Here is a 57,671-nt window from a genome sequence, read left to right as displayed (position 1 = left end):
CAACAATGGCCCAAGTATCTTGTTTAGCTAATGGAAAAAATACTTGATAGCGTTTAAACCCTCTTTTATATCTTTCAAAATTATTGACAATCTTTCCGTCTTTACCTTTTTCATAAGGTCTCCATGAATTAATAACAGTTGCAACAGTTCCATTTTTTTGTGCTAATGACTCTACTAATTCACCTACATCATAAGCGCCATTAGAGAATGTCTTTTTAGCATGGAGACTACCTATCTTTGTAAAAACTTTTGGTCGCTCTTCTGTTTTTAATACTTCGTTATAATGATTCATGAAATTATTACGCATATAGCTTATACGGTCAACATGAGAATCATTTCTCCAATTTATATAAATATCCCAGCTAATTTTTAAATCTTTAATAAGTGCTTGCGCTTTTTCATTTGACTCATCAAATGCATTAAAATAGTTTACAACTGTTGTTTCTTTTTTAATTAAATCATAAGCGCTATCAATTTCGTTTTTAAATTCAGCTAGAAAATGTTTATACATAATAGTTTTTGCTTGATTTTCTAGAGATCGTATATTATCATATTTTGAGCTCCCTTTCGCTGTTTTAGTTAACTCATCCATTAAGAAAAAAGCTGAAAAATAGAACTCCTGATCTAAACCCCAAAGTTGCATATTGCGACTACGTGCTTCCTTTAGAAATTCAGCATCAGAAATACTTGTAAAAAAAGGAATTGGTTCGGCTACTTCTTCGCCTTGCACCACTGTATACTTAGAATAAAATGCTTTTAGATTTTCAACAGTTTTGGATGCTGGACTAGACAATTCGGTAAGCTTAACGGCCGAATGAGGGCCAACTTCAATAGCAAAATATTTAAATCCAGAATCAAATAGTAAAGGAATAAATGCCTTATTAAATATTGATGTTTGTTCTGAACCATGCATTTCGCCATAAACTACAAACTGAGATTGACTTGCAATATCTTTTAATACAGATTTGCCTTCACCAGAAATTGTATTGTTTTTAATTGTAAAATAAGAAGTATGCAACCTTAAAAACTCGGTATCTAGTATAGGTACTTCTTTTTGCGCTTTTGCTGTATGACCTATGCATACAATAAGTAATAGTATGATTATTCTTTTCATGAGATAAAATTTTAAGTTAAACTTTACCGTAATATTATTGCAATATGCATTCAGGAAGTTTATAATCTGATATCCTAAGGTATAAATTATGCCAATGCCTTGTTTTATTCTATTTTTGAAAATGTCTTGTAAAAACATATGTAGGTATAAGAAAATACACCGTTCATATAATTATACAAACTACTGTACAGAATGGTCTTAAATTCGTAGTATGCGATTATCTAAAGAACTTAAATACAACATCATTTTTGGGTTTTTACTCATCTTAATAGGACAAACTTGGGAATATTCTAATGATTTAATTTTTAACCAAGGTAGGACGTCTTGGTTTAAACCTGGAGCTGTTATACTATTCTTTACTTATAATATTGCTTACTTTTCCGTTTATCTTTTAAACTATTTGGTCTTTGCGCCTCGTTTTTTAAAACCTAACAAAATAGTACAGTACTTATTTTCATTTGTCATAATGACTTTATGTTTTGCTATCGTTAGATTTTTTTTAGAAGAAATTTTAATTTTAGAACTCTTCAATTTTCATAATTACAATCTAAACAGGCCAAATATTGTAGCCATTTACCTAACAGATAGTGCATTATACGCCTCAAGACCATGTTTGTTTAGCAGCCTTATGTTTTTGTTTTTTAGATTCACAGAAAACAAATTCAGAATACATCAATTAGAACTACAACATCAAGAAGCACAAATGGCAATGCTAAAATCTCAAATAAGTCCACATTTCTTATTCAATACCTTAAATGGGTTTTACTCAGAGCTATATGATAAACAACCAGAAACAGCCAATGACATTCTAAAACTTTCTAAATTATTGAGATATGTCACTTATGATGCTAAAGACAATTATATGCCTTTGTCTAAAGAAATCTCTTTCATTGAAGATTATCTTTATTTTTTTAAAAGGAGATATGAGGACGAGTTTTTTGTAGATTTATCAATAGAAGGAAAAGTAAGTAGTCAAAAAGTTCCATCTCTAATGCTCATCCATTTTATCGAAAATCTATGTAAACATGGTATTATTAACGATTCAGAGCAACGAGCGATTATTAAAATTAATGTTAGCGATGAGTATTTGGAAATTCAAACAAAAAATGAAGTAAACCCTTCTGAAAACTATATGGACAAAGGCATTGGTTCTAACAATATTAAAAAACGTTTAAAGCTATTATTTGATAAAAACTACATATTGAATACCAAACAAAAGAACAACACATATCTAGCTTATCTAAAAATTCCCATTTGATGCAACAGTTAAAATGTATTATTGTAGATGATGAACCTGCAGCTGTGAGATTGCTCGAACGGTATGTGCTTGATGTGGCCTTTTTAAAATTACAAAAGACCTTCACTAAACCATTAGAAGCTCTAGCATTTTTAGAGTCCAATCCCATAGACTTAGTATTCCTAGATGTCCAGATGCCTCAAATTACAGGGATTCAACTATCAAAAATTATTGCATCTCATACTCAAATCATATTCACAACAGCTTATTCTGAATTTGCACTAGATAGTTATGAAGTAGCAACAGCTGATTACCTACTGAAACCATTTGCTTTTGAACGCTTTTATAAAGCTGTTTTAAAAGCGCAAAAACAATATGCAAAACCTTTCAAAACAGAAGAAAATGAAGATGCTTTTATTTTTATTAAAACCGATGGGAAACATAATTTCAATCGTGTGTTCATTGAAGAAATACTATTTATAGAAGGTTTAAAAAACTATGTTTCAGTACAACTAAATAATGAACAAATTATAACTTACAGCACACTCAAACACTTATCTGAAAGATTGCCTAATGCACAGTTCATCCAAATTCATAAGTCCTATATTATTGCCTTATCACATATAAACAAGATCGATAATGACACTGTTTGGATACATGAAAAGCAATTGCCTATTGGTAATACTTATCGTAAAAAATTCTTTGATGCCATTAATAAAAGACAACTCTAAAATTCTTTAATCATACCCCGTATTAAAGCGTTAAATACAGTTGAAAACTATCATTATTATTTAAAAAAATGGTAATTTCATGCCAATAAAATTCTAACCAATATGTTTTATTCACGATTTCTTTCGCTTACACTTATTTTAAGTGCAATTACAGTAGCTGCACAACAACCTTCGACTTCATCTCAAATTGTAGATAAAGCGCTCGCTCAAAAAGAACAACTCACTAAAACATCATTAGTAAAAAACGTTGTTTTTGACAATATAGGCCCTACAGTAATGAGTGGTCGAGTAACAGATCTAGATGTTAACCCAGACAACCCAACCGAATTTTATGTGGGCTATGCTTCTGGAGGTGTATGGTATACAAACAATAACGGAACAACATTTAATCCAATACTCGACACATCAAATACTCAAAATGTTGGAGATATTGCTGTTGATTGGAAAAATGGAACAATTTGGGTTGGTACAGGAGAAAACAATTCATCCAGATCAAGTTATGCTGGAATTGGAATTTTAAAATCTACAGATAATGGAAAAACATGGCAAAATATGGGCCTCAAAGATTCTCATCATATCGGTCGTATTTTAATAAACCCAAACAATCCAGACCATGTCGTTGTTGGTGTTACAGGTCACTTATATTCTCCTAACCAAGAACGTGGTATTTATAAGACTACAGATGGTGGAAACACATGGTCTCAAAAATTATTTATTGATGATATGAGTGGGATTATAGACGTACAACGTGATCCAAATAATTTTAATTTGATGTTTGCTTCTTCGTGGACCAAAGATCGAAAAGCATGGAATTTTGATGGTAGTGGAAATAATTCTGCCATCTTTAAAAGTACAGATGCAGGAAATACATGGACCAAAGTCTCTACCGAAAAAAGTGGCTTCCCAACTGGTCAAGGTGTTGGGCGAATTGGCCTAGCAGTTTTTGATGATAATATTGTTTATGCCATTCACGACAGTCAGTTTCGTAGACCCTCTGAAACAAAAAAAGAAACCTCAAAAATGTTGTCTAAAGACGATTTCAAAACCATGTCAACCGAAACATTTTTAGCCCTAGACAATAAAAAGCTTAATGCCTATTTAAAAATGAATGGGTTTCAAGAAAAATATCGAGCAGATAATGTCAAACAAATGGTACGTAGTGGAAATGTTAAACCTATCGACCTAGCTAAATACTTAGAAAATGCGAACTCACTGCTGTTTGATACTCCAGTAATTGGTACCGAAGTTTACAAAAGTACTGATGGTGGAATGACTTGGAAAAAAACACATGACAACTATTTAGATGGTATCTATTATAGTTATGGCTACTATTTTGGACATATTTATGTGGCTCCAAATAATTCTGATAACATCTACATCTATGGCGTGCCTATTGTAAAATCTAAAGATGGTGGAAAAACATTCAAATCTATAAACGCCGAAAATGTTCATGCCGATCATCATGCGCTTTGGATTAATCCTAAAAATCCTAATCATCTTATCAATGGTAATGATGGTGGTGTTAATATTACCTATGATGATGGTGAAAACTGGATTAAAAATAATTCACCTTCAGTTGGTCAGTTTTATGCTATAAATGTTGACAATGCTCAACCATATAATGTCTATGGAGGTTTACAAGATAACGGCGTTTGGGTTGGTGCTTATGGCTCAAGAGAAAATAAAAGGTGGCATCAAAGTGGCCAATATCCATGGAAAAGTATTATGGGTGGCGATGGAATGCAAATTCAAATTGATAGTAGAAATCACAATGTTGTGTATACAGGATTCCAATTTGGAAACTATTTCAGACTTAATTTAGAAACCGATGAACAAACTTATATTCAACCAAAGCATGAATTAGGCGAAAATCCATACCGCTTCAATTGGCAAACTCCTATTTTATTGTCGCCACACAATCAAGATATTTTATATCTAGGTGGCAATAAACTTATGCGCTCAATGAATCAAGGAACTAATTGGACAGCCATTAGTGACGATCTTACTAATGGTGGAAAAAAAGGCAATGTGGCCTACGGAACCTTAACTTCAATAAGTGAATCGCCATTTCAGTTTGGATTAATTTATACTGGAAGTGATGACGGATTAGTTCATCTTACTAAAGATGCTGGTGGAAGCTGGGAAAATATTTCCAATACCTTTCCTAAAGATCTTTGGGTAAGTCGAATCGTTGCTTCTCAGCATAAAAAAGAACGTGTTTATGTGACGCTTAATGGGTATCGTTGGGACGATTTTAAAGTCTATGTATATATGAGTAATGACTATGGAAACACATGGAAAGATATAAGTTCTAATATTCCTGCTTCTCCTGTAAATGTGATTAGAGAAGATTCTGAAAATGATAATGTGTTGTATCTAGGAACCGATAATGGTGCTTATGTTTCATTTAATCAAGGTGTGAGCTGGGAAGCATTTAGTAACGGATTTCCAAACGTGGCCATTCATGATATTGTAGTGCAACCAGACGCTAAGCATTTACTTTTAGGAACGCATGGAAGAAGTATTTACAAAACTGATATTTCTCCTCTGCAACAAATGAATGATAAGATGATGTCTAAAGCTGAGACCTTGTTTAAGATTAACGACATCAGATTTTCATCACGTTGGGGAAGTTCTTTTAGCCAATGGTCTGATCCATATGAACCATCAATCGACATAAGTTTCTTCACTAATAGTACAGGAGGAAAAACAATTAAAGTGCTTTCAGAAAATGGTACTTTGCTGAACGAGATGAAAATTAATGCCGATAAAGGTTTTAATTATACAACTTACGATTTGACACTTACCGAAAAAGGGCGAAAAGCATTACTAAAAGAAAACTCTAGCATCGATATCAACAAAGCACAAAATGGTAAATACTATATCCCAAAAGGGAAGTACACTATTCAAATTGGAAATGAAAAAAGAATGTTCGAAGTAAAATAAATTATTGGGTTGGGAGTTATACTAAAAACTCTAAATTGATGAAATCACTCAAATTTATTTGTGTTTTGATGTTATCCTTGATGCTTTCATGTAGTAATGACCAGGATGATACAAGCCAATCTACAACGCCTAATCTCATTGTCAAATTAAAATTTGATTCAACACAAGAACGATTAGGTAATCTTGGACAACCTGTATCTGTGGCTAATGGTAATGCCGCACAATCGCCAACAATAAACCAAATGAATGCCAATTATATTGAATTTGCTCAAACGTCTACAACAGCTTTAGGTGCTGGTGAAATCATTTTTGAAGGTTTTGAAACTTTAGCAGGCGGTTCTCAGGCTATTGATTTCCAAAATGCACTTTTTGCAGGAGACAACGAGGTCTTTTTAACCATTCCATTAAACAGTATTTCTGTAGGTAACTACGAATGGGTTAGAGTATCTCTGGCTTATCAAGAAGGCTCCATAGATGTATTGGTAAATGGTCAAGATATTTCGGGAACCTTAGCCAGTTTTGTTGGTTACAATTCATACATCACCTCTTTTGATCTTAATGGTTCTGCGATTGACGTTAACGGAAATCGAGCACAAGGGTTTTGGGCATTTGAAGCCTTAGGTTTTACCTCTCAAGGTCAAGCTCCTGAAGGTGCAACGACAGTTCCAAACCCATTATTTAGCTCGTCTCCAATTCCGCAAGGTTCATGTGTAGTTACAGGTGAATTTGAAAATGGATTAACTATTTCTGGAAATGAAACTGAAGATGTTGTAGTTACATTATCCTTCTCAATTAATAATAGTTTTGAGTGGACCGAAGTGAATGCAGATGGAAAGTACGAACCCGGAGCAGGAGAACAAGTTGTCGATATGGGATTAAGAGGATTAATTCCTAGTGTAGAGAATTAAATAAAGAGCCTGTCTTCAATATGACCTAAAAGACTAAGTATTTTAGAAAGATTGACATTTCTTTTGCAGTATTTTGACATTATTTAATTAAAAGCTGTCTAGTTTTACATTCAAAATATAACAATCATAAAAAAAACATAAAATAGCAACACTACCACACTATTAAATTTTAATATTCAATATTTGCAACCTAACTATCACAAATTATGCTAAAGTCCGCCTTTTTACTACTAGCATTGTTTATCTCTTCTATTGCCTTTTCGCAAGATGAGTTGAACGATGACCTAAAAATATTTCTCGATTGTAATGTTTGTGATAATACCTACATGAGACAAAATCTAGGTAACGTACAGTTTGTTAGAGATCAAGATCTTAGTGATGTACACTTATTTTTTGTCACTCAAAGAAATGGAAGTGGAGGACGTTTATACGAAATTGACTTTATTGGGAAAAATGAGTTTGAAAACATCAATTATAAATTAGAGTTCTCTACAGATTCTAATATGACACGTGATGATGTTAGACGACGTACTTTAGAATACATAAAATTAGGGTTAGTCCGATTCTGGATTGCTAATGACAATATATCAAGCGTTAGTGTTTCTGTTCCTGGTCCTGAAACCGAAACAGAAGATAAGCCTGAGGTAGATCCATGGAATTATTGGGTGTTTAGAGTTGGAGCTAATGGTTTTTTTGATGGTCAAGAGTCTAATAAGTTCAGTCGATTAAATTTTAACCTGTCGGCAAGACGTGTGACAGAAAAAAACAAGTTTTCATTTCGTGCAAATTTTGGTGAGAACAAATCAACATTCACATTTGACGGCGAAGATATTGTAGCAATAAACAACAACAAATCTTTAAATGTTAGTGATGTCATAAGCATTAATGACCATTGGTCTTATGGTCTCTTCGGAAATATTGGAACCTCAACATTTAGTAACTATGACCTATTTTGGCGATTAAGACCAGCCATAGAATATAACTTTTTTAGATATGCTGAATCTGCAAAAAAGCAACTAATTTTGTCGTATAGAAACGGACTAGTATTCAATAATTATATTGAAAGATCCATATTTGCAGAAGACAAAGAGCTCTTGTTTCAACATTCTTTTTTATTAGGAGGAAGTTTTCGTCAAGAATGGGGAAATATAAATGGAGAGGCCTCATTTAATCAATATCTACACGATACAGAATTACATTCATTCGGATTCTTTTTAGGCGCGAACATTCGTGTATTTAAAGGATTTAATTTTAATGTAAGTGGTAGTTACAGAATTACAAGAGACCAAATCAATCTTCCTGCAGGTGATGTATCGCTTGAAGAACTATTACTTCAACAACAACAACTACAATCAGGTTACAACTACTTTGTAAGTCTAGGCTTTAGTTATCAATTTGGATCGATTTACAATTCTATTGTCAATCCGAGATTCAACTTTTAATTAAACCCATTCTAAATAACTAAAATAGAAGCTAAAATTTGTAGCACATACCTGTGAACCTTATCTTTGTAGTACAAATAATTAACTACAATTATAATGAGCGGAATTTTAAATTCGTCGATTGGAAGAAAATTTGCTATGGCACTTTCGGCACTCTTCCTAATGTTTTTCCTTTTACAACATTTTGCAATAAATATTCTTTCAGTATTCAATCCCGATACATTTAACGAAGTGTCACATTTTATGGGTACCAATCCTTTAGTGCAATATGCATTACAACCTGTATTAATTTTAGGTGTGATTTTCCATTTTGTTATGGGATTTGTATTAGAAATTAAAAATACTAAAGCTAGAAATATTAGCTATGCTAAAAACAATGGTGCTGCTAATTCAACTTGGATGAGTAGAAATATGATTTGGAGCGGGTTAGCGATATTAGCTTTTATTGGACTACACTTTTATGATTTCTGGTTTCCAGAAATAAACACAAAATTTATTAATGGCGACATGTCTGGTTTAATTAATCCTGAAGTTGCTGATAGTGGTTTTAGATACTACGAAGAATTACAACATAAATTTTACAGTCATGTAAGAACGATATTATACGTTATTGCTTTTATCTTTTTAGCACTACACCTTTTACATGGTTTTAATTCGGCGTTTCAATCGGTTGGCGCAAATAACAAATACACTAAAGGATTAAAAGGATTTGGAAAAGCTTATGCTATACTAGTCCCTTTAGGATTTGTTTTTATTGCTGTTTACCATCATCTTAAATATGTATTATCATAATTATGGCTTTAGATTCTAAAATACCTAAAGGACCACTTGCAGACAAGTGGACCAATCATAAAAATACAATTGACCTTGTTAATCCAGCAAACAAACGTAACATCGATGTTATTGTTGTTGGAACAGGTTTAGCAGGAGGTTCTGCTGCTGCAACGCTTGCCGAACTTGGTTATAATGTAAAAGCATTTTGTTTTCAAGATTCTCCAAGACGTGCCCATTCTATTGCAGCCCAAGGAGGAATTAATGCAGCAAAAAACTATCAAGGGGATGGTGATTCTACCTATCGTCTATTTTACGATACTGTTAAAGGTGGTGATTACCGCTCACGTGAAGCCAATGTCTATCGTTTAGCTGAAGTATCTGCAAATATTATTGACCAGTGCGTAGCACAAGGTGTACCATTTGCTCGTGAATATGGTGGTTTATTAGACAACCGCTCATTTGGTGGTGTATTAGTATCAAGAACGTTTTATGCTGCTGGTCAAACTGGGCAGCAATTATTATTAGGTGCTTATTCCGCTATGAACCGTCAAATTGGTCGCGGTAAAATAAAAATGTACAATCGCCATGAAATGTTAGACGTGGTCATTGTAGATGGAAAAGCTAGAGGTATTATTGCTCGTAATCTAGTCACTGGAGAAATTGAAAGACATTCGGCTCATGCTGTTGTATTAGGTACTGGAGGCTATGGTAATGTGTTTTTCTTATCTACCAATGCTATGGGAAGTAATGTGACTGCCGCATGGAAAGCACACAAACGTGGTGCTTATTTTGCTAATCCATGTTACACTCAAATTCACCCAACATGCATTCCTGTATCTGGAGATCACCAATCAAAATTAACCTTGATGTCTGAGTCATTACGTAATGATGGACGGATCTGGGTTCCTAAACATAAAAAAGATGTAGAGGCAATTCGTGAAGGAACATTAAAACCGACACAATTAGCTGAAGAGGATAGAGATTATTACTTAGAACGTCGTTATCCTGCCTTCGGAAATTTAGTGCCTCGTGATGTTGCCTCAAGAGCTGCTAAAGAACGATGCGATGCTGGTTATGGTGTAAATGCTACTGGTGAAGCTGTTTACTTGGATTTTGCTTCGGCATTTATGCGCTACGGAAAAGAGCAAGCTCATGTTAAAGGTCTAGACGAAAATGATGAGGCACTTGTTAAAAAATTAGGACAGGAAATCGTAAAGAACAAGTATGGAAACTTATTCCAGATGTACGAAAAAATTGTAGATCAAAATCCTTACGAAACGCCAATGATGATTTATCCTGCTGTACATTATACTATGGGAGGTGTTTGGGTAGATTATAATTTACAAACTACTGTTCCAGGGTTATACTGCATTGGAGAAGCTAATTTCTCAGATCATGGTGCTAACCGTCTTGGAGCCTCAGCATTAATGCAAGGTCTAGCCGATGGTTATTTTGTATTGCCTTATACTATTGGTGATTATCTTGCTGATGATATTCGTACAGGGAAAATTTCTACGGATACAAAAGAATTTGATGAAGCCGAAAAGAATGTTATTGATAATATTAGCCATTTAATCAATAATAACGGAACGCATTCTGTAGATCATTTCCACAAACGTTTAGGAAAAATTATGTGGAATAAATGTGGAATGGCTCGTAATGCCGAAGATCTAAAATCTGCCATTACAGAAATCGCTGAGTTAAGAGCTGAATTCTGGAAAAATGTAAAAGTACCAGGTACAGATCAAGAATATAATGAAGAGTTAGCAAAAGCATTACGCGTTGCAGATTTCTTAGAATTAGGTGAGTTATTTGCTAAAGATGCTTTACTAAGAGAAGAGTCTGCTGGTGGGCACTTTAGAGAAGAATACCAAACAGGTGAAGGTGAAGCCATGCGTCGTAAAGAATTTCAATATGTGTCTGCTTGGGAATATAAAGGAGAACCAAAAGATGCTGTACTTCACAAAGAAGACCTTGTATACGAAAATATTGAAGTAAAAGAAAGAAGTTACAAATAAAACGTAATCAAACACTAACCAACTAAACTATAAATAATGAATACCAATATTAATACCTTAAGATTAAAATTAAAAAGAATAGATCCAGTAAAATATGCAGTAGTTGTTACATTAGTATATCTACTGATTCTTTTAATAATATATGTTCCTTTTATTTTATTGGGATCATTAATTGGTGGCTCAAATGATTTAGCAGCAGGTGCAGCAATGTTAGGCGGCGGAATTTTAGGTATTATTTTCATGTTAGTTATCATGGGAATATTCGTTTTTATAATTACTATAATAGCGTGTTCTCTTTTAAATTTTATCTTAAAGAAAACTGGTGGCATAGATATCGATTTTGAGAAAACTGGTTTAGAGATTTCTCAAATAGGTAAAGACCACAGAATAGAACAATAAAAAACACTTGTTATGAATTTAACATTAAAAATATGGCGTCAAAAAAACGCCAACGACAAAGGGAAAATGGTAGACTATCAAATTAGTGATGTCTCTCCAGATATGTCTTTTTTGGAAATGCTGGACGTTTTAAATGAAAGTCTGGTTGCCAAAGATGATGAACCTGTGGCTTTTGACCACGATTGTCGTGAAGGAATTTGTGGTATGTGTTCTCTATATATCAATGGAGAAGCTCACGGACCAGATAGAGGCATTACAACATGTCAATTGCACATGAGAAAATTTAAAGATGGTGATACTATTTACATTGAACCATTTAGAGCAAAAGCCTTTCCTGTAATCAAAGATTTAATTGTTGATAGAAGTTCTTTTGATCGCATCCAACATGCAGGAGGATTCATTTCTGTAAACACCTCTGGAAATACAATTGATGCCAATGCAATTCCTATAAACAAACACGATGCAGATGACGCCTTTAGTGCAGCAACTTGCATTGGTTGTGGTGCATGTGTAGCAACCTGTAAAAACTCGAGTGCTATGCTATTTGTTGGTGCAAAAGTGTCTCAATTTGCCTTATTACCTCAAGGTCAAGTTGAAGCAACCGATCGTGTATTAAATATGGTAAAACAAATGGATGAAGAAGGTTTTGGTAACTGTACTAATACTGGAGCTTGCGAAGTAGAGTGTCCTAAAGGAATTTCTTTAGAAAATATTGCACGTATGAACCAAGAATATTTAAAAGCATCGCTTAAAGGTTAAACTAACCAACCAAATTCTAAATATATTTTAGCCCAAGTTGTAACGACTTGGGTTTTTTTGTTTCTTTATACCTCAAATTAAACTATGAATAGTCCAACATCATTTTATACATCTCAATTAGAAAAACATAAGGCCGAAGCTGCTTTACTTCAAAAGCGAATCATCTTATTGAGCACCTTGCGTTTATTAACCTTTATTGTATCTGTAAGTGCCGTTTATATAGCGTTTCCAAATTGGCAGATGGCTACTGTTTTTGGTCTTATCGGACTAGGAATTTTTATCTTTTTCTTGTCTAGATATACTGATACAAAAGCAAAGCGTCAGCTCCATAGATCACTAGTTTCAATAAACGAAGAAGAGTTAAAAATTGCATCAGGGGATTTTCATCATAGAGATCCGGGTTTGACATTTCAAGAACCAAAGCATTTTTATAGTTTAGATATTGATCTCTTCGGAAAAGGCTCTTTTTTTCAATACCTTAATAGAACGAGTTCTTCAGAAGGCGAACAACAATTAGCTAAAAGCCTTAAAGCCAATACTATTACCAATATTGAAAAACGCCAAGACGCCATAAAAGAACTGTCTCAAAATCCCGAATGGATTCAACTATATGCAGCCACTTCAAGTTTAATTATAACCGAAACACCTGCATCAACAATTATTAATTGGTTAAAAACGCATAAGACTTATATCCCAAAGCAAATGAAATGGATTCCATGGGTGTTTGCGTCTATTTCCATAGTATTATTGGCTCTAGCCATATTAAAGATTTTAGATATTAGTGTGTTTGGCTATTGGATTTTTGTTGGTCTAGTAGTAACAGGAAGGTATTTAAAAAACATCAATAGTCTTGCTTCTAATTCTGATAAAACAAAAGATACATTTAAACAATATGCTTCATTATTACTTCAGATAGAAAATAAAACGTTTACCTCAGAGTTACTTCAGGAGAAACAAAAAAAGATTCAATCTGAAAACAAAAAAGCTTCTGTCATTTTCTCAGAATTCTCAAAACACTTAGATGCACTTGATAATAGAAATAACCTTATTTCGGCAATTTTTGGGAATGGCTACCTCCTATCTGATATTAAAAATGCCTATAAGGTCGAACGATGGATTTCAACATATGCTCATAAAGTAGAAGATTGGTTTGAAGTCGTTTCATTTTTTGACGCCTATAACAGCTTGGGAAGCTACGCTTTTAATCACCCTGAACATGTATTTCCAAAAATAACTCAAGAGCAGTCTGTGATTAAAGCGACTCAACTTGGTCACCCATTATTAAATAGGTCTAAACGTGTTAGTAGTGATGTCATTATTAAAGATCAAGAGTTTTTTATTGTGACTGGAGCAAATATGGCAGGAAAGAGCACGTTTTTACGAACTGTATCTTTACATATTGTCATGGCTAATGTAGGTTTACCAGTATGTGCGGAGTCCAGTGAATACTCACCTGTAAAACTCATTACGAGTATGCGAACAAGTGATTCTCTTACAGATGACAGTAGCTACTTTTTTTCAGAATTAACACGTTTAAAGTTTATCGTAGATGCTATTGATAAAGAACCTTACTTCATTATTCTAGATGAAATTTTAAAAGGAACAAACAGTACCGATAAAGCTATTGGTTCAAGAAAATTCGTTGAAAAATTAGTTGCTGGAAATGCGACAGGTATTATTGCCACGCACGATTTAAGTCTTTGTGAAATTTCCGAAGAATTAGACGACGTTAAGAACTATTATTTTGATGCAGAAATCGTGAACGATGAGCTCTATTTTGACTACAAATTCAAAAAAGGGATTTGCCAAAATATGAATGCGAGTTTTTTACTGAAGAAAATGAAGATTGTGGATTAGTCTTCTATAACTTCAATAATAATTGGTGAAACTTTACAGACCGGTTGAGATTTCATATAACCATAAGCATCTTAAGATTGCAAAAACAAAAAACCCATTCTCAATGAGAATGGGTTTTTTATAGTATTAAATAAAATTCAAATTAAGCTTCAAACGGCTCAATAGAAACAAAAGACTTACCATCTTTTTTCTTTGTGAATTTTACGACACCATCAACTTTAGCATGTAAAGTGTGGTCTTTTCCGCCATACACATTTTCACCTGGGTGATGTGTATTTCCTCTTTGTCTTACGATAATGTTACCAGCTATTGCAGCTTGTCCACCAAAAATCTTAACACCTAAGCGTTTCGATTCTGATTCTCTACCGTTTTTAGAACTACCTACTCCTTTTTTATGAGCCATTGTCTTAAGGTTTTATATTGTTATACTTAAGTGGTTTGCCTTAGGCTTTACCACCATCTAATTCGTCTTGTAATGCTTTTAATTCATCCCACTTACCATCTGCAGCTAATTTAGCTTGCTTTGGCCAAGTATCAGTAACGTGGTTTCCACGAACACCTGCGATGATTTCAGAAATTTGAGCTGGTTTAGCTTTAGCTAAATCTGCGAAAGTTGCGATTCCTCCTTCAACTAAAGTTGAAGCAATCTTTGGTCCAATACCTTCGATTTTCTTTAAATCGTCAGCTTTTCCCGTTGCTTTTTTAGCAGCAGCCTTTGGTGCAGCTTTCTTAGCTTCTGTTTTTGGAGCAGCAGCTTTTGCTTCTACTTTTTTCGGTTCAGCTTTTTTAGTTTCTTTCTTTGGAGCGGCTTTTTTAGCTCCAGAAGCTACGATGCTTTCGATTACGATTTCAGATAAAGATTGTCTGTGTCCATTTTTTACACGGTAACCTTTTCTTCTTTTCTTTTTGAAAACTATCACTTTATCACCTTTAAGGTGCTTTAAGACTTTTGCACTTACTTGTGCTCCGTCTATAGCTGGGGCGCCTAAAGTTACATTGTTACCATCTCCTATTAAAAGAACGTTATCGAAAGAAACTTTCTTACCTTCTTCTGTTGCTAAACGGTTAACAAAAACTTTTTGGTCTTTTTCAACTTTAAATTGATGCCCTGCTATCTCTACAATTGCGTACATAGCGTAACGTTTTTATTAATTAATTTGTTCAAAAAATGAGTGCAAATATACGTCTAAATTCTTAATCTACAAACGTTTTATAGATTTTGAGAGATATTATAGCTTTTTTTGAAGAGTTGCATAAATCCTAAAGATAATACAACAGTCGAGGCTAAACCTTCAATGAAGATGATAAAGAGTAAAATATTAGCGCCTACTTCATAATCATTAAACCAGTCGCCAAGCAATTTTTCAGTAAAAGGTAAATCCAAATGAAACATATATATCGCCATAAACACAGTAAATATTACGGTTGCCACAAACCCTGTAACTAAGCCCGTTTTTGCCCCATTAATATAAGAGAACTCATCTTTAGAAATTAACTTATAATGCTTTATGGCATAGTAAATACCTAAAGACATGACTATACCATTAAATAATCTCAACCATGGATTTTCGTGGAGGTTAAACAACTTTAAAATTAAAAAATAAGCGATCAAACTTATGGTAATAAATATGCCATACCGTAAAGCTACTTTGAATGAAGTATTCATAACTATCTGGTTTTTAAATCGTAGGATTACTAAAGTTCGTAAAAAAAATGATTAAAATGGGTGTTTTTATGATTTTTTTTGCATCAAAAACTACTGAAAAAGCATTGCTATTCGCTATTTTTGTGGAAACTGTGTAACATTTTTTTTAAATGAGACACTTATCACACGTATAAAAAAAATTAAAACAAACTCACAATGAAAAAATGCCTATTATTTTTAGCTTCTTTGATGCTTGTTGGTTTTTCTGCCAATGCTCAAAAAGTTGAATTTGAAGAATTTGATTTAGATAACGGACTTCATGTTATCTTACACCAAGATAATACCGCTCCAGTAGTTACTGTTGGTGTAATGTATGATGTTGGAGGAAAAGACTTAGGAGGAAAGCCCGAAGCACCACGTACAGGATTTGCTCACTTTTTTGAGCACCTTTTATTTGAAGGAACGAAGAATATTGACAGAGGCGAATGGTTTACTATTGTTTCTTCCAATGGAGGAAGTAATAATGCTAACACCTCACTTGATAGAACGTATTATTATGAAGTATTCCCATCAAATAATCTAGAACTAGGACTTTGGATGGAATCTGAACGTATGCTCCACCCTGTGATTGACCAAGTAGGTGTAGACACACAAAACGAAGTTGTAAAAGAAGAAAAACGTTTACGTTATGATAATTCGCCTTATGGGCAATTTTTATTCGCCGTAAGCGAAAACTTATTTAAAGTACACCCTTATAAGAATAAGAATATTGGTGAAATGGCAGATTTAGACGCCTCTACTTTAGAAGAGTTTCAAAATTATTTCAAAAAATGGTATGGCCCTAACAATGCTGCTTTAGTTATTGCAGGTGACATTGATAGCAAAGAAGCTAAGAAATTAGTAAACAAATACTTTAAAGATATTCCTAAAGGAACGGATCCTGTAAGAGCCTTCCCTAAAGAAGAGCCAATCACAGAAACGATCAAAGCAAAATTCTATGATCCAAATATTCAAATTCCAGGTATTATAACCGCTTACAGAACTCCTGGGTATGGTACAAGAGATTCTTATGTTTTAAATATGGTTTCGGCATATTTAAGTGATGGTAAAACATCTAAGCTTTATAAAAAATTAGTTGATGAACAAAAAATGGCGCTTCAAGCCGGAGCTATCAACGTCGAGCAAATGGATTACAGTATCTATGCTATTTATGGGCTTCCGTTAGGCGATACGTCTTTAGATACTTTACTTGCCGAAATTGACGAAGAAATCGTTAAAATGCAAAATGAATTGATTTCAGAAAAAGACTATCAAAAACTTCAGAATAAATTTGAAAATAGATTTGTAAACTCTAATTCTAGTGTTCAAGGAATTGCTAATTCTTTGGTAAGATATTATATGTTATATGGAGATATTAACTTGATCAACAACGAAATTGATATCTACAGATCAATTACTAGACAGGAAATTCAAGATGTTGTAAAAAAATACTTGAATCCTAACCAACGTGTTGAGTTAGAATACTTACCAAAAGAAAAAACTGACAACTAAAAAATAAGATGAAAATGAAATTTAAAATATCAATATTTATAGTAGCATTTTTAATGTCTGTTGGTGTATTTGCACAAGTTGACAGATCTAAAATGCCTGAACCAGGACCTGCTCCAAAAATCTCTTTGGATAAACCTGAAGAATTCAAATTAAAAAATGGATTAACAGTTTTAGTGGTTGAAAATCACAAACTGCCTAGAGTATCTTACTCATTAACTATAGACAATAAACCAATGACTGTTGGTGAAAAAGCAGGTGTTGAAAGTTTAATTGGTGCAATGATGGGGAACGGAACTACCAATATCACTAAAGACGAATTTAACGAAGAGGTAGATTTCTTAGGCGCTAACATTAACTTTGGATTTAGTGGTGCTTTTGCAAGTTCTCTATCTAAATATTCAGATCGTATCTTAGAATTAATGGCAGATGCTGCTATTAATCCGCTATTGACTAAAGAAGAGTTCGAGAAAGAAAAAGAAAAACTTATCGAAGGTTTAAAAACTAATGAGAAAAGTGTAGATGCCGTTGCTAGTCGTGTTGGTGGTGCATTATCTTATGGTAAAAATCATCCTTATGGAGAGTTCACAACAAAAGAAACTGCAGGTAATGTTGTTTTTGGTGATGTCGTTTCGTTCTATGAGCAATATTTCAATCCTAACAACGCCTATTTAGTTGTTGTCGGAGATGTAGATTTTAAAACTGTTAAAACGCAAATTACAGAGCATTTTGGCAAATGGGATAAATCAGTTGCTGTAGATTATACAGTTCCTGAAGAAGCGCCTAATGCACAGTACACTCAAATCAACTTTGTTGATATGCCAAATGCTGTTCAATCTAACATTTCATTGACAAATAACGTTGATTTAGAAATGAAAGATGATGATTACCATTCTGTATTAATTGCCAATAAAATTTTAGGAGGTGGGTTTAATAGTTACCTAAACATGAATCTTCGTGAAGAACATGGTTATACGTATGGTGCTCGTTCTAGAATTGGAGTAGATGAGTATGCATCTCGTTTTAGCGCAGGTGCTGCTGTGAGAAACATGGTGACTGATAGTGCTGTTGTTCAAACCTTAAAGGAGATCAATCGTATTAAAAAAGAACCTGTAGCTCAAGACATGCTTAAAAATGCAAAAGCTAAATATGTTGGCGATTTTGTATTGGCTTTAGAAAGTCCGCAAACCATAGCGCGTTATGCTTTAAATATTAAGCTTAATGATCTTCCAGATGATTTTTACACAACATACTTACAAAAAATCAACGCTGTTACTGCAGATGATGTTAATCGTGTGGCAAATAAATATTTCAAAACTGAAAACGCTCGTTTTATAGTTGTTGGAAAAGGAAGTGAAGTCTTAGAAAATCTTGAAAAAACTGGAATTCCTATCAAGTATTATGATGCTTATGCTAATCCTACTGAAAAGCCTAACTATGATGTTGAGATGCCAGAGGGTATGGATGCTAACACTGTATTAGCTAATTATATTGAAGCTATTGGTGGTAAAGACAAAGTGAGTAGAATAACATCTGTTGTATTAAAATACGAAGCTTCTGCAATGGGAGCTACTGTATTGGTTGAAGAAAAGAGAACAGCTGATAAATTTGCTAACGTGACTTCAATGAATGGGTCTCCAATGATGTCTGTAGTTGCAAAAGATTCTGAAATGTATATGAAGCAAGGTGGGCAAAAAATACCAATGCCTCAAGCGATGTTAGATGATCTTAAACCATCTATAGGTGTATTTCCTGAGTTAGGATTTATGGCTTCTGGAAAAGCTAAACTTTCAGGTATTGAAAAAGTAAATGGGAAAGACGCATACAAAATAGAAATCCCAGGAAGTACAGTTGCAATTACGTCGTTTTACGATGTAGAATCTGGTTTAAAAGTTAAAGAGGTATCTGTGATTAATTTCCAAGGTCAAACTCAAAACCAAGAATCTGAATTTTCTAATTACAAAGCAGTAGAAGGAATCATGTTCCCTCATACTAAAGTTGGTGCTTTAGGCCCACAAACTGTAGAATCAAAATTAGTTGAAGCAATTCTTAATACAGGAGTTACTGACGCAGATTTTGAAGATTAGAGTATAAATATCAAATCAAAAAACCCGAAGCACTTATGTTCTTCGGGTTTTTTTATGCCTTTTTCTTATTTGCTAAATACACTCCTAAAAGAATAATTGCACTAGCAATAACTTGAATAACACCAAACTCCTCACCATCCAATAAGCCCCAAATTAAAGCAACAACTGGCATTAAATACGTTACAGAAGAAGCAAATACTGGTGTCGAAATTTGTACTAAGGTATTGAACAGCACTTTCGCCAAAGCTGTTCCAAATAAAGATAAAATAACAACATACACCATCGCCATCTTAAAATCTGGATGCTTATAAGTACTTTCAGAAAAGAAATCTGTAAACATCAAAATAATTAAAGCTGGTATCATAATCGCAACATAATTTCCTGTAGCAATACTCAAGGGTTTTACATTTTGAAGGTATTTTTTAATAATATTTACATTGAGGGCATACATTACAGTTGAAATAATAACAAACCCAGCATATAAGTAATTCTGATTCGGATTCAAATCTGCACCTCTTAAAATCAAAATACTTGTGCCTATAAAACCGATAATCACTCCAAGAAATTGGCGTCTAGTAAATCCTATTTTGAAAATTGCGAAACCCAATAAGATAGCATTTAATGGCACCAACGAATTTAAAATTGACGTAATCGCACTATCAATTTCGGTTTCGGCGATGGCAAACAAAAATGCTGGAATAAACGACCCAAGAAAACCAGAAATAATAACCCATTTCCATTCTTGCTTTTTAATCGATTTAATACTTTTCAACCCAACTGCAAACAAAAAGACACCTGTGATAAGTGTTCGCAATGCACCCAATTGAAATGGTGTTAGACCAAGAAGAGATTTTTTTATTAAAATGAAAGAACTTCCCCAAATTAATGATAAAACCAGTAGATATAGCCATTTGACGTTTGTGTTTTGCATAGGTTTTCTTAAGTAATTCACAAAATTCGTTAATTTTCATGCAAGGAACATCAATATTTATTAAGTTTGTTCGAATTACTATTAAATTTAACTATGAAAACATTAAGAAATATTTTAGCTATCGCATTCATTTCAGCATCAATGATTGCTTGTAAGAGTGAAACATCACCTGAAGTAAAGACGGTAGAATCTAAAACAGAAATTAATACGAATGCGGCTAAGAAGTTAGATCCAAATGCAACTTATGCTAAAGCAGAATTCGGAATTGAAGGTATGACTTGTGCAATGGGTTGTGCTAAAACTATCGAAAAGAAAATTGCAAAAATGGATGGTGTGAAATCTGCAAAAGTAGATTTTGAAAAAGAAATCGCTATGGTTGAGTATGATGAAGCTATGGTAACACCAAACTCTCTAGAAGAAGCAGTTGCAAAAGCAGGAGATACCTACAAAGTAAAAGACATGAAAACTGTTAATTCTTTCTCTTCAGAAAAAAAGCATGAATGTACGGCTGCAGAAAAAGCTGCTTGTGCTAATAAAAGCGCTAAAGAAAAAATGGCTTGTGCTGAAGATTGTAAAAAAGATTGTTGTGCAGAAAAGAAAGCATAATCAAAACTTTTAAGATATTTAAAAACCCACTCGTTCGAGTGGGTTTTTTGTTATCGTAAAGGAAGTCCCTTTCCTGCCCACCAAGGGTGAATTTCAATCTCCAAACGTCCAAATTTTACCATGGGATCAGCATTAGCCAAACTATCTGCCATAGCTAGTGTTGGTACATTATAAATTGTAATACCTCTTATATCACCATCATCTCCAAACGGACCAGAAATATCCGCATAGCCCATCTCATACATTTTACCTAAATGTGCCAAATGTAATTTTTGAAGACTATCGGCCTCTGCTTTTGACTGCGACCTATTGTTTCCCCGTTTTAAAAACGCAATGAAATACTGCTGCATCACAATAGTATCTTGCGTTTTTTCATCTATATAATCAAATGTTTGATAGCCCTTTGCTTTGAGTTCTTCTTTAAGCTCTTTAATAGATCGCTTTTCTTCTTTTGCAATGTCGTTTGCCATATTATCGCCAGCAATTTCGGTGTCTTTTGCATCTTTATTGCACGACAATAGCAGCAAAGCCGATAAAAAATATAAAACTTTTATGTTCATAATATTAAAATTTATAATGTCCAATTCTTAAATGGATCCTTACTTAATTGCGAGTTGTAATAGCGAATATCTCCTGTCACCTCTTGTCCTAACCATGCTGGTTTTTCAAAAGCTTCATCCTCGTGACTCAATTCTACCTCAGCAATAATAAGACCTTCATTGTCTTTATAGAATTCGTCAATTTCATAGGTATGTTGTCCAACATCTACCTCATATCTCAACTTATCAATAACATCTTTTTCGCATAACTCTAAAAGTGCTTTCGCATCGGTTTTCGAAATTTCCTTTTCCCATTCAAAACGGGATAATCCGTCATTAGTAGATTTTCCCTTAACGGTTAAAATCCCTTTATCACCTTCTAGCCGCACTCTAACTGTTCGCTCAGGATCTGTGTTTAAAAAGCCCTGAACAATCCGAATTTGTTTATGTGCTTCGTCTTTAAAAGCTTTAGAAGTCACTAAAAATTTACGTTCTATTTCTATCATGAAAAAAGACATTTAATGTCTAAATTTACATGATGTCAAACGATTTACCAATACGAAAGATCATTCATGTCGATATGGACGCCTTTTATGCCTCTGTAGCGCAAATGGATAATCCAAAACTTAAAGGTAAACCTATTGCTGTAGGTGGTGGTGGCACGCGTGGTGTTATAAGCGCTGCAAGTTATGAAGCACGTCAATTTGGCGTGAAAAGCGCCATGTCTGGTCGACTAGCAATTAAGTTATGCCCTGAACTGATATTTGTACGAACCGATTTTGCGCGTTACACCGAAATCTCTAAAAAAGTACGTCATATCTTTTATGATTACACCGATCTCGTTGAACCCTTATCGCTCGACGAAGCCTATCTTGATGTCACTGAAAATAAAAAAGGGAATCCAAGTGCTTCCTTAATTGCTCAAGAGATTAGAGCACGTATTTTTAATGAAGTAGGATTAACAGCATCTGCAGGTATATCCATCAACAAGTTTATTGCTAAAGTAGCCAGCGATTATAACAAACCTAACGGACAAAAAACTGTAAACCCAGAAGAGGTGCTTCAATTTTTGGAAGACTTAGATATTAGAAAGTTTTATGGTGTTGGAAAAGTTACTGCCGAAAAAATGTACCAGAAAGGGATTTTTACTGGCAAGGATTTAAAAGCGAAATCACTGGAATATCTCGATGAGAACTTCGGAAAATCGGGACGCTATTATTACTACATTGTTCGTGGTATCCAAAACAGTGAGGTAAAACCAAACCGCATTCGAAAATCGCTCGCTGCCGAACGTACCTTTAGCGAGAATTTATCTTCGGAAATCTTTATGCTCGAAAAACTAGATCATATTGCTGAAGAGGTCGCTAAACGTCTTGCCAAAAGTAATGTTGCTGGAAAGACAGTCACTTTAAAAATAAAGTATAGTGATTTTACATTGCAAACTCGAAGTAAAACCTTGCCTTATTTTATTAGCGATAAAAGTATCATTCTAGAAACTGCTAAAGATTTATTATATCAAGATAAATTAAATAACTCGGTGCGATTATTAGGGATTTCATTATCTAATTTAAATACCGAAACTTCAAAAGCCAAAACACCTAAAGTCAAAGAAAAACCAGTTAGTGTACAATTGAAATTTGATTTTTAACAAGTCTCAAATGCTAAATACTGTTAATCTTTTACGCATTAAATCAGATAGTTTCTAAATTGTAGTATAAAACCAATCCTTATGAAATCAATAAGCCTATTAGTACTGTGCGTATTACTATTTAATTGTAATGAAAGACAGTCTTCCGAAACGAATGAAGTAGACCTAGAGAAACCACCACAAATCACATACAAAGAAGGTGCTGTAACTCCCTTTGCTCCAAGCATATTTTCTCAGTTTATTAATGTTAGAGATTTCACAATAGATCCTGAAGAAAATGAAGCTTATTTTACCTTATTAAGTCCAGCCAGAGAACTGTCTGTTGTCATGCATATACAAAAGGAAAATGACACATGGAGTGACCCAAAAATTGCTAGTTTCTCTGGTCAGTATACAGACTTAGAACCTTTTCTGTCTCCTGATGGTTTAAAACTTTACTTTGCGTCTAACAGACCTGTTTCAAAAGATAGCACTAACGTTAAGGATTTTGACATCTGGTATGTGCAGCGAGATCAATTGGATCTGGAATGGTCGCAGCCCATCAATCTTGGTGCTCCAGTAAACTCTGCGTTGGATGAATTTTACCCATCGGTAACCTCATCAAACAACATTTATTTTACAACGGTTAAAAAGGAGTTAGAATCTCAGGACGATATTTTTATGTGCGAATGGAAAAATGGAGCCTATTCTGAACCCGTTGTGTTAGGCGAAGGTGTAAATACTAAAGGTGCCGAATACAATGCTTTTGTAGCACCTGACGAATCATATATCCTATTTGGTGGTTGGCGCAGACCAGATGGCCTTGGAAGTGGCGATATCTATATGAGCAAACGCGAAAATGGCGTATGGCAAACAGCGACTAACTTAGGAGAAACCATTAACTCTAAAGACATGGAGTATTGCCCGTTTGTGAATACCAAAACAAGAACATTGTATTTGACTAGTCGTAGAAACAATGTCGAAAAAAAGGAATCTGGATATACTGATACAGAAGAACTCCTAAACCAGATTAATAGATATGATAATGGTGCAAGCCGGATTTATAAAGTTGATTTTAAAACTATAATTGAAAATAAATAAAAGCATTACGACTTAGATGTATCATCTATATGTCGATCTGTATATTTTGAAGGTGATTCTTGTATGTTTCGAACGCTTTGAACAATATATGACTCTCCATGATTTATAAACTTTTGAATTTCGTCAGGGTTAAGTGCTATTTTAATTTCATAAATACCAATGCTTCCACAAACTACTGTTAATATATACGATTCAGATTTAGTTTTTTCTAATGTATAGGACCAATCTTCTTTTAAAATAATCATTGGTGTAATAAAGTTTCTGCGTTAGCGATTGAACAACATGTTTGAGTTCCTCAAAGAGAGCGAGTAGTGAAATGTTCATATTCATGAGTTCCATAATATAAAATAGAAACCAACGAATAAAGTGCGACCCTCGGGTAACGTCCAAATCTTAAAAACTACAACTTGTGATTTCGGTTACTCTTAAGGTGTTTACCATTCCTTTCTCTTGAATTGGCATTGCCGCCAAACTAATAAGCATGTCTCCTACATCGAGATAACCTTTTTTACAGGCTATGGCATTTACATCTTCAATAGTTTCGTCGGTACTCACAAACTTATCGTAGTAAAATGCTTCAACTCCCCAAAGTAAACTGAGTTGTGTTAAAATACGCTTGTTAGATGTAAACACTAAAATATGTGCACTTGGTCGCCAAGCCGAAATTTGAAACGCTGTATACCCACTATTAGTTAATGTTGAGATGGCTTTGGCGCTGATCTCATTGGCCATATTGGCCGCATGGAAACAAATAGATTTTGTAATATAACGCTTGGTTTTAATATGTGGTGGCGATTGTGGTACCTGAATTAAATCGGAGTCTTCTACACTCCTAATAATACCAGCCATTTGCTTGATAACTTGTATTGGATAATTCCCTACAGACGTTTCTCCTGAGAGCATTACAGCATCTGCACCATCCATCACAGAATTGGCCACATCATTAACTTCGGCACGTGTAGGTGTTAAACTTGTAATCATGGTTTCCATCATTTGAGTCGCAATAATTACTGGAATTCTAGCGCGTTTTGCTCGTAACACTAATTTTTTCTGAATGAGTGGCACTTCTTCAGCAGGAATTTCAACACCTAAATCTCCGCGGGCTACCATCAATCCATCACAATAGGCTACAATTTTATCAATGTTGTCTACTGCTTCGGGTTTTTCAATTTTGGCGATGATTGGAATTTTATGATCACTATGTTTTTTGATTAATTCTTCTAACTGCATGAGGTCTTCTGCATGTCGCACAAAGGATAATGCCATCCAATCCACTTTTAATCCGCAAGCAAATACGGCATCTTTCACATCCTTTTCGGTTAGAGCTGGTTGTGAAATATTGGTGTTAGGAAGGTTGACTCCTTTTTTAGAGCGAAGTGGTCCACCTTGAATAACTTTTGCTTTGACTTCAGATTTCTTATCTGTAGATACGACCTCAAAAATTAGTTTTCCATCATCTAAAAGAATACGTTCTCCTGGTTTAGCATCTTGAGGGAACTTGTCATAGGTCATATAAACACGTTCTTTGGTTCCTTCAAAACGTTCACCCGTTGCAAAAACAATCTCATCGCCTTCATTAACAATAACCTCACCTTTCATTACACCAACTCGCAATTTAGGCCCTTGAAGATCTGCTAAAATAGCAGCATTGTAACCAAATTCTTTATTGAGGTCTCTTATCATTTTTACACGCTCTTCTACATCTTTGTAATCGGCGTGAGAAAAATTAATTCTAAATACATTTGCGCCTTCTTCAAGCATTCCTTTTAGAACATCTTTACTACTTGTCGCTGGACCTAATGTAGCTACTATTTTGGTTTTTTTAGTTCTTAACATTAATCAAAAATTAAGTGGTCTTTAGATTTTATTTGGTCGACATCTACACTATAAGTGGTAATCACTTGTGGTATCGTTTGAATTGTATTTAGAATATGCTTCTCATTAAAATTTCTGTGTTCATTAGATACTTTAATAAGATAGTCTACTGATTTCAATTCTGGTAACAGGTTAAAGGTTCTAGTGACTGTTGTTGGACTTTCAAACAACGAACCTGAGCTTTGGAGCGCCGCTTCTTCTTTTTTACAAATATTAGATACAAGGTTCCAAACGGTATCAAACCTTTTGTTTTCCCACTCGTAAATAGAAAAAGAAGCTGCAAAATAATTGTAGTCTAAATCTTGTGGTTTTCGCTCTAAATTAAGTCCCAAATGTTTATTGAGGAGATAAGCTAATCTATAATCTTCTAATCTACAATGAATAGCTAGAAGCGAAAAAGAAGCATCATAAAAATCGTCAACTAATAATTTGTGTAATGCCATAATTTATCAACTACAAGTTGTAAATATAACACATAAAAGCTATACAATTGTGAAGTTTTGGTTAATCTTATGTCAAGTATAGCAGCGAAAACGTTATAGTTGCGAGGTTTTAAAATCGAAATCTAAAATCAAATCTAAAAGGCTTTGCTTATTTCTTTTTGAAAAGCAAAAAAGGCGCGTTTTGACGCTTTTTCTTCAGCTTTCTTTTTTGAAGTTGCTCTGGCTTTTGATATAACTTTTTCGTCTATCGATAACTTTACAGAGAAATGTTTTAAGTCATCATTACCTGTATCTTCATAGACATTATAATCAAAGGTTTTCTTTTCTTTCTGGCACCATTCAATCAATAAACTCTTATAACTAATCACTCGACCTTCTAATGTTTCAATATCAACATGAGGCTTGATCACACGTTTATGAATGAATTTTTCACAATATTTATACCCTTTGTCAAGGTAAATAGCGCCTACTATAGCTTCGAAGAGGTTACCATGAATATTGTTTCCAAAGTTTGATTTAGGGATTTTACTTTCCACCAAATCAATTAAGTTGAGCTCTTTTCCCAATTCATTGAGGTGTTCTCTACTTACAATCTTAGAACGCATTTTAGTGAGGTATCCTTCATCTCCATGAGGCACTTCCTCAAATAAATAAGATGCAATAACAGCGCCTAGCATTGCATCTCCAACAAATTCCAGTCGTTCGTAATTAATAGCATTGCCGTCTTTGTCCTTTATATTCATAGAACGATGCGTAAATGCTTTGATGTATAACGATTTTTTCTTGACCTTATAACCAACAATATCGTTGAGTTGTAAAAAAAAATTCCCGTCCTTATGGAAACGGGAATTTTTTAGTATGTTACGAATGAAGCTCATTCGGGATTTAGTCTATTTTTTTGAATAATACGCAAGCGTTATGACCGCCAAATCCAAAGGTATTACTCATTGCAACTTTAATATCTCTTTTCTGAGCTTTATTGAGTGTTAAATTTAATTCTGGATCTATGTTTTCGTCAACCGTTTCATGATTGATCGTAGGAGGTATTATACCATGCTCGATAGCCATTATTGAAGCAATAGCTTCAATGGCACCTGCAGCACCCAACAAATGTCCTGTCATAGATTTAGTAGAATTAATATTAATGCTTTTAGCGTGACTGCCAAATACTTCAGATATAGCTTTCAATTCGGCAACATCTCCTAAAGGTGTTGATGTTCCGTGTGTATTAATATGATCTACATCTTCGGGATTTAAACCAGCATTCTGTAAACAATTCCTCATTACTGCAACAACACCTATACCATCCGGATGTGGTGCTGTCATGTGGTAAGCATCAGAAGATAATCCTCCACCTACTACTTCAGCATAGATTTTAGCACCTCTAGCTTTTGCATGTTCATACTCTTCTAAAACAATAGCTCCTGCTCCTTCTCCTAACACAAAACCATCACGGTTAGCGTCAAAAGGTCTAGAAGCTGATTCTGGATTGTCATTACGAGTAGACATAGCGTGCATAGCATTAAAACCTCCCATACCAGCAATGGTTACTGCAGCTTCACTTCCTCCTGTAATTACAACATCACAATGACCTAAACGAATATTGTTTAAAGCATCGATCATTGAATTGGCAGAAGACGCACAAGCAGAAACCGTGGTATAATTAGGACCCATAAAACCATATTTTATAGATATGTTTCCTGGCGCTATATCGGCAATCATTTTTGGAATAAAGAATGGGTTAAAACGTGGAGTACCATCTCCAGCAGCATAGTTTAACACTTCTTCTTGAAATGTTTCTAAACCACCGATACCAGCTCCCCAAATAACACCTACTCTTAACTTGTTTACAGCGTCTAGATCAAGTTTTGAGTCTGCAATTGCTTCATCTGAAGCGACCATTGCATACTGCGAAAACTTATCCATTCGCTTTGCTAATTTTCTATCAATAAAGTCAGTAACTTCAAAGTTTTTTACTTCACAAGCGAATTGCGTTTTGAACTTTTCAGCATCAAAATGCGTTATTGGTGCAGCACCACTTTTTCCACTAACTAGCGCATCCCAATATTCATCTTTGGTATTGCCAATTGGTGTAAGTGCTCCTAAACCGGTAACTACTACTCGCTTTAATTCCATAAAAATAAAGTTCTTATTTTGCTTCTTCTATATAAGATACAGCTTGACCAACTGTTGCGATATTTTCAGCTTGATCGTCTGGGATTTGAATATCGAATTCTTTTTCGAATTCCATGATTAACTCAACAGTGTCTAATGAATCTGCTCCTAAATCGTTAGTGAAGCTTGCTTCAGTTACAACTTCGTTTTCATCAACTCCTAATTTGTCTACGATAATCGCTTTTACTCTTGATGCAATGTCTGACATAATTTTTTAATTTTAAGTTTTAATTAGGTCGCAAAAATAAAAAAACTTTATTTCAATACACACCTTTACATTAAAAATGTGTTTGTAATTTACTAAAATTACTTTGAAGAATTTATCTTTTACGGTCTAATTGTTAATTATTATTCTTTTTTTTGTTTTGAATAACACTAACTGTTTGTCTGTAAATGAAACGTATTGTAATCTTTGCGTCCGGAAGTGGCACTAATGCTGAAAATTTAATTAAGTTTTTTCACAACAGAGAAAATGCTTCTGTCATTCAGGTACTCACTAACAATCCTCATGCCAAAGTTCTGGATCGCGCTAAAAAATTGAAAATTAGTGCTTTATCATTCAATAAGACGGCTTTCACTGGAACTAATGATGTGCTTCATATTTTGAAATCGGCACAACCAGACTTAATTATTTTAGCTGGTTTTCTATGGAAATTTCCTGAGCATATCCTTAAGGAATTTCCTAATAAAGTTATTAATATTCATCCTGCTTTACTGCCAAAATATGGTGGAAAAGGCATGTATGGAATGCACGTTCATGAAGCTATAATTGCTAATAAAGAAAAAGAAACTGGCATCACCATTCATTACGTTAATGAGCATTATGATGAAGGCGCAATCATTTTTCAAGCGAAATGTGACGTCGAGGCTTCCGATTCGGCTCAAGATGTTGCACATAAAATCCATGAATTGGAGATGGAACACTTTCCGAAGGTGGTAGAAAAACTTCTTAATGAGTAAAAAGAAAAAAAAATATTACACCGTTTGGAAAGGACATCATACAGGTGTTTTTGAATCTTGGGATGATTGTAAAGCACAAATTAAGGATTTTCAAGGCGCGCAATACAAATCCTTTGCAACGTTTGATGCTGCAAAAAAAGCATTAAAAGGCAACTATAAAGATTACATTGGCAAAAGTAAAAAGTTTACTAGTGAACTTTCTGATGCACAACTCAAAAAAATTGGTCAACCTAATTATAAATCCATATCAGTTGATGCCGCCTCATCTGGTAATCCTGGAAAAATGGAATATCGAGGTGTAGATACTAAAAGCAAAAAACAATTATTTATACAAGGCCCTTTTGAAGAAGGAACTAATAATATTGGTGAGTTTTTGGCTATTGTTCACGGACTAGCATTATTGAAAAAGAAAAATAGTGACCTAATTATATATACAGACTCAAAAACAGCAATGAGCTGGGTGAGAAAAAAAACATGCAACACTAAATTAAAGCGAAATAAAAAAAACGAAGCTTTATTTGAATTAGTAGATCGCGCTGTGAATTGGTTAAAAAACAATACTTACACTACTACCATTGTAAAATGGGAAACCAAAGCTTGGGGAGAAATTCCTGCAGATTTTGGTAGAAAATAATCTTAAATTTTTATTGCTTTTGTAATGCATTACACAATTTACCTACTAAGGTTTAAATTAATAGTGTTATGCAAAAGAATATAATCATACTACTTTTCTGTTTACCTATTTTAGGCTTTTCTCAAAATGAATGGCATCTCAAAAAAGAAGATAATAACATTAAAATATATACACGAGATGCTTCCAATTCTGATTTAAAAGAGTTTAAAGCAGTTACAACTATAAACACAGCTTCAAAACATATTTTGGAAGAATTGCTAACAGCTCCAGAATACTATGAGAACTGTAAGCCTAACACAAGTTATTATGTAAAGGAACTGGATAAAAATCAACATGTATTCTACGCGCACAAAGATTTACCATGGCCAATTAAAGATAGAGATATAGTCACTTTACTTACAGTTAAGATAATAGATTCAACCACAATCAAATTAACATTAGAAAGTCTTCCTGACGAACTTCCAAAAAAAGACAAGACCATACGTGTAAAAAAGTTAATGGGTCATTGGTTATTAGAAGAGATCGATGGAAAAACCAGAGTCACTCAACAACTTTTTTTAAACCCTGAAGGAAGCTTACCTCCTTTTGTAGTAAATAGCTTGCTCATTAAAGGGCCTTACAAAACCTTTAAAGATCTTCATAAAACAGTCGCTCAAAGTAAATAGATGCATTCCTCATAAAAAAAATTGAGTTTGAAATTAATCGCTGTATATTTGCAGCAAATTTTAAAACGCTTTATGAGCAAATTAGTTATAGTTGGTACAGTAGCTTTTGATGCTATTGAAACACCTTTCGGTAAAACAGATAAAATTCTTGGTGGTGCTGCAACCTTTATTGGCTTAGCTGCATCTCATTTTAATGTCGATTCTGCAGCAGTATCTGTTGTTGGTGGTGACTTTCCACAGAAATATTTAGACCTCTTATCAAATAGAAATATTAATATAGACGGTGTCGAGATTGTAAAAGAAGGAAAGACATTCTTCTGGAGTGGGAGATATCACAATGATATGAATTCTCGTGATACTCTAGCCACAGAGCTTAATGTATTAGCAGATTTTAACCCTGTTGTACCTGAAGCTTATAAAAATGCTGAAGTTGTCATGTTAGGAAACTTACATCCAATTGTACAAATGGGTGTTTTAAATCAAATGACAACCAAACCAAAATTAGCCATTTTAGATACAATGAATTTTTGGATGGATTGTGCTCTTGACGATTTGCATAATGTGATGAAAAAAATTGATGTTATTACTATTAATGATGAGGAAGCTAGACAATTAACAGGGGAATATTCTTTAGTTGTAGCTGCACGTAAAATTCATGAGATGGGACCAAAATATGTAGTCATCAAAAAAGGAGAACACGGTGCTTTATTGTTTCATGATGATCATATGTTCTATGCACCAGCCTTACCTTTAGAAGAAGTATTTGACCCTACAGGAGCAGGTGATACATTTGCAGGTGGTTTCGCTGGTTATCTAGCTAAAACAGAAGATTACTCGTTCGAGAACATGAAAAACGCTGTGATCTATGGGTCTACATTAGCCTCGTTCTGTGTTGAAAAATTTGGAACCGAACGTATGGTTGATTTAGAAAATAGTGAAGTGCATAAACGCATGCAGCAGTTTAAACAACTCACGCAATTTAATATTGAATTATCATAAACCAACGCGCTCAAAATTGAGCGCGTTTTTTATTTAAAACTAAATCCAAAATTTATAATTTTGGTGTACTCAAAAACAACAACACAACAATGAGCGATGCTTTAAAACATGAATGCGGAATTGCACTCATTAGACTTAAAAAACCATTAGAGTATTACAAAGAAAAATATGGAAGTGCATTTTATGGTGTAAACAAAATGTACCTCATGATGGAAAAGCAGCATAATCGTGGACAAGATGGTGCAGGCTTTGCAAGTATTAAATTAGATACTCAACCTGGAGAACGATATATAAGCCGCGTACGTTCTATTGCTCAACAGCCCATACAAGATATTTTTGCTCAAATTAACGAACGCATCAACGAAGAATTAACTGAACATCCAGAATATCAAAATGATGTTGCACTTCAAAAAAAACATATTCCTTATGTTGGTGAATTACTTTTAGGTCATGTACGTTACGGTACTTTTGGTAAAAATAGTGTGGAGAGCGTCCATCCTTTTTTAAGACAGAATAACTGGATGCATAGAAACCTTATCGTAGCAGGTAACTTTAATATGACAAATGTTAATCAGTTATTTGACGGATTGGTAAAACTTGGTCAACACCCAAAAGAGAAAGCAGATACGATTACCATTATGGAAAAAATCGGTCATTTCTTGGATGATGCCGTTGCAAAAATTTATAAGAAACTTAAAAAGGAAGGCTATAATAAAAATGAATGTTCTCCTTTGATCGCCGAGCGTCTGAACGTTGCGAAAATTTTAAAGAAAGCATCTAAAAACTGGGATGGTGGTTATGCCATGGCCGGACTATTAGGTCATGGTGATTCATTTGTATTAAGAGATCCAGCTGGTATTCGTCCTACTTATTATTATCAAGATGATGAGATTGTCGTTGTCGCTTCTGAACGTCCTGTAATTCAAACCGTTTTTAATATTGATTTCGACGATGTTAAAGAATTAGCGCCAGGTCATGCCATTATCACCAAAAAATCTGGAGATGTTTTTATTGAGCAAATCATAGAACCACTAGAACGTAAAGCGTGTTCATTTGAGCGTATTTATTTTTCTCGAGGAAGTGATGCCGAAATTTATCAAGAACGTAAAAATCTAGGAAAGCTATTAATGCCAAAAGTTCTTGAAGCTATTGAAAACGATACTAAAAATTCTGTATTCTCTTATATCCCAAATACTGCAGAAACATCTTTCTTCGGAATGATAGAAACTGTTGAAGAATACCTTAACGAACGAAAAACTAAAGCCATATTAGATGGTAATGGTAAACTTTCAGCAGAAAGTGTTATCGATATTCTTTCTGAAAGACCTCGAATTGAAAAAATTGCTATTAAAGATGTAAAGCTTAGAACCTTTATTACTGAAGACAGTAGTCGTGATGATTTGGTAGCCCATGTCTATGACGTGACTTATGGTGTGATTCAACCCACAGATAATTTAGTTATTATCGACGACAGTATTGTTAGAGGTACAACGCTTAAAAAGAGTATTATCAAAATGATGGACCGATTAAGCCCAAAGCAAATTATTGTTGTTTCATCTGCGCCACAAATTAGATACCCAGATTGTTATGGTATTGATATGGCCAACCTTGAGAGCCTTATTGCCTTTAGAGCAATGTTAGAATTATTAAAAGAGGCAAATAAATATCATATGGTCGAAGAGGTTTATCATAAATGTAAAGCTCAACTTGAATTAAAAGATACAGAAGTTAAAAATTTCGTTAAGGACTTATATAATGAGTTTACTGCTGATGAGATTTCAGATAAAATTGCTGAGCTTATTTCTGATGATACTGTAAAAGCTAAAGTAAAAACCATTTTCCAACCTATAGAGAATTTACATAAGGCTTGTCCGAAAAATTTAGGCGATTGGTACTTTACAGGTAACTATCCAACAGCTGGAGGTAATCGTGTGGTTAACAGAGCTTTTGTGAATTTTTATGAAGGAAATAAAGAAAGAGCTTACTAGATAAACAGTTAGTTTTTTTTGCACTTTATCCTAAAAAAAGTGCTTTTTACCAGAAAAAAATGCATTTCGTCTAATATTTAATCATCCTTACCCAATAAACACATACATTGGTATCACCATAACATAAGTAGGTTAAGTTCATGGTAGATTTGGGGCAAAAAAAGGTGAACTTCTGTTCACCTTTTTTTATTAATATAACTTATAGACCTTCAATAAGTTAAGTCTTAAAAACACATTTCTTTCAAGTTTTTATTAAACCGTTGTTAATCAATTTGTTCGTTTCATCACTTAAAGTTCAACTTTATTCAAGGTTCTAAAACCATCAGAAACAGTGATTTTTCCGTTTAAGCCAATTTATTCGTCGTTGGTCTAAAAAATTAAAATATTAAATAAAAGTGCTGTTATATTTGTTTCACCATAACATAAGTAGGTTAAGTTTATGGTAGATTTGGGGCAAAAAAGGTGAACTCTCGTTCACCTTTTTTCATTTTTAGTCGGTTCTTAAATTAGTTTTTATTGCCAAAGCATAAAAAAAGCAAACCCAAAATGAGTTTGCCTTATTTCTATTTGTAAGACGTTAATTATTTAGCTTCAGCATAACGTCTCTCAACTTCGTTCCAGTTGATTACTTTAAAAAATGCGTCAATATAATCTGGTCTTCTATTTTGATAGTTCAGGTAATACGCATGTTCCCATACATCTAATCCTAAAATTGGTGTACCTCCACATGATACTCCTGGCATTAATGGATTATCTTGATTTGGCGTAGAACACACCTCAACTTTTCCGCCTTTATGAACACATAACCAAGCCCATCCAGACCCAAATTGTGTTGCTGCTGCTTTACTAAATGCTTCAACAAAAGCATCTTTTGAACCAAACTCAGCGTCAATGGCATCTTTCAACTCTCCAGAAAGATAACCTCTATCTTCTGGATTCATCACATCCCAAAATAACGAATGATTGTAAAATCCACCTCCATTATTTCTAACTCCTTTATTATTCATATCGAGATTACCTAAGATATTCTCAATAGATTTCCCTTCTAAATCTGTGCCTTCTATAGCAGCATTTAGTTTAGTAGTGTATCCGTTATGATGTTTTGAGTGATGTATTTCCATGGTACGCGCATCAATATGTGGTTCTAATGCGTCATATGCATATTTTAATTTCGGTAATTCGAAAGCCATAATATTATTGGTTTTATTGTTAATATTTAATTCCATCAAATTTACGCATAAAACAGCGCAATTAAAAATATTAAATACCTATGAACTCATAGATAGTTTTTATAATTTTAAGCGTGCAAAATCAATCACCTTTTACTATATACAATGCCTCAGCTGGAAGCGGAAAAACCTTCACGTTAGTAAAAGATTATCTTAAAATTTTATTTCAATCTAAGAGTAAATTAGCATTTAGAAACATTCTAGCACTCACCTTTACAAACAAAGCTGTTAGTGAAATGAAAGAGCGTGTTATAGATATGCTCAAACTATTTTCCGAAGCAGACATTATAGAATCACCAAATAGTATGTCTAAAGTATTGGTTGAAGAACTTGATATTGATTTACAAGAACTTCACAATAGATCAAAAATAGTATTGCAGCGTATTGTACATAATTATGCTGCTTTTGATATCTCTACTATTGACAAGTTTAATCATAAGCTCATTAGAACCTTTGCTTACGACCTCAAACTTCCAATAAATTTTGAAGTAGAATTAGACGCTGCAACACTGCTCGGAAAAGCAGTTGATAAACTCATTGATAAAGCCGGAAGCGACCAAGAGCTAACTAAGGTATTGGTTGATTTTGCTTTTGAAAAAATGGATGACGATAAAAGTTGGGATATCTCTTATGACTTAAATGCCATTGCACCACTATTAGTTAATGAAAATGAAATCCCATATCTAGACAAGTTAAAAGATAAAAGTTTTGATGATTTTAAAGCCTTAAAATCCAAACTACAAAAACAGAAAACCGAAGTTGAATATCAAATTATAAATGTAGCTCAAGCCACATTAAATCTTATAGAATCTAATGGTTTGGATGTTGAAGACTTCACCAGAAAAACATTACCAAATCATTTTAAAAAAGCTCAAAGTCTAAATTTTTCTGGACTTTACAGCAATAAGCTGCAAGACAATTTAGCATCTAATACTTCAATCTACAACAAAACGCTTGATATTGAAAAGGCAACAACAATTGATCGTTTGCTTCCAGAAATAGAAACTAACTATTTAACTATTAAAAGACTCGTTTACACTTCAAAATTTTTAAAAAATGCTTTGAAAAACATTATACCATTATCGGTTTTAAGCGCAATAGGCAAGACACTCCAAGAGATCAAAGATGAAGATGACTTATTGCTTATTTCAGAATTTAACAACCTTATTAATAATGAAATAAAAGAACAACCTGCACCTTTTATTTATGAACGAATAGGCGAAAAATTTAAGCACTATTTTATTGATGAGTTTCAGGACACTTCTGGCTTACAATGGAGTAATTTAATTCCATTGGTCAACAATGCTGTATCTGGTGAAAACCTAAAAGGAGAAATAGGAACAGCGATGTTGGTTGGTGATGCTAAACAAGCAATTTACAGGTGGCGAGGAGGACGAGCAGAACAGTTCATTGATTTGTATTCTGAAAAAGAGAAGCCATTGGCCATAGATCAAGATGTGAGAGATTTAACATTCAATTACAGAAGCCACAAAACAATAGTGGAGTTCAACAATGCTTTTTTTGATCACATTTCAAATTTTGCATTCTCTAATCCTGACCACCAATTCATCTATAAAAATGCACAACAAGATGTGTTCTTAGAAGCAACTGGTTATGTTGAATTATCGTTTTTAGATACTAAAAGCGAAGACAAAAATGAACGATACTGCGAAGCCGTTTTAAACACCATTAAAAAAGTAGAACGTCAAGGTTTTAAAAGAAAAGATATATGTATAATAGTTAGAAAAACGAAAGAAGCAATCGCCATTGCTGAGTATCTTAGCGATTTAGATATTGATATTATTTCTTCGGAAACTTTACTACTTAAAAACGCTCCCGAAATTCAATTTATAAATCACCTCATCACCTTAAGCTTACAGGCTCAAAATGATGAAATCAAAATCAAACTTCTCAATTTTATTGCAGCAGAAAAACTCAAGTCGATTAATAAACATGAGTTCTTTAGTCGTCTCATCCATTTAAAACCAATGGCTTTATTTGAAGCGTTAAATGGTTTTGGTTTTCAGTTTAATTACAGTGAGTTTTTACAATTACCTATATATGAAGCCGTAGAAAGCATTATTAGAGGATTCCATTTAAATGAAACCTCTAATGCTTACATTCAATTTTATTTAGATGAAGTATTTGATTATTCACAAAAATACAATGCAAGTTTTTCGGGCTTTTTAGACTATTGGGATCGTAAAAAAGATAAATTAAGTATTGTTTCTCCTGAAAGTGATAATGCCATTCAAATTATGACCATTCATAAGTCTAAAGGTTTAGAATTTCCGGTGGTGATTTTCCCTTATGCCAATCAGGATATTTATTTTGATATGAGCCCTAAAGTGTGGTTTCCTGTGGACGAAACTCTTTTTGAAGGCTTTTCAAATTTATATGTCAATTTAAATAAAGATCTTGAAGAATTTAATGATTTGGGCGCTCAAATTTACAGTGATTATCGAGCACAATTAGAATTAGATAGTCTTAATTTACTCTACGTAGTTTTAACCAGAGCCATTGGTCAACTCTATATCATATCAGAATATGATGTTGATAAAAGTCAAATAGAAAAGCTAACACATTATTCAGGGTTATTTATTAATTATTTAAAAACAATTGGTATATGGAATGACCAACAAAGGCAATATGCTTTTGGTGAGGCTAAAAAAGTTTTGGAAGAAGCTGAAGACATTAATCTAGATACCATTGAACAACACCAATTTATTTCAACCAAAAAAGAAGAGCTTAACCTTAATATCATTACAAGTTCTGGCTATTTATGGGATACTGCTCAAGAACAAGCAATAGAGCGCGGTAATTTGGTTCATCAAATTATGGCACTTATTAAAACAAAACACGATGTTGATTTTGCCATAGATCACTTTTTAAGCTCTGGGTTTATTAATTCGGAGCAATCTAAAACCCTCAAGGATATTATACATAATCTTGTAAATCACAAAGATCTAAAAACACTCTTCGAAGATCATCTAACAGTATATAATGAGAAAGATATTATTTCAAAAAAAGGGAAATTATTACGACCAGATAGGATTGTCATCAATTCTAGCAATCAAGCCGTTATAGTAGACTACAAAACAGGTTTACAAGATTCTAGTCATAAAGAACAACTCTACGATTATCAATTTGTTTTAGAAGAAATGGACTTCGAAGTCATAAAAAAAATTCTAATTTATATTAATGATGATATTACCATAAAAGAATTCTAAATTTGTAAAAAATCAATCAATCATGTACGGAAAAATACAAGAACACTTACAAAATGAAATAGCAACCATAAAAAATGACGGACTTTTCAAAGAAGAACGCATTATTACATCCCCTCAAGGTGCAGAAATTACGCTGAGCACGGGACAAACTGTTTTAAATTTTTGTGCTAACAATTATTTAGGATTGTCGTCACATCCAGAGGTTATTCAAGCCGCAAAAGACACTATGGACTCTCATGGTTTTGGAATGTCTTCTGTACGTTTTATCTGTGGAACGCAAGACATTCATAAAGAACTTGAACAAAAGATTGCCGATTTCTACGGAACCGAAGACACAATCTTGTATGCTGCTGCCTTTGATGCTAATGGTGGTGTATTTGAACCGCTATTGGGAAAAGAAGATGCTATTATTTCAGATTCTTTGAATCACGCTTCTATCATCGACGGAGTGCGTTTATGTAAAGCAGCCAGATACCGCTATGCTAATAATAATATGGCAGACCTAGAGCAGCAACTTATTGCTGCTAATGAGAATGGCGCACGTTTTAAAATTATTGTTACCGATGGTGTGTTTTCTATGGACGGGTTAGTTGCCCCATTAGACAAAATATGTGATTTAGCTGATAAATATGATGCACTTGTAATGATTGATGAATGTCACGCTACTGGCTTTATTGGCGAAACTGGAAGAGGAACTTTAGAAGAAAAAGGTGTTTTAGGACGAATAGATATTATTACTGGAACATTAGGAAAGGCAATGGGTGGCGCTATGGGTGGCTATACAACCGCAAAAAAAGAAGTAATTGAGATATTACGACAACGCTCTAGGCCTTATTTATTCTCTAATTCTTTAGCTCCAGCAATAGTTGGCGCGTCAATTAAGGTTTTTGATATGCTAGCAAACGACACAACCTTAAGAGACACTCTAGAAAGCAATACTAATTACTTTAAAAAAGGAATGAAAGAAGCAGGTTTTGATATTATTGATGGAGACTCGGCAATTGTGCCTGTTATGTTATATGACGCGAAACTATCGCAAACTATGGCAAAAATGCTGTTGGATGAAGGTATTTATGTCATTGGCTTCTTTTTCCCAGTAGTACCGCGAGAGAAAGCTAGAATACGCGTACAACTCTCAGCAGCTCATACAAAAGCACATTTAGATAAGGCTATTGAAGCATTTATTAAGGTTGGAGAAAAACTTGAAATTATTTAAAATCAGTCCAAACTCCTTATTTTTAGTACCAATAATCAATATTTTTATATATTTGTCTTTGTTAATAAAATTTAACAACTTACTTTTGCCTTTAATTAACACTTAAAATTAAAATTATTTAGAATATGAAAAATCTTAGCAGATTATTATTCGTTTTGTTATTATCATTAAGCTTCAGTGCTAATGCGCAAGATCAAAACAACCCGTGGAAATTTGATATCGGTGTCAATGCTGTTGACCTTTATCCTGTTGGAGAAGAAGCGCCATTAGGTGACTACTTTGACGAATTCTTTAACGCAAACGATCACTACAACTTTTTACCTTCTTTATCTAGATTCTCTGTATCGAGATATTTAAGTGATGGGTTTAGTATTTCTGTAGCAGGTTCTCTTAACCAAATTAAGAAAATTGGAGATTCTAGAGCAGACGACTTATCTTACTATGCTGCTGATGGAACCATTTCTTACAGCTTTGCTGATATCATTAACTCATCAACTGTTGACCCTTATTTAGGTGTTGGTGGTGGTTACACTTGGGTAGATGAAATTGGTGCTGGTACATTAAATGGTACTTTAGGTCTTAATGTTTGGTTTAACGATAACTTAGGTTTCAACGTTCAAACTTCATATAAGCACGCTTTCGAAGATTACCTTCCTAAGCACTGGCAACATTCTGCTGGTATCTCTATCAGATTTGGTGGAAAAGATACTGATGGTGATGGTATCTACGACAAAGATGATGCTTGTCCAGACGTTCCTGGTTTAGAAGCATTCAATGGATGTCCAGATTCTGATAACGATGGTATCGAAGATTCTAAAGATGATTGTCCTAACGAAGCTGGTTTAGCTGAGTTTAACGGATGTCCAGATTCAGATTCTGATGGTGTTGCTGATAAAGATGATGATTGTCCTACAGTTGCTGGTTTAAAAGCCTTAAATGGTTGTCCTGATGCTGATTCTGATGGTGTTGCTGATAAAGATGATAACTGTCCTAACGAAAAAGGTCCTTCTGCTAACAAAGGATGTCCTTGGCCTGATACTGATGGTGACGGAATCTTAGATAAAGATGATCAATGTCCTAACGAAGCTGGTACTGTTGCTAACAACGGTTGTCCAGAAGTTAAGCCAACTGAGCCTGTATTAAAGCAATTAAATGACTACGCAAGATCTATCTTGTTTGATTCAGGAAAAGCGTCTTTCAAAAAAGAAACTGATGCTGTATTACAAGCAATGGTAGCTATCTTTAAAGAATACCCAAGAGCAGATTTCTCTATCGACGGTCATACTGATAGTGTAGGTTCTAAAACAACTAACCAAGCTTTATCTGAAAGAAGAGCTAACGCTGTTAGAGATTACTTAATCGCAAACGGAATTAGTGCAGACAGATTAACTGCTAACGGTTACGGTGAAGATTATCCTATCGCTACTAACAAGACTAGAGCTGGTAGAAAAGAAAACAGACGTGTAGAAGTAAAACTTAAGTAATAAGTTTCACTACAAACATAAATAAGTAAAAAAACGCTCCGAATATCGGAGCGTTTTTTATTTTTATATAATGAGAACATTCATAGACGACGTTATTGTAAATTTATTAGAAACCGATCATGATATTTCTCAATTGACCTTTGTTTTGCCTAGTAAACGTGCTGGTACATTTCTAAAGGAAGCCATATCACGTCATGTTAACAAAACCATTTTCTCGCCCGAAATACTATCTATTGAAGAGTTTGTAGAAACACTTTCAGATTTTCAATACGCTACTAATGCAGAACTCTTATTTGAATTTTATGATGTCTACCTCAAACACACTCCAAAACAAAATATAGAGTCTTTTGATCAATTTTCTAAATGGGCTCAATTGTTACTTCAAGATTTCAATGAAATTGATCGTTATCTAATACCACCAAACCATGTCTTTGACTATTTATCTGCCATAAAAGAAATAGAACATAAGCATTGGTCTTTGGATGAACAGCCTACACAATACATTAAGAACTATTTGCTCTTTTGGAATCGTTTAAAAATATACTATGCCCAATTTCAGAAACAACTTAAACATAAGAAAAAAGCCTATCAAGGTCTCGTTTATAGAGAAGCCGTAAACAATATTGAACAATACATCGCATTACATACAAATAAAACATTTGTATTTGTTGGCTTTAATGCACTCAATAAAGCTGAGGAGATCATAATTCAGGAGCTCTTACAACAAGAAATGGCATTGATCTATTGGGATATAGATAAAACATTTATAAATGATCCTATTCATGATGCGGGATTATTTACGAGATACCATAAACAAAACTGGAAATACTTTAATAAACATAATTTTAATTGGGTTGGAGAATCCTATACTGAAAAAAAAGACATTCATGTTATTGGAGCTCCAAAAAATATCAGTCAGGTAAAATATGTTGGAGAACTCCTAGAACGCATTTATAATGAGAAAGGTCATCTTCAAAATACAGCTGTTGTATTAGGTGATGAAACTTTGCTGTTGCCATTACTTAACTCCATTCCAAAATCAATAACTACGATAAACGTCACGATGGGATTACCTTTAAAAGTTATTCCATTAGCTTCATTATTTGAGGCACTATTCGGTTTACATAAATCACTTTCGGAGGCTTTGTATTATAAGAACGTGATCGATATCTTATCCAATCAATTTGTTACACCTTTATTTCAAACTGAAACAGCTAATGTAGCTGAACACATTATAAACCAAATACAACTCAATAATAAAGTATTGCTTACTGTCGAAGATTTGAGCGATATAGCACCTAATCACAAAGCACTTTTACACCTGTTGTTCGATTCTTGGAATGATAACCCTAAAACCGCCATAAGCTGTTGCATTAAGCTTATCGCTAAGATCAAAATCAACCTAGATCAAGACAAATCAAACAACTTATTAGCTCTAGAATATCTCTATCGTTTTCATCAGGTATTCAATAGTCTAGATACTTTAAATAGCTCTTTTTCTCATATTAAAGCCATTGTCACACTATTTAGCTTATATCGAGAGCTCATTAAGAGTGAAACATTAGACTTTAAAGGAGAACCTTTAAAAGGTTTACAAATTATGGGAATGCTAGAGTCTCGTGTTTTAGATTTCGAAACTGTTATCATAACATCTGTCAATGAAGGCATTTTACCAGCAGGGAAAAGCTATAATTCGTTTATCCCTTTTGATGTTAAAATAGAAAACGAGCTACCAACCTACAAAGAAAAAGATGCGGTTTACACTTATCATTTTTATCGCTTATTACAACGTGCTAAAACAGCTTATATATTATACAACACAGAACCTGATGTTCTTAATGGTGGTGAAAAAAGCAGGTTCATCACACAATTGGAAGTTGATAAAACACATGATATAAAACAGTATCTAATTTCGGCTCAAGTGCCTACAATAGAACAGCAATTACAACACATTCAAAAGACTTCAGACATAATAGAAAAATTAGATAAGGTGGCTCAAAAAGGTTTTTCTCCATCGTCATTGACCAATTATATTCGTAATCCAATTGATTTCTATTATGACAAGGTACTCGGTATTAAGCAATATGAAGACGTTGAAGAAAGCGTTGCCTACAATACATTGGGAACTGTCATCCATAATACACTTGAAGATTTTTATAAGCCATTTGAAAATCAGGTTTTGACAATAGAGGCTATCAAAACAATGAAATCTAAGATTAGCTCGACAGTACATCACCATTTCAAAGCTGAATTTAAAGAAGGAGACATCACCTCTGGCAAAAACCTCATCATTTTTGAAATAGCACAACGTTATATATTGAATTTTTTAAATTTGGAAATTGAGGACATAAGGCAAGGAAATGAAATCAAAATCATTGCTATTGAAACCGAAAACAAAGTGCCATTATACCTAGAGAATCTTTCAAAAACTGTAATGCTAACTGGTAAAGTAGATCGTGTTGATGCCTATAATGGAACCATAAGAATAATAGATTACAAAACTGGTCGAGTAGAATCTAGCAAAGTAGAAATCGTTGATTGGGAAGCGATTTCAACAGATTACGATAAGTATAGTAAAAGCTTTCAAATATTGATGTACGCTTTTATGATGCAAAAATCATCAAAGATTAGCCTTCCAGTAGAAGCTGGAATTATTTCATTTAAAAATTTAAGTTCTGGCTTATTAAAGTTTGCCACAAAACCATCTTCAAATAGCAGAACTAAAGCTCATTCAATTACCGAAGAAACGTTGAATGCTTTCGAAATTGAGCTTAAAAAATTAATTACTGAAATTTATAATTTAGATATAGATTTTATAGAAAAAGAGGTGTAATATGATCGTTAAAAATCAAGTCTTATATCGAGAAGAGAAAAAACCGATAGTTTGGGATGCTTTTTTTAATCCTAACGGAAAGAAAAAAACAGTAGTCATTTTTTGTCATGGATATAAAGGCTTTAAAGATTGGGGTGCTTGGGATCTGGTCGCACAACAGTTTAGTGATCATGGACTGTTTTTTATAAAATTCAACTTTTCCCATAATGGTGGAACCGTTGAAAATCCTATTGATTTCCCAGATTTGGAAGCCTTTGCCCAAAACAATTATACAAAAGAACTTGATGATCTAAACGATCTTTTAAATTTCACAACTTCTGAAGCATTTGAATATAAAAACGAGATTAATAAAAGAGAGATTACTTTAATTGGTCATTCAAGAGGTGGAGGAATTTCTATCATCAAAACGTCTGAAGACAATCGCATCTCAAAATTGATCACTTGGGCAAGTGTAAGTAGTTTTGGCAAGAGGACCTCCACTACAGGTGATTTGGAACAATGGCGAAAAGATGGTGTAAAGTATGTGTTAAATGGAAGAACCAAACAACAAATGCCACACAACTATCAGTTCTATGAAGATTTTAAAGCCAATGAAGAGCGCTTTCATATAGAATCTGCTATACAACGAATTACTAGCCCAGTTTTGATTATTCATGCTCAAGATGATCCATCGGTAAAATTTGAGGAAGCTGAAGCTTTAGATTCTTGGTGTTCCATCAATCAACTCATTTCTATTGAAAACTCCAACCATGTCTTTGGAGCACGTCATCCTTGGAACGAAAATCATTTACCTAAGGCATTAGAAATTGTAGTTCATGAAACGATTGCTTTTATAACTTCATAAAATTAATCGCTACTTAAATAAATAGCTTAAATGATATATTAGGTGTAAACCCTAATGAGAATCGTTGAATCACCTGCTCCAATATAATTTCCCGTTCTTCAGGTGTTTCACCCGTCGTACCTTCAATAGCAATACCGCCATCATCTAGAGGTTTGCGTTCGGCCTTGTAAATTAAATTTAATGGTTTTATTCTGTTGTAAATGTTTAAGAGTGATATCCCTAACTGAGCATCTGTTTTTTTAATCTTGAAATCATATAAAACCGAAGCATCCAATCGATGAAAACTCGGTAGTCTATCACTATTTATAGCGCCAAAGTTTACAACACCAGCATTTTCACCGTCAGCATCAATTTCTATAGTATAACTATTTACAGGAGTTATTGGTTTACCTGTTCTAATTTGCCATCCTAAAGCAAATTGCCAATTGTTTAGTTTAAACGAGTTGGAAATTCTAAATTGATGTGTAATGTCATTATTACCATTAAATTTAGATGGTGTGTCTTCTAAATTTAGAAACTGAAACGTTATATCATTAAAGGTATACCCTAGCCAAACTTTATAATTGTTTCGTTTATATTTTAATAAAATATCAACACCCTTTATTGTGCTTTCACCTTGTTCTAAGTTTTCTAAAGGATTACTAAAACCATTAGTAAATGTTGTTAGCCCTTTTAGTTCTTTGTAATAAAAATCAGCATCAATGTTTAAACTCTTATGATGATATAATAGACCTCCTGAAATTTGATTACTCGATAGTAATGGATACTGTTTATCATCCGACAATCGCCATAAATTGTTCTCTAAGCGCAATTCGGTATGGTTGAATTCTATTAATTGTGAAATAGGTTGGTTTCTTCTTTCAATGGCGATTTTTGATCTTAGGCGTTTGCTTAAAGCATATTCAAAATTAACTCGTGGCTCAATTAAAAATTCATTTAAACTACTATAATGCGAAAATCGCACACCAGCATTAATTAAACCTTTATTGTTTAGATTTATGGTATATTCTCCAAATAATGCGTTTTTTAGATTACTATCATCTTGCACTAAGACTTCTCTTTCAGATTCAATAGGCTTTTCTTTACTTATGGTGACGTCCAAATCGGTAAAAGACAACTGATAACCAAGTGTTAGTTTTTGAGATTCTCTAATTTGCGTAAATGATGTGAAATTTGCTCCAATTTCTGTAATATTGTTCTCTCTAATATTGACTTCGCTTAGATCTAAAATACCATCTCCTGTTTCATCTTTTATCTCATCATTCTGATAAAAAGAATTATACTCAGAAAAGTAAGCTGTAAGTTCTTCTTGCTGCTTTTCACTACTTTGATGCTTCCAGTTAAAACTTATCCCTTTATTTTGTGTGATTAGTGAATCTACAAGGACCTCATCTCCTCCTTTGAAATCAAAATCTAAACGATTTCTAGTGTATAATGCACTAAATTCTATATCATTTTTCTCATTTGGTTTTATAATCAGTTTGGTACTGATGTCAGCAAAATTAAATGTGTTATTGCTAGTTTCTGGACTAAAATCATCATCCGTTTCTAATTCAAGAATATTCCCATTAACATCTCTTGCAACACCGAAATTTGTAAAAATTTTATCGACATAACTATTATAAGTAGGCGTTTTTAATAGGTCTGAATATGACCGTCTTGCAAATAGATACAACCCTATCTTACTTGACAGTGGTGTTTTTACATAACCATTTATAGATAAACCATCGATTTCAAATCCCCCTTTAGTGTTTTCATGAATTTTATTACCACTAGAAATATCTATAATACCAGAAATACGATCACCATAGCTAGCGCTTGTTCCAGATCTATAAATAGTTGCTTTTTGAGTGGCAAAAGGATTAAATAACGAAAACATGCCGTAGAAATAACCCGTATTAAACAGTTTGATGTTATCGTATAATATTAAGTTTTGATCAGGAGAACCACCTCTAACCTGTATTCCTGTCGCCGATTCGTCTAAAGTTGAAATCCCAGGAATTAATTGAATACTTTGTGCGATATCAGTATTTACCATTCCAGGTAAAATCCCTAATCTTTCAGTATCTACAGCTATAGAACCATCTTTGTTCTTATCTATCCCATTTGTAACATATCCCAAAATAATTATATCATTTAAGGCTTCAATAGGGACTATTATATTATTATCTGTATGAGGTGTGACTATAATTTGATTTTCAGATATTTTTTCAAAAGTTAAACCCGTTTCACTTTCTAAAACTGATAAAAATTCAACCCAAGTAATTTGCTTTATATCAATAGTAACAAAGATGTCTTTGATAGCATCAGACGCAAATGAAATGGATATATTGTTTCGTTCTTGAAGCTCTTTTAATACTTGGGATAAAGAGGTTTGCGTGTACTTAAAATCCTGTTTTTGCTGCGCTACAATCGTCATAGAAAAAAAGAACACTAAAACGAAAAAATAATGCTTCATACTTGTTTGATTTGGAAATGCAAATTTAGACTTTTCAGTTATTCTGAAAGTATAATAGTTCGCTGCTCAGCTTTGTAATTTATGCCCATTGGAACCAATGTAGCTTTTAATGCAAGATTTAAATCCTTATGATCGAAACTTCCTGAAAACAATCTTCCAGTGTCAATGTTTTGATCATCAAAATTGATATCAAAATATTGGGTTAATTCCTCTAATACTAGATGTAAGGGTTGCTCATCAAATTTAGAAATACCTTTTTGCCACAAAGGTGATTCTTCATTAAAACTTAGATCTTCAATACGATCGTTATCAATTATTATTTGCATTCCTTGAGTCAAAATCTTCGAAAAAGATGAATCATTCAATTGAGCAAACTCTACTTTCCCTTCGTAACATTTCAACTCAAAGTATGATCGGTCTTTTATATTAAATTTAGTACCTAATACCTTTACTTGACCTTTCGATGTCTCTACTTTAAAATCATTGCTCTTAGTAATCACAAAATAAGCTTCACCATTCAAGTTTACTGTTTTATCGCTTGACCAAAAGAAACGTTTTAACGACAGACTAGAATTCGCATTTAAATATACTTTTGAACCATCTTCTAAAAGAATAGTTTGAGTTTCGCCAATTGCATTTGTGTAGGTTTTAGATGAATTAAAAAATACGCCTAATGCTATAATTAACATAGCAGCGACAGTAATTGTTTGCCAAAGACGAATTGTTTTAGTCTTAGCTTTGTTTTGTTTTAATTTCTGCTTTACCTCACGTAATGCCCTCTCTACATCAATATCAGGACCACTTAATAATTGAGACTCTATATTAATGAGTTTAAACTGCTTGTATGTTTTTGTGCTTTTAAAAGCGATAAGCTCCTCTTCAGACAGTTCCCCAGCTATCCAGCGTCCTAAAAAAGTATCATCTGTATCGTAATTGTTCATCATCTGTTTTAAGCTTCTAACTATAAGACATTTAAATTAAGCTTCACCCTATTTTATACTTTGATATGTGCGCCAAGTATCTCACGTAATTCCTTTAGTGCTTTACTCATTCTGCGTTCTATAGCCTTAACCGTTAAGCCTGTTATTTCGGCAATTTCTTTATAGGTTTTATCTTCTACCCTACTCAATAAAAAAACTTCTTTTTCCTTTGGGTTTAAGGTATTAATAGCTTGCTTTAACTTAACTCTAAATTCATCTATTTCAATCAAAAAATCAGGGCTTTCATAATCTGTATTTTCCTCAATGGTCTTTTGGTGTTTTAAAACCACTTTTTCATGTGCAACTTCATTTAAAAAGGAATGTTTTGAGGCTGAGTATATATAAGCCTTTGCTTTTGAATACATAATAGTAGCACAAAGTTTCCAGATTTTAATAAATACATTCTGAACAATGTCCTCAGCTTGATGCAAATTTCCACATTTATAATAAATGTACTTCGTTACCGGTTCATAGTACTTCCGAAACAATTCGTTATACACTTTTTCTTCGCAAATAGAAGGTTCTTTGTCTTGCATCATTTTCTAATGAGGGTTCAAAAATACTCAAAGCACTAAAATATATCACAAAAAAATAAAACGAAATTCTTATCGCATTTATTAGGTATGGTAATGGACTTAAATTCAATATTTTTTATTGAGAATTAATATTCGCTTTGGCCGTATAAATGTTAAAAAGCAAAAAAAATGAAAAAAAAATAGGGTAGGTCACGAATTACATGTCATAAGAGTAACAAACACTATTTAACCTATTTAATTATGAAAAAACAACTACTTTTTTTACTTACATTGGTATTTTTATGTCAAATTTCAACGGCCCAGACTGCTACAGGACTAGACTTTGATGGGCAAGTCGCTTCATGGGATTACATAGAAGTCCCTGATAATAATTCATTAGATTTCACCACAAGTTTTACGTTTGAAGCTTGGGTAAATTTTGACCAAGTAAATAGAACAACAGACGGATGGGATTGGGAATGTGTTTTTGCTAAGTCTAGGTACACTGAATCTTATGGACTTATGCTGTTAACAGATGGAGGTAATAAGATTTTTCGTTTTTATCACTCTGGATTTGGAGGTAATTTTACCGATTATATATGGAACTCGGTAACTACAAATCAATGGTATCACATAGCTGTAACTTTAAGCAGTACCGAAGTAAAGTTTTACATTGATGGTATAAATGTTCGAACTCAAGCCGGATCAGGAAGCTTAACACCTAATAATAACCCGCTTAGAATTGGCGCAGGTACTACTGCTGGAGGTGACCCATATCCGTTACAAGGTATGATGGATGAAGTTCGTTTATGGAGTTATGCAAGGACTGAGGCCGAAATTAATGCATCAATGGATTGTCAGTTAATTGGAGATGAAACAGGGTTAATCCTAAACTTTGATCTAAATCAAGGTACGGTGAATACAGATAATACAACGATTACTAGTGTTACCGACAAATCCTCAAATAACTTAGACGGTAATTTAGTTGGGTTTGAACTCATGAGTGTAGAAGGTAATTTTAGAGATACCTCAGCTAATGGTGTTTCAGGATCTTGCGATACCTTATCTGTTAATGAATCAGACTTTACAGAAAACAATATTGCTCTAGTGCCTAACCCTACAACTAATGGGACATTTAGAATTGAGCATTCAGGTAATTCCAAAATAGAAAAAGTATCTATTTATAATATTTCAGGAAAATTGATAAAGGAACACGCAAATATGATTGAAGGGCTACGTTTTGATATTTCAGAATTTGCATCAGGATTGTATTTAATAGAAGTCAAATACGCTGTAGGTACACTTACCAAAAAGCTTATTAAAGATTAATTTAAAGCAATCTTAAACGTTTAAATAAGGGAGAACTAGATTCGATTTAGTTCAAAATTAAACCCAGAACGAAAGTTTTGGGTTTTTTTATCATGTGTTATATCTCTTTATATCATTTACCTCTAGAGAAACTTATAAGCACCAGTATGCATATATTACGCGCTGGTACTTATTTCAGGTTTGTATAAAAACCAATACTTTTGGTTTATCAAATCATCATTGATAATAAGTATTAAGAAATGAAAAGGAATAAACATATAATAACCTCTTTTAAATTATTGTATTAGTAGCATAATATTTGGTTAATAGTAGAATCTTAGATTAATAACAATAATCTCTGATTTGCGACAAGAGGTTTTTCAGAGCCCATAGTTGTAGTGCTATACTATGGGTTCTTTCCTCTTAGATCAAAATAACATATTAATTACTTCTATGATGGTGAAAAGAACAGTTTCAGAACAAAGAAAAATAATACTATTCTTGATTTTATTTTACACATTTATATTAATAGGAATATTTATGTCGAATTAAATAGATATGCTATACGATGTAGTTAGTTAGAACCTTGACTTGAACCTCTTGTTTAAGGTTTTAAGCAATAAAGCCCTACATTTTACAGTTGGGCTTTTTGTTTTTAAATTACGCTTGGTGTGGAGAAGACGGGATTAGCCCGGCAGTTCCTCTATGATCCACTACTGCAAATGCAACGTCGTTTCCGATAAGAAATAATAAATCAAAACTAAAAATCTGATCAAGTAAACTTGTCAGATTTTTAGTTTCAATGCATTACAAGCTGCGCTTGATGTGGAGAAGACGGGATTCGAACCCGTGACCTCTTGACTGCCAGTCAAGCACTCTAGCCAACTGAGCTACATCCCCATTAATTATTTTAAACCTCTTAAAACCAATACGGGTAGAGCGCTACTAAAGTCTTTCTTAAAAATGGTACTCTTTTCCCATTTCTTTACAAAAAATCCACGCTTACGTCGCACAACACATAATAAGTCTGGATTATTATTTTTATAGTGCTCTAAAACACCTTGATAGGTCGTAGCGTTTTCACTAGTTGTCGTGTTTGTAATCAAACTAGCTAAATCTTCATCAACATCTAAATCGCCTTCATTGTAAAATGGTGTTTTTACCAAAAGTAAGTTAACCACTGCTTTAAATTGATTTTTTATAGCTTTTAACGGATCTAAAGCATCTTCTTTTCTAATTACTGCAGATTTAACCGCAAGTAAGATTTTTACAATTGGTTTATAAACATAACCTTCAGGAACAATCAATGCAGGAATATTAGTTTGCTTAACAATCTTTCCCGAAGTTTTTCCCAAATACACCTCATCTTTGATAGAGTTCGTTCGTGGCTCTAATAAAATGAGGTCAACATTTAATGCTTCACAAGCCAACTCTATGGTATCTACAAGTTTCCCTTTAAACGTTTTAACCACAATATCAACACCCTTTGTGTCTATTTTAGATACATGGCCTTTTAAAAACTCTAAACTTTCACGTTCTAAAATATGGTCAACTTTTATCATCGTTCCAGCTTTTGTGTATACATTATAAATTTGTGCCACATATAATTTAGCACCAAAAGCTCTAGCAAAATCTACGGCGTACTGTAAATGACTTTCTGCATTTTTAGAGGAACCGACTGGAACAAGAATAGACTTCATAATCAAATATTTAAAAGTAACTTTGTATAAATTTTTGCAAAGGTAACTATTAATATGATACGTAAAGCAACTCTAGCCGATATAGATGCAATCATGAACATAACAAAAGCATGTGCCGTGCATATGATTGATCAAAACATATTTCAATGGAATGAACATTATCCTAATAGAACTGCTTTTGAAAATGACATTAATCGAGATGAGCTTTATGTATTAGATATCGACAACAGTATTAGAGGCTGCATTGTCATATCTACATTCATGGATGAAGAATATGTACCAATGACATGGTTAACTCCAAATAACAATAACATTTATATCCATCGCTTAGCGGTTGATCCAAAGTATCAAGGACAAGGTTATGCACAACAATTAATGGACTTTGCCGAAACTTATGCCATAGAAAATAACTATACTTCTATTCGATTAGACACCTTCTCTCAGAACAAAAGAAACCAAAAATTTTACGAACTTCGTGGCTATCAACGCTTGGGTAATATTTATTTTCCGAAGCAAAGTATTTTTCCTTTTTATTGTTACGAACGTATTTTTTGAAAACAGCTATTACATTAAAAAACATCAACAAACTTGCTATTCCCGCATTAATCTCTGGGGTTGCTGAGCCTATCCTATCGCTTACAGATACTGCTATTATTGGTAACGTTGATTACAATGCTGCCGAAGCTTTAGCTGCTGTTGGAATTGTTGGTGCATTTATTTCAATGCTTATTTGGGTATTTGGACAAACCAGAAGTGCTATTTCATCAATTGTATCGCAACATTTAGGTGCAAATCAATTAGATCAGGTTAAAAGTCTTCCAGCTCAGGCTATCTTTTTAATCACTTCTATTAGTATTGTTATTATAGCTATAACATTACCGTTCTCATCTCAAATTTTTAATTTCTATAATGCATCTGGTCAAATACTGGATTATAGTGTTGAATACTATAATATTCGTGTTTTTGGGTTTCCTTTTACACTCTTTACCATTGCTGTTTTTGGCACATTTAGAGGGTTACAAAACACTTTTTACCCAATGATTATTGCTATAGTTGGAACCATAGTTAACATCGTTTTAGATGTTGTTTTCGTATATGGTATTGATGGAGTTGTCAATCCAATGCATATCCAAGGCGCAGCTTATGCAAGTGTTATTGCTCAGATTATCATGGCGCTTTGTTCGGCCTATTTTCTTCTGAAAAAAACCGATATCTCCTTACGAGTTACATTTCCGTTTAATAAGCAAATTAAGACCTTCTCTATCATGGTACTCAATCTGTTTGTGAGAACTTTAGCCTTAAATGCCACACTGTACTTTGCAACAAGTTATTCTACTTTATATGGGACACAGTATATTGCGGCATATACGATCGCCATTAACCTATGGTTTTTAGGCGCTTTTATTATAGATGGCTATGCGAGTGCTGGAAATATTCTTTCTGGAAAACTATTAGGTGCAAAAGACTATAAAAAATTGGTAGAATTAAGTCGATTTTTAATCAAATGCGGTATAGGTGTAGGTATTATTTTAGCCGTAATTGGATTAGTTAGTTACAGCTTTGTTGGCTCTATTTTCACTAAAGATCAAGAGGTCCTTAATGAGTTTTACAAGATTTATTGGATCGTTTTAGCTATGCAACCCTTATGTGCTTTAGCCTTTATTTTTGATGGAATGTTTAAAGGTATGGGGAAAATGAAATTTCTTAGAAACCTATTGCTACTATCCACTGGTTTGGTATTTATCCCTGTTCTATTATTGCTTGACAGTTATGACCTTAAATTATATGCAGTGTTTATTGCATTAACGGTTTGGATTATTGCCAGAGGCGTCCCTCTAATCATAAAATTCAGACAACTATTTTTATCGCTTTCCCAAAAGACGTAACTTTGGCGCATAATACATATTAAACTTAGTTTAATAGTTCAAAATATAGTCTATGGATATCATGTCATTTGTAAGCGGAAACGGTTTATTCCTTATTTTGGGGATAGTTTTGGTTATTGTTTATTTCTATAACCGTAACAAAAGACGATAATGAGTAACATTCGAATCACAAAGCAATTTTCTTTTGAAACCGGTCACGCCCTTTATGGTTATGACGGAAAGTGTAAAAATGTTCACGGTCACAGTTACCGCTTGGATGTAACTGTTATAGGACAACCTATTTCAGATAATACCAATGTAAAATATGGGATGGTTATTGACTTTGGTGACCTAAAAAAGATTGTTAAAGAAGAAATTGTAGATGTCTTTGATCACGCGACTGTGTTTAATAAAAACACACCTCATGTTGAATTAGCAAAAGAACTGAAAGATCGTGGGCATAATGTATTGCTCGTAAATTATCAGCCTACCAGTGAGATGATGGTTATTGATTTTGCTGAAAAAATCACGCAACGTTTACCAAATACTATAAAATTACACTCCTTAAAACTTCAAGAAACAGCAACCTCTTACGCAGAGTGGTATGCTTCTGATAATGACTAAGCCAACGCACATAAAAATTCCTGAAGGCAAGAAAATTTACTTTTCATCAGATAACCATTTGGGTGCTCCAAATAAGAAAGCGTCTTTACCACGTGAAAAAAAGTTTGTGGCTTGGCTTGATGAAGTAAAAAAAGATGCTGCTGCAATTTTCTTACTAGGTGATCTATTCGATTTTTGGATGGAATACCGTCGGGTAGTTCCTAAAGGGTTTACAAGAACCTTAGGAAAACTTGCTGAAATTAGCGACTCTGGAATTCCTATTTATTACTTTGTTGGTAACCACGATCTATGGATGAATGGTTATTTTGAAGAAGAACTTAATATCCCTGTATTTCATAAACCCAAAGAATTTGTGTTTAATGACAAACATTTTTTTATTGGACATGGTGATGGTTTAGGCCCTGGAGATAAGGGTTACAAACGGATGAAAAAAGTATTTACCAATCCTATTTGTAAATGGTTATTTAAACGCTTATTGCATCCCGATTTTGGAATTCGCATAGGACATTATATGTCTGTAAAGAACAAAATGATTTCTGGTGATGAAGACGCTAAATTTTTAGGTGAAGATAATGAGTGGCTTGTACAATATTGCAAACGAAAATTAGAAACTAAACATCGCGATTTTTTTGTATTTGGACACAGACATCTGCCTCTTGACATTGAACTGAATGAGCAATCAAAATACATCAATCTTGGTGATTGGATTAGTTATTATACCTATGGTGTTTTTGATGGTCAGCATATGGAACTAAAAACGTTTAAGTAGTTTAGTTCTCTTCTTTTTCATGGTCTTCCATATCTTTAGTCAGATCCAATTTAGGAAATGATGGCAATACAACTCCAGTCATAAGAACGGTGTACAAAGTCATGGTGCCTCCAAAAACAACAGCGCTAGCGGTTCCCATGAGTTTGGCTGTAAGTCCGCTTTCAAAAGCACCTAATTCGTTCGACGACCCAACAAACATAGAATTTACAGAAGAGACGCGACCTCTCATATGATCTGGTGTTTTTAATTGAAGAATAGTTTGACGAATCACCATAGACACACCATCGAAAACTCCACTAAAGAACAAAGCTACCACAGAGATCCAAAATATAGAAGAAAGCCCAAAAGCAATAATACTTAAACCAAATCCGAAAACAGCGATCAACAGCTTCATTCCTGCTTTTTTAACAATAGGAATATAAGCCGTAACTAACATCGTCAAGAATGATCCAACATTTGGAGCGGCTACTAAAATCCCAAAACCTTGAGGTCCAACTTTTAAAATATCTTCGGCAAAAACAGCAGCTAAAGCTATCGCTCCTCCAAATAATACAGAGACCATATCTAAAGTTAATGCTCCTAAAATTGCCTTGGTTTTAAAAACGAAATTAACGCCTTCCTTTAAACTTCGCCCTATGGGTTCGCCTATATTTGGATTAAGAATTGGTTTCTTTTTTATCTGAAATAACATAATCAAAGAAAACAGGACAAGTCCAAAGACAATACAAAGTGACCAATGCACACCCATTTGCTCATTCTCTCCTAACCATCCTATAGAAAATCCAGCAAAACTTACACCCAAAACTCGAGCCATTTGCCAGGTAGAACTGTTCCATGTTGCTGCATTCGGGTATACTTTTTTAGGTACAATTAATGCAACTAAAGAAAAAATAGAAGGCCCAAAAAATGAACGCAAAAGCCCTCCAAAAAACACAAAGGCATAAATAACGTACAATATCCTATTAACTGGCCATGTATCTGTAACTTCTTGGGACGTGACCCAAAACAATCCAAAACTAATTAATGAAAACAGAGCGATACAAACAGCTAATAAGTTTCGTTTCTCTTTTTGGTCTACAATATGTCCTGCAAATAAAGCCATTGTTAGCGCAGGAATAATCTCCATTAAACCAATAATCCCTATGTATAATGGATCTCCTGTTAATGCATAGACTTGCCATTCAATAATAATAAATTGCATAGACCATGCAAAAACCAAAGCAAATCGCACCAATATAAAGATGTTGAATTCTTTATAACGCAAGGCTGCATATGGATCTTTTTTTTCCATGCTTATGCTTTAATATCGCGTAATTTCAATTGCAAACTCACATGACCTTGCCAATGATTTTCATCAATAGAATACACGGCATTAAATAGTTTTTGGTTTTTAATAAGGTTTAGTTTGTCTCCTAAATTAAATCCAATACCCACAAGTTTATTATGGTCTTGAGTAGCTGTTAGTCGCAAATGCTTATCATCTTCTCCTACACATTTACCATAACCAGTATCTTTTAAATGTTCTGTCATGAAAATAGGTGTCATATTTCCTGGTCCAAAAGGTGCAAACTGACTAATAATTCTATAGAATTTTGGCGTAATATCACGTAACTCTATTTGCCTATCGATTTTAATTTCTGGAGTGAGTAAACTTCTATCAATGGTTTTGGTAACCTCATCTTCAAAGGCTTGCTTAAACGCTTCATAATTTTCCTCCTTAAGCGTTAATCCAGCCGCATATTTGTGTCCGCCAAATTGCTCAATATGTTCACTACAAGCCTGTAAAGCATTGTACACATCAAAACCAGAAACCGATCGTGCCGAAGCCGCTAACTTATTACCACTTTTGGTAAAGACTAGTGTTGGTCTATAGTAGGTTTCGGTAAGTCTAGAAGCAACGATTCCAATCACACCTTTATGCCATGTTTTGTCATAAACAACAGTTGTAAATCGCTCTTCTTCCTTATGTTCTTTAATTTGAAGTAACGCTTCTTCTGTAATACGTTTGTCGGCTTCTCTCCTGTCTTGATTAAAGGTATTGATCTCTTGAGCATGCTCTTGAGCGAGGGTTTCATTTGTTTCAGTTAATAAGCTAACAGCATAATTTCCATGCTTCATACGTCCGGCAGCATTAATTCTAGGAGCTACAATAAACACGACGTCTGTAATTGTGAGTTGGTCTTTTTTTACTTGCTCTATGATGGCTTTTATTCCTGGTCTTGGTTGTGTATTAATCACTTGCAATCCGAAATAAGCCAAAGCCCGATTTTCACCTACAATTGGTACAATATCTGCTCCAATTGCAGTTGCGACGAGGTCTAAATATTCTACAAGGTCATCGGTCGTTTTTCCCTCTTTTGAAGCTAATGCTTGAATAAGTTTAAATCCAACACCACAACCACAAAGTTCTTTAAAAGGGTACTCGCAGTCGTCTCGTTTAGGGTCTAAAACAGCAATAGCTTTTGGCAATTCAGCACCTGGTCTATGATGATCACAAATAATAAAATCAATGCCTTTTTCCGAAGCATAATTGATCTTGTCAATAGCTTTTACACCGCAATCCAAAGCAATGATAAGTGAAAACCCATTATCGTGAGCAAAGTCAATT

General features: G+C 33.7%; 50 protein-coding genes and 1 tRNA gene (2 of these 51 running past the window's edge). 30 read left to right on the top strand and 21 right to left on the bottom strand.

What is annotated here, in order from left to right; all coding sequences use genetic code 11:
- A protein-coding gene (locus tag Q0783_RS05505) for a hypothetical protein (RefSeq protein ID WP_298893855.1) crosses the window boundary here: on the bottom strand, nucleotides 1-1,114 show its 5' portion. Its footprint begins 152 nt before the window's first position; 1,114 of the gene's 1,266 nt are visible here — the first part of the coding sequence; its start codon is at nucleotides 1,112-1,114; its stop codon lies off the left edge, out of view.
- Between the two features lie 211 nt (nucleotides 1,115-1,325).
- Here Q0783_RS05505 and Q0783_RS05500 point away from each other — a divergent pair, with 211 nt between their 5' ends.
- From Q0783_RS05500 to Q0783_RS05455, 10 genes are all read left to right on the top strand, one after another.
- Nucleotides 1,326-2,372 carry a histidine kinase gene (locus Q0783_RS05500; RefSeq protein WP_298893852.1) on the top strand — a complete coding sequence of 349 codons (1,047 nt, stop codon included), beginning with the start codon at nucleotides 1,326-1,328 and terminating at the stop codon, nucleotides 2,370-2,372.
- Nucleotides 2,372-3,082 carry a LytTR family DNA-binding domain-containing protein gene (locus tag Q0783_RS05495; RefSeq protein ID WP_298893850.1) on the top strand — a complete coding sequence of 237 codons (711 nt, stop codon included), beginning with the start codon at nucleotides 2,372-2,374 and terminating at the stop codon, nucleotides 3,080-3,082. Before Q0783_RS05500 ends, Q0783_RS05495 begins: the two co-directional genes overlap by 1 nt.
- Nucleotides 3,083-3,184: 102 nt before the next feature.
- Nucleotides 3,185-6,028 carry a glycosyl hydrolase gene (locus Q0783_RS05490; protein ID WP_298893848.1) on the top strand — a complete coding sequence of 948 codons (2,844 nt, stop codon included), beginning with the start codon at nucleotides 3,185-3,187 and terminating at the stop codon, nucleotides 6,026-6,028.
- Between the two features lie 38 nt (nucleotides 6,029-6,066).
- On the top strand, nucleotides 6,067-6,936 hold the full coding sequence (locus tag Q0783_RS05485) for a hypothetical protein (RefSeq protein ID WP_298893846.1): 870 nt from the start codon (nucleotides 6,067-6,069) through the stop codon (nucleotides 6,934-6,936).
- 206 nt (nucleotides 6,937-7,142) lie between these two features.
- Complete coding sequence (locus Q0783_RS05480) at nucleotides 7,143-8,378, top strand: hypothetical protein (protein WP_298893844.1); 1,236 nt, start codon at nucleotides 7,143-7,145, stop codon at nucleotides 8,376-8,378.
- Nucleotides 8,379-8,474: 96 nt separating this feature from the next.
- Nucleotides 8,475-9,170 (top strand): succinate dehydrogenase cytochrome b subunit, encoded by a 696-nt coding sequence (locus Q0783_RS05475; protein ID WP_298755944.1) that lies wholly within the window; start codon nucleotides 8,475-8,477, stop codon nucleotides 9,168-9,170.
- Between the two features lie 2 nt (nucleotides 9,171-9,172).
- On the top strand, nucleotides 9,173-11,170 hold the full coding sequence (locus tag Q0783_RS05470) for a fumarate reductase/succinate dehydrogenase flavoprotein subunit (protein WP_298755941.1): 1,998 nt from the start codon (nucleotides 9,173-9,175) through the stop codon (nucleotides 11,168-11,170).
- A 36-nt stretch (nucleotides 11,171-11,206) separates the two neighbouring features.
- On the top strand, nucleotides 11,207-11,569 hold the full coding sequence (locus Q0783_RS05465) for a hypothetical protein (protein WP_298893842.1): 363 nt from the start codon (nucleotides 11,207-11,209) through the stop codon (nucleotides 11,567-11,569).
- A 12-nt stretch (nucleotides 11,570-11,581) separates the two neighbouring features.
- Nucleotides 11,582-12,328, top strand: coding sequence for a succinate dehydrogenase/fumarate reductase iron-sulfur subunit (locus Q0783_RS05460; RefSeq protein WP_230934756.1), 747 nt, complete (start codon nucleotides 11,582-11,584; stop codon nucleotides 12,326-12,328).
- A gap of 84 nt (nucleotides 12,329-12,412) precedes the next feature.
- Nucleotides 12,413-14,185 (top strand): DNA mismatch repair protein MutS, encoded by a 1,773-nt coding sequence (locus Q0783_RS05455; RefSeq protein WP_298893840.1) that lies wholly within the window; start codon nucleotides 12,413-12,415, stop codon nucleotides 14,183-14,185.
- A gap of 142 nt (nucleotides 14,186-14,327) precedes the next feature.
- Here Q0783_RS05455 and rpmA read toward each other — a convergent pair whose 3' ends face one another.
- The 3 genes from rpmA to Q0783_RS05440 all read right to left on the bottom strand — a co-directional run bounded on the left by rpmA (nucleotide 14,328) and on the right by Q0783_RS05440 (nucleotide 15,851).
- Nucleotides 14,328-14,588: a 50S ribosomal protein L27 gene (gene rpmA / locus Q0783_RS05450; RefSeq protein ID WP_204344633.1), complete on the bottom strand. Its 261-nt coding sequence runs from the start codon at nucleotides 14,586-14,588 to the stop codon at nucleotides 14,328-14,330.
- A 40-nt stretch (nucleotides 14,589-14,628) separates the two neighbouring features.
- On the bottom strand, nucleotides 14,629-15,318 hold the full coding sequence (rplU, locus tag Q0783_RS05445; RefSeq protein WP_298893838.1) for a 50S ribosomal protein L21: 690 nt from the start codon (nucleotides 15,316-15,318) through the stop codon (nucleotides 14,629-14,631).
- 77 nt (nucleotides 15,319-15,395) lie between these two features.
- Complete coding sequence (locus Q0783_RS05440; RefSeq protein ID WP_298893836.1) at nucleotides 15,396-15,851, bottom strand: DUF4199 family protein; 456 nt, start codon at nucleotides 15,849-15,851, stop codon at nucleotides 15,396-15,398.
- Nucleotides 15,852-16,046: 195 nt separating this feature from the next.
- Between Q0783_RS05440 and Q0783_RS05435 the strand changes: the two genes are divergently transcribed.
- Both Q0783_RS05435 and Q0783_RS05430 read left to right on the top strand, forming a co-directional pair.
- On the top strand, nucleotides 16,047-17,381 hold the full coding sequence (locus tag Q0783_RS05435; RefSeq protein WP_298755914.1) for a pitrilysin family protein: 1,335 nt from the start codon (nucleotides 16,047-16,049) through the stop codon (nucleotides 17,379-17,381).
- Nucleotides 17,382-17,395: 14 nt separating this feature from the next.
- A complete protein-coding gene (locus Q0783_RS05430) occupies nucleotides 17,396-19,465 on the top strand; it encodes an insulinase family protein (protein ID WP_298893834.1) in 2,070 nt (689 codons plus the stop codon).
- A gap of 52 nt (nucleotides 19,466-19,517) precedes the next feature.
- On the opposite strand, the gene Q0783_RS05425 is transcribed toward Q0783_RS05430, so the two are convergent.
- Nucleotides 19,518-20,396 (bottom strand): EamA family transporter, encoded by an 879-nt coding sequence (locus tag Q0783_RS05425; protein WP_298893832.1) that lies wholly within the window; start codon nucleotides 20,394-20,396, stop codon nucleotides 19,518-19,520.
- 93 nt (nucleotides 20,397-20,489) lie between these two features.
- On the opposite strand from Q0783_RS05425, the gene Q0783_RS05420 reads away from it, so the two are divergent.
- Nucleotides 20,490-21,002: a heavy metal-associated domain-containing protein gene (locus Q0783_RS05420; protein ID WP_298755906.1), complete on the top strand. Its 513-nt coding sequence runs from the start codon at nucleotides 20,490-20,492 to the stop codon at nucleotides 21,000-21,002.
- Between the two features lie 50 nt (nucleotides 21,003-21,052).
- Here the strand turns inward: Q0783_RS05420 and Q0783_RS05415 are convergent, their stop codons facing one another.
- Complete coding sequence (locus tag Q0783_RS05415) at nucleotides 21,053-21,562, bottom strand: hypothetical protein (RefSeq protein WP_298893831.1); 510 nt, start codon at nucleotides 21,560-21,562, stop codon at nucleotides 21,053-21,055.
- 11 nt (nucleotides 21,563-21,573) lie between these two features.
- Nucleotides 21,574-22,047 (bottom strand): CYTH domain-containing protein, encoded by a 474-nt coding sequence (locus Q0783_RS05410; RefSeq protein WP_298893830.1) that lies wholly within the window; start codon nucleotides 22,045-22,047, stop codon nucleotides 21,574-21,576.
- Nucleotides 22,048-22,079: 32 nt separating this feature from the next.
- On the opposite strand from Q0783_RS05410, the gene dinB reads away from it, so the two are divergent.
- Together dinB and Q0783_RS05400 are read left to right on the top strand one after the other, a co-directional pair.
- Nucleotides 22,080-23,189 carry a DNA polymerase IV gene (gene dinB / locus Q0783_RS05405; RefSeq protein ID WP_298893829.1) on the top strand — a complete coding sequence of 370 codons (1,110 nt, stop codon included), beginning with the start codon at nucleotides 22,080-22,082 and terminating at the stop codon, nucleotides 23,187-23,189.
- Between the two features lie 81 nt (nucleotides 23,190-23,270).
- Nucleotides 23,271-24,269 carry a hypothetical protein gene (locus Q0783_RS05400; protein ID WP_298893828.1) on the top strand — a complete coding sequence of 333 codons (999 nt, stop codon included), beginning with the start codon at nucleotides 23,271-23,273 and terminating at the stop codon, nucleotides 24,267-24,269.
- 5 nt (nucleotides 24,270-24,274) lie between these two features.
- Here the strand turns inward: Q0783_RS05400 and Q0783_RS05395 are convergent, their stop codons facing one another.
- From Q0783_RS05395 to Q0783_RS05370, 6 genes are all read right to left on the bottom strand, one after another.
- On the bottom strand, nucleotides 24,275-24,514 hold the full coding sequence (locus tag Q0783_RS05395; RefSeq protein ID WP_298893827.1) for a hypothetical protein: 240 nt from the start codon (nucleotides 24,512-24,514) through the stop codon (nucleotides 24,275-24,277).
- A 148-nt stretch (nucleotides 24,515-24,662) separates the two neighbouring features.
- A complete protein-coding gene (pyk, locus tag Q0783_RS05390; protein ID WP_298893826.1) occupies nucleotides 24,663-26,105 on the bottom strand; it encodes a pyruvate kinase in 1,443 nt (480 codons plus the stop codon).
- The gene (locus Q0783_RS05385; protein WP_230934742.1) at nucleotides 26,105-26,587 is read right to left on the bottom strand and encodes an IPExxxVDY family protein; all 483 of its coding nucleotides are present in this window, start codon (nucleotides 26,585-26,587) and stop codon (nucleotides 26,105-26,107) included. Before Q0783_RS05385 ends, pyk begins: the two co-directional genes overlap by 1 nt.
- A 134-nt stretch (nucleotides 26,588-26,721) precedes the next feature.
- Nucleotides 26,722-27,465 (bottom strand): ribonuclease III, encoded by a 744-nt coding sequence (gene rnc / locus Q0783_RS05380; RefSeq protein ID WP_230934741.1) that lies wholly within the window; start codon nucleotides 27,463-27,465, stop codon nucleotides 26,722-26,724.
- A gap of 7 nt (nucleotides 27,466-27,472) precedes the next feature.
- Nucleotides 27,473-28,723 carry a beta-ketoacyl-ACP synthase II gene (fabF, locus tag Q0783_RS05375; RefSeq protein WP_298893825.1) on the bottom strand — a complete coding sequence of 417 codons (1,251 nt, stop codon included), beginning with the start codon at nucleotides 28,721-28,723 and terminating at the stop codon, nucleotides 27,473-27,475.
- A 13-nt stretch (nucleotides 28,724-28,736) separates the two neighbouring features.
- Nucleotides 28,737-28,970, bottom strand: a complete 234-nt coding sequence (locus tag Q0783_RS05370; protein WP_013750595.1) for an acyl carrier protein — start codon at nucleotides 28,968-28,970, stop codon at nucleotides 28,737-28,739.
- 185 nt (nucleotides 28,971-29,155) lie between these two features.
- On the opposite strand from Q0783_RS05370, the gene purN reads away from it, so the two are divergent.
- The 5 genes from purN to Q0783_RS05345 all read left to right on the top strand — a co-directional run bounded on the left by purN (nucleotide 29,156) and on the right by Q0783_RS05345 (nucleotide 34,008).
- Complete coding sequence (gene purN / locus Q0783_RS05365) at nucleotides 29,156-29,722, top strand: phosphoribosylglycinamide formyltransferase (protein WP_298893824.1); 567 nt, start codon at nucleotides 29,156-29,158, stop codon at nucleotides 29,720-29,722.
- Nucleotides 29,715-30,356 carry a ribonuclease H family protein gene (locus Q0783_RS05360; protein WP_298893823.1) on the top strand — a complete coding sequence of 214 codons (642 nt, stop codon included), beginning with the start codon at nucleotides 29,715-29,717 and terminating at the stop codon, nucleotides 30,354-30,356. The genes purN and Q0783_RS05360 overlap by 8 nt, the downstream gene beginning before the upstream one ends.
- A gap of 68 nt (nucleotides 30,357-30,424) precedes the next feature.
- On the top strand, nucleotides 30,425-31,021 hold the full coding sequence (locus Q0783_RS05355) for an START domain-containing protein (protein WP_298893822.1): 597 nt from the start codon (nucleotides 30,425-30,427) through the stop codon (nucleotides 31,019-31,021).
- Between the two features lie 72 nt (nucleotides 31,022-31,093).
- Nucleotides 31,094-32,020, top strand: a complete 927-nt coding sequence (locus tag Q0783_RS05350) for a PfkB family carbohydrate kinase (protein ID WP_298755867.1) — start codon at nucleotides 31,094-31,096, stop codon at nucleotides 32,018-32,020.
- Between the two features lie 89 nt (nucleotides 32,021-32,109).
- Complete coding sequence (locus Q0783_RS05345; RefSeq protein WP_298893820.1) at nucleotides 32,110-34,008, top strand: amidophosphoribosyltransferase; 1,899 nt, start codon at nucleotides 32,110-32,112, stop codon at nucleotides 34,006-34,008.
- A 581-nt stretch (nucleotides 34,009-34,589) separates the two neighbouring features.
- Here Q0783_RS05345 and Q0783_RS05340 read toward each other — a convergent pair.
- Nucleotides 34,590-35,198 carry a superoxide dismutase gene (locus Q0783_RS05340; RefSeq protein ID WP_230934734.1) on the bottom strand — a complete coding sequence of 203 codons (609 nt, stop codon included), beginning with the start codon at nucleotides 35,196-35,198 and terminating at the stop codon, nucleotides 34,590-34,592.
- 113 nt (nucleotides 35,199-35,311) lie between these two features.
- On the opposite strand from Q0783_RS05340, the gene Q0783_RS05335 reads away from it, so the two are divergent.
- The 5 genes from Q0783_RS05335 to Q0783_RS05315 all read left to right on the top strand — a co-directional run bounded on the left by Q0783_RS05335 (nucleotide 35,312) and on the right by Q0783_RS05315 (nucleotide 44,844).
- Nucleotides 35,312-38,467 (top strand): exodeoxyribonuclease V subunit beta, encoded by a 3,156-nt coding sequence (locus tag Q0783_RS05335; RefSeq protein ID WP_298893818.1) that lies wholly within the window; start codon nucleotides 35,312-35,314, stop codon nucleotides 38,465-38,467.
- Between the two features lie 22 nt (nucleotides 38,468-38,489).
- Nucleotides 38,490-39,683, top strand: a complete 1,194-nt coding sequence (kbl, locus tag Q0783_RS05330; RefSeq protein WP_298893816.1) for a glycine C-acetyltransferase — start codon at nucleotides 38,490-38,492, stop codon at nucleotides 39,681-39,683.
- A 125-nt stretch (nucleotides 39,684-39,808) separates the two neighbouring features.
- A complete protein-coding gene (locus Q0783_RS05325; protein WP_298893815.1) occupies nucleotides 39,809-41,167 on the top strand; it encodes an OmpA family protein in 1,359 nt (452 codons plus the stop codon).
- Between the two features lie 70 nt (nucleotides 41,168-41,237).
- Complete coding sequence (locus tag Q0783_RS05320) at nucleotides 41,238-44,000, top strand: PD-(D/E)XK nuclease family protein (protein ID WP_298893814.1); 2,763 nt, start codon at nucleotides 41,238-41,240, stop codon at nucleotides 43,998-44,000.
- Nucleotide 44,001: 1 nt separating this feature from the next.
- Nucleotides 44,002-44,844: an alpha/beta hydrolase gene (locus tag Q0783_RS05315; protein WP_298893813.1), complete on the top strand. Its 843-nt coding sequence runs from the start codon at nucleotides 44,002-44,004 to the stop codon at nucleotides 44,842-44,844.
- A 13-nt stretch (nucleotides 44,845-44,857) separates the two neighbouring features.
- Here the strand turns inward: Q0783_RS05315 and Q0783_RS05310 are convergent, their stop codons facing one another.
- The 3 genes from Q0783_RS05310 to Q0783_RS05300 are packed head-to-tail and all read right to left on the bottom strand — an operon-like array spanning nucleotide 44,858 to nucleotide 48,821.
- Nucleotides 44,858-47,302, bottom strand: a complete 2,445-nt coding sequence (locus tag Q0783_RS05310) for a TonB-dependent receptor (protein WP_298893812.1) — start codon at nucleotides 47,300-47,302, stop codon at nucleotides 44,858-44,860.
- A 38-nt stretch (nucleotides 47,303-47,340) separates the two neighbouring features.
- Nucleotides 47,341-48,246: a FecR family protein gene (locus Q0783_RS05305; RefSeq protein WP_298893811.1), complete on the bottom strand. Its 906-nt coding sequence runs from the start codon at nucleotides 48,244-48,246 to the stop codon at nucleotides 47,341-47,343.
- Nucleotides 48,247-48,296: 50 nt separating this feature from the next.
- Nucleotides 48,297-48,821, bottom strand: a complete 525-nt coding sequence (locus tag Q0783_RS05300) for a sigma-70 family RNA polymerase sigma factor (RefSeq protein ID WP_298893810.1) — start codon at nucleotides 48,819-48,821, stop codon at nucleotides 48,297-48,299.
- A gap of 237 nt (nucleotides 48,822-49,058) precedes the next feature.
- Between Q0783_RS05300 and Q0783_RS05295 the strand changes: the two genes are divergently transcribed.
- Nucleotides 49,059-50,126: a LamG-like jellyroll fold domain-containing protein gene (locus tag Q0783_RS05295; RefSeq protein WP_298893808.1), complete on the top strand. Its 1,068-nt coding sequence runs from the start codon at nucleotides 49,059-49,061 to the stop codon at nucleotides 50,124-50,126.
- An 805-nt stretch (nucleotides 50,127-50,931) separates the two neighbouring features.
- Here the strand turns inward: Q0783_RS05295 and Q0783_RS05290 are convergent.
- Nucleotides 50,932-51,005 (bottom strand) — tRNA-Ala (locus Q0783_RS05290).
- Between the two features lie 5 nt (nucleotides 51,006-51,010).
- Nucleotides 51,011-51,805 (bottom strand): universal stress protein, encoded by a 795-nt coding sequence (locus tag Q0783_RS05285; RefSeq protein ID WP_298893805.1) that lies wholly within the window; start codon nucleotides 51,803-51,805, stop codon nucleotides 51,011-51,013.
- Between the two features lie 54 nt (nucleotides 51,806-51,859).
- On the opposite strand from Q0783_RS05285, the gene Q0783_RS05280 reads away from it, so the two are divergent.
- From Q0783_RS05280 to Q0783_RS05265, 4 genes are all read left to right on the top strand, one after another.
- Nucleotides 51,860-52,360, top strand: coding sequence for a GNAT family N-acetyltransferase (locus tag Q0783_RS05280; protein WP_298893804.1), 501 nt, complete (start codon nucleotides 51,860-51,862; stop codon nucleotides 52,358-52,360).
- Entirely contained in the window at nucleotides 52,357-53,691 is a 1,335-nt protein-coding gene (locus Q0783_RS05275; protein ID WP_298893803.1) for an MATE family efflux transporter, read from the top strand. Before Q0783_RS05280 ends, Q0783_RS05275 begins: the two co-directional genes overlap by 4 nt.
- Before the next feature lie 150 nt (nucleotides 53,692-53,841).
- Nucleotides 53,842-54,294: a 6-carboxytetrahydropterin synthase gene (locus Q0783_RS05270; protein WP_298755832.1), complete on the top strand. Its 453-nt coding sequence runs from the start codon at nucleotides 53,842-53,844 to the stop codon at nucleotides 54,292-54,294.
- Nucleotides 54,295-54,304: 10 nt separating this feature from the next.
- Nucleotides 54,305-55,063, top strand: a complete 759-nt coding sequence (locus Q0783_RS05265) for a UDP-2,3-diacylglucosamine diphosphatase (RefSeq protein WP_298894167.1) — start codon at nucleotides 54,305-54,307, stop codon at nucleotides 55,061-55,063.
- Between the two features lies 1 nt (nucleotide 55,064).
- Here Q0783_RS05265 and Q0783_RS05260 read toward each other — a convergent pair whose 3' ends face one another.
- Nucleotides 55,065-56,354, bottom strand: a complete 1,290-nt coding sequence (locus tag Q0783_RS05260; protein WP_298893802.1) for an MFS transporter — start codon at nucleotides 56,352-56,354, stop codon at nucleotides 55,065-55,067.
- Between the two features lie 2 nt (nucleotides 56,355-56,356).
- Nucleotides 56,357-57,671: the 3' portion of a single-stranded-DNA-specific exonuclease RecJ gene (gene recJ / locus Q0783_RS05255; RefSeq protein ID WP_298893801.1), read on the bottom strand. Its footprint extends 374 nt past the window's final position; only the last 1,315 of its 1,689 coding nucleotides appear in the window; the start codon falls outside the window, past its right edge; its stop codon occupies nucleotides 56,357-56,359.

The organism is uncultured Psychroserpens sp. (genome assembly GCF_947500255.1).
GTDB lineage: Bacteria > Bacteroidota > Bacteroidia > Flavobacteriales > Flavobacteriaceae > Psychroserpens.
The sequence above is the reverse complement of the archived record's forward strand: the minus strand, read 5'-3'. Positions and strand labels throughout refer to the sequence as shown.

Coding starts and splice junctions, on each gene's coding strand:
- Q0783_RS05500 (WP_298893852.1), top strand. CDS start 1,326: ATGCGATTATCTAAAGAACTTAAATACAACATCATTTTTGGGTTTTTA.
- Q0783_RS05495 (WP_298893850.1), top strand. CDS start 2,372: ATGCAACAGTTAAAATGTATTATTGTAGATGATGAACCTGCAGCTGTG.
- Q0783_RS05490 (WP_298893848.1), top strand. CDS start 3,185: ATGTTTTATTCACGATTTCTTTCGCTTACACTTATTTTAAGTGCAATT.
- Q0783_RS05485 (WP_298893846.1), top strand. CDS start 6,067: ATGAAATCACTCAAATTTATTTGTGTTTTGATGTTATCCTTGATGCTT.
- Q0783_RS05480 (WP_298893844.1), top strand. CDS start 7,143: ATGCTAAAGTCCGCCTTTTTACTACTAGCATTGTTTATCTCTTCTATT.
- Q0783_RS05475 (WP_298755944.1), top strand. CDS start 8,475: ATGAGCGGAATTTTAAATTCGTCGATTGGAAGAAAATTTGCTATGGCA.
- Q0783_RS05470 (WP_298755941.1), top strand. CDS start 9,173: ATGGCTTTAGATTCTAAAATACCTAAAGGACCACTTGCAGACAAGTGG.
- Q0783_RS05465 (WP_298893842.1), top strand. CDS start 11,207: ATGAATACCAATATTAATACCTTAAGATTAAAATTAAAAAGAATAGAT.
- Q0783_RS05460 (WP_230934756.1), top strand. CDS start 11,582: ATGAATTTAACATTAAAAATATGGCGTCAAAAAAACGCCAACGACAAA.
- Q0783_RS05455 (WP_298893840.1), top strand. CDS start 12,413: ATGAATAGTCCAACATCATTTTATACATCTCAATTAGAAAAACATAAG.
- rpmA (WP_204344633.1), bottom strand. CDS start 14,588: ATGGCTCATAAAAAAGGAGTAGGTAGTTCTAAAAACGGTAGAGAATCA.
- rplU (WP_298893838.1), bottom strand. CDS start 15,318: ATGTACGCAATTGTAGAGATAGCAGGGCATCAATTTAAAGTTGAAAAA.
- Q0783_RS05440 (WP_298893836.1), bottom strand. CDS start 15,851: ATGAATACTTCATTCAAAGTAGCTTTACGGTATGGCATATTTATTACC.
- Q0783_RS05435 (WP_298755914.1), top strand. CDS start 16,047: ATGAAAAAATGCCTATTATTTTTAGCTTCTTTGATGCTTGTTGGTTTT.
- Q0783_RS05430 (WP_298893834.1), top strand. CDS start 17,396: ATGAAATTTAAAATATCAATATTTATAGTAGCATTTTTAATGTCTGTT.
- Q0783_RS05425 (WP_298893832.1), bottom strand. CDS start 20,396: ATGCAAAACACAAACGTCAAATGGCTATATCTACTGGTTTTATCATTA.
- Q0783_RS05420 (WP_298755906.1), top strand. CDS start 20,490: ATGAAAACATTAAGAAATATTTTAGCTATCGCATTCATTTCAGCATCA.
- Q0783_RS05415 (WP_298893831.1), bottom strand. CDS start 21,562: ATGAACATAAAAGTTTTATATTTTTTATCGGCTTTGCTGCTATTGTCG.
- Q0783_RS05410 (WP_298893830.1), bottom strand. CDS start 22,047: ATGATAGAAATAGAACGTAAATTTTTAGTGACTTCTAAAGCTTTTAAA.
- dinB (WP_298893829.1), top strand. CDS start 22,080: ATGTCAAACGATTTACCAATACGAAAGATCATTCATGTCGATATGGAC.
- Q0783_RS05400 (WP_298893828.1), top strand. CDS start 23,271: ATGAAATCAATAAGCCTATTAGTACTGTGCGTATTACTATTTAATTGT.
- Q0783_RS05395 (WP_298893827.1), bottom strand. CDS start 24,514: ATGATTATTTTAAAAGAAGATTGGTCCTATACATTAGAAAAAACTAAA.
- pyk (WP_298893826.1), bottom strand. CDS start 26,105: ATGTTAAGAACTAAAAAAACCAAAATAGTAGCTACATTAGGTCCAGCG.
- Q0783_RS05385 (WP_230934742.1), bottom strand. CDS start 26,587: ATGGCATTACACAAATTATTAGTTGACGATTTTTATGATGCTTCTTTT.
- rnc (WP_230934741.1), bottom strand. CDS start 27,465: ATGAGCTTCATTCGTAACATACTAAAAAATTCCCGTTTCCATAAGGAC.
- fabF (WP_298893825.1), bottom strand. CDS start 28,723: ATGGAATTAAAGCGAGTAGTAGTTACCGGTTTAGGAGCACTTACACCA.
- Q0783_RS05370 (WP_013750595.1), bottom strand. CDS start 28,970: ATGTCAGACATTGCATCAAGAGTAAAAGCGATTATCGTAGACAAATTA.
- purN (WP_298893824.1), top strand. CDS start 29,156: ATGAAACGTATTGTAATCTTTGCGTCCGGAAGTGGCACTAATGCTGAA.
- Q0783_RS05360 (WP_298893823.1), top strand. CDS start 29,715: ATGAGTAAAAAGAAAAAAAAATATTACACCGTTTGGAAAGGACATCAT.
- Q0783_RS05355 (WP_298893822.1), top strand. CDS start 30,425: ATGCAAAAGAATATAATCATACTACTTTTCTGTTTACCTATTTTAGGC.
- Q0783_RS05350 (WP_298755867.1), top strand. CDS start 31,094: ATGAGCAAATTAGTTATAGTTGGTACAGTAGCTTTTGATGCTATTGAA.
- Q0783_RS05345 (WP_298893820.1), top strand. CDS start 32,110: ATGAGCGATGCTTTAAAACATGAATGCGGAATTGCACTCATTAGACTT.
- Q0783_RS05340 (WP_230934734.1), bottom strand. CDS start 35,198: ATGGCTTTCGAATTACCGAAATTAAAATATGCATATGACGCATTAGAA.
- kbl (WP_298893816.1), top strand. CDS start 38,490: ATGTACGGAAAAATACAAGAACACTTACAAAATGAAATAGCAACCATA.
- Q0783_RS05325 (WP_298893815.1), top strand. CDS start 39,809: ATGAAAAATCTTAGCAGATTATTATTCGTTTTGTTATTATCATTAAGC.
- Q0783_RS05320 (WP_298893814.1), top strand. CDS start 41,238: ATGAGAACATTCATAGACGACGTTATTGTAAATTTATTAGAAACCGAT.
- Q0783_RS05315 (WP_298893813.1), top strand. CDS start 44,002: ATGATCGTTAAAAATCAAGTCTTATATCGAGAAGAGAAAAAACCGATA.
- Q0783_RS05310 (WP_298893812.1), bottom strand. CDS start 47,302: ATGAAGCATTATTTTTTCGTTTTAGTGTTCTTTTTTTCTATGACGATT.
- Q0783_RS05305 (WP_298893811.1), bottom strand. CDS start 48,246: ATGATGAACAATTACGATACAGATGATACTTTTTTAGGACGCTGGATA.
- Q0783_RS05300 (WP_298893810.1), bottom strand. CDS start 48,821: ATGATGCAAGACAAAGAACCTTCTATTTGCGAAGAAAAAGTGTATAAC.
- Q0783_RS05295 (WP_298893808.1), top strand. CDS start 49,059: ATGAAAAAACAACTACTTTTTTTACTTACATTGGTATTTTTATGTCAA.
- Q0783_RS05285 (WP_298893805.1), bottom strand. CDS start 51,805: ATGAAGTCTATTCTTGTTCCAGTCGGTTCCTCTAAAAATGCAGAAAGT.
- Q0783_RS05280 (WP_298893804.1), top strand. CDS start 51,860: ATGATACGTAAAGCAACTCTAGCCGATATAGATGCAATCATGAACATA.
- Q0783_RS05270 (WP_298755832.1), top strand. CDS start 53,842: ATGAGTAACATTCGAATCACAAAGCAATTTTCTTTTGAAACCGGTCAC.
- Q0783_RS05260 (WP_298893802.1), bottom strand. CDS start 56,354: ATGGAAAAAAAAGATCCATATGCAGCCTTGCGTTATAAAGAATTCAAC.